Source organism: Stappia sp. TSB10P1A (genome assembly GCF_900185725.1).
Classification (GTDB): Bacteria; Pseudomonadota; Alphaproteobacteria; order Rhizobiales; family Stappiaceae; genus Stappia.
In genome coordinates this window covers 337,708-394,338 of sequence record NZ_FYAU01000024.1, presented here as the reverse complement: position 1 = coordinate 394,338, position 56,631 = coordinate 337,708, and the positions used below count along the sequence as shown (strand labels likewise).

Here is a 56,631-nt window from a genome sequence, read left to right as displayed (position 1 = left end):
CAGGAAGCCCTGGGGTTCGAACGAGCGGTCGGCGGAGAGGATCTGCCGGAGCGCCTGGTTGAGCGCGCTGCCTTCCGGAGCCACCTTGTCGAGCGTCGCCGAGGCGGGAGCCGGCGACGGCCCGCCCTGCGGCGCGGTCTGACCGGGCAGCGGGATGACGTTGTCGTCCTGGACCGGACCGCCGGCGCCATTGTCCCGCTCGGGGGCGGAATAGGGATCGAAGGGCGGGCGCTCGTTGCCAGTGCGCCGCCCGAGGACGCTGCGCAGCCTGAAGAAGATCACGACCGCCAGGATCAGGAAGATGATAGTGGTGATGTCGTTGAACATATGATCCGTTTCACATCCGGCCGGTTGCGTCGCAGACGCCGTCACGGCATTCCGCCAGTCGGGTTCGTTTCCGGGCCCGCTGCCGGGTTCGGGTGCGGCCCTGCAGCGGACCGTCACCGACGCCCCGCGCGGCAGGCCACAGCTTTGACCCCATCGTAGCTTATGTAAGCTCCCTTGAACCAACATCCAGCCTTCAACACAAGTGTCCGTCGCAGTTTTCGTGGTCCGAAACCACATAAAGCTCGCATTTGCGTCACTTGGTCCTTACCTGAGGGGCGACGATTCCGGCCCGGCGCCGCCTGTGCCGGCCGGAATCGCCGCTAATCGCACATCACGAGACCGTGTCGCCAACGCCATGCCCATCGGACTGATCCTCCTTCTTGTCGTAATCGGCCTGCCGCTGATCGAGATCCTCGTCTTCGTCGAGGTCGGTTCGGAAATCGGCGCGGTGCCGACCGTGCTTCTGACCATCGCGACAGCGGTCGCCGGCAGCCTGATGCTGCGGCTGCAGGGCCTGTCGCTGCTGCGGCGCGTGCGCGCCGAGATGGAGCGCGGCGAGGTGCCGGGCGAAGACATCCTCCAGGGCTCGCTGATCGTTGTCGCCAGCGTGCTGCTGCTGATCCCCGGTTTCGTCACCGACGCGCTCGGCCTGCTGCTGTTCGTGCCGCCGCTGCGGGCGGCCATCGCGCGGGTGATGGTGCGCAACGCGAAGGTGACCGTGGTGCGGGCCGGCGCCCGCCGCCGCGGCGAGGGTGTCGTCGATCTCGACCGGGACGACTGGGCCGATATCGATGGCGACGGCAAGGGCGGACGCGGGCCGGACGGCTCGTCCCCATGGCGGGGACAGATCGGCGACGGCCGGGGCGGAAAGGATCCGGATCCGCGCGACTGACCGTCGCGTCGCGCCGCCGCCTCACCAAATTGTGAAAACGGGTTAACCCCCCCTACACCCGTCTGGCGCAAACTCCCCGCCAAACACAACCGGGAAGCAGGACGTCATGACCGGACGGGAGACGGGCATCGCCGGCCCTTCGGGACGCATCGCCACGGGACGCATAGACTGGGTCGATACGGCCAAGGGGCTTTGCATCATCTTCGTGGTGATGATGCATTCGACGCTGGGCGTCGAGAATGCCGCCGGCCGCGAGGGCTGGCTCGGACTGGTGGTCGAGTTCGCCCGGCCGTTCCGCATGCCGGACTTCTTCATGATCTCGGGCCTGTTCCTGGCGCTGGTCATCGATCGGCCATGGCGCCGCTATCTCGACCGCAAGGTCGTGCATTTCGCCTATTTCTACGTGCTCTGGCTGACGATCCAGTTCGCCGTCAAGGCGCCGTCCATGGCCGCGGAGACCGGATGGGGCAGCGTCGTCAGCGACTATCTTCTCGCCTATGTGCAGCCCTTCGGCACCCTGTGGTTCATCTACATGCTGCCGGTGATGTTCGTGATCACCAAGGTGCTGCACGACCGCGGCGTACCGTGGCAACTGGTGCTCGCCGTTGCCGCCGTGCTGCAGATCGCCCCGATCTCGACCGGATCGGTGCTAATCGACGAGTTCAGCTCGCGCTACGTCTATTTCTACGCCGGCTACATCTTCGCCACCCGGGCCTTCGCGCTCGCCGACTGGGCCCGGCAGCATCTGGCCCTCGGCGTCGCCGGCCTCATCGCCTGGGGCATCGTCAACGGCGTTCTGGTGTTCAACGGTCTCGCCGACCTGCCGCTGGTCGGCCTGGCGCTCGGCACGGCCGGCGCGCTGGCGGTGATCGTCACCTCGGCGCTGCTGACCCAGGCCGGCATCGCTGCGCCGTTCGCCCATTGCGGCCGCCAGTCGATCGTCATCTATCTCGCCTTCTTCTTCCCGATGGCCGTGACCCGGATCGTGCTGCTGAAGACCGGCCTGATCCCGGATGTCGGCACGGTGTCGTCGATCGTCACCGCCGCCGGCGTCATCGCGCCCCTGGTGCTGGCGTGGCTGATCGAGCGCACCGGCTATGGCCGGTTCCTGTTCCACCGTCCGGCCTGGGCACGGCTGGAGCGCGACCCACCGCGCCGTCCGGTCGCGCAGGCGGCCGAGTGAGCGGGGCGGAACAGGCGGGGTGAAATAAGCGGGGCAGGCGCGAGAAGCAGGCTTTTCTCGCGCCGCCAACGCGGGCATGATCCGCGCCATGTCGAACGAAGCCACCTCCGCCCTCACCGCCGACGACCACCTGATCCTGGTCGACGGCTCCACCTTCATCTTCCGCGCCTATCACGCGCTGCCGCCCTTGACGCGCAAGTCCGACGGCCTGCCGGTCGGCGCGGTGTCCGGCTTCTGCAACATGCTGTGGAAGCTCTTGCAGGAAGGGCTGACACCGGAGGAAGGCGACGAGCCGACCCATATGGCGGTGATCTTCGACCATTCGGCGAAGACGTTCCGCAACGAGATCTACTCCGCCTACAAGGCCCAGCGTCCGGAGCCGCCGGAGGACCTGATCCCCCAGTTCGGCCTGATCCGCGAGGCGACCCGCGCCTTTTCGGTCCATTGCATCGAGCAGGAGGGGTTCGAGGCCGACGACCTGATCGCCACCTATGCCCGCGCCGCGGCGGCGGCGGGCGCACGCGTCACCATCGCCTCCGGCGACAAGGACCTGATGCAGCTCATCGGCCCACGCATCGGCATGATCGACACGATGAAGAACAAGATCTTCGGCGAGGCCGAGGTCTTCGAGAAATTCGGCGTCGGCCCGGACAAGGTGATCGAGGTGCAGGCGCTGGCCGGCGACAGCGTCGACAATGTTCCCGGCGTGCCGGGCATCGGCCTGAAGACGGCGGCGCTGCTGGTCAGCGAGTTCGGCGACCTGGAGACGCTGCTTGCCAGCGCCGACACGATCAAGCAGGCCAAGCGCCGCGAGAACCTCATCGCCTTTGCCGACCAGGCGCGCATCTCCAAGCAGCTCGTGACGCTGAAGGACGACGTGCCCGTCGAGCAGCCGGTGGAAACGCTCACCGTCAACGGGCTCGACGGCACCCGCGCCATCGCCTTCCTCAAGGCGATGGAGTTCACCACCCTGACCCGACGGGTCGCCGAGGTCACCGGCCTCGACATTGCCGGCGTCGAGCCGGCGCGACTCGTCGTGCGCGGCTGGCACGAGCCGGACGGCAAGGGCCGGATGATGGAGGGCGGCCCCGGTGCCCAGCCGGACGGCGGCGAGACCAGTGCCGAGGCCGCCAGCGGCGGGTCGGGCGGCGATGCCGTCGCAGCGGCCGCGGCCGTCGCCGGACGGGACGGGGCGTGGACGCCCCAGGCGGTCGCCGACGCGGCGGCCGCGCAAGCGCTGGCGCAGACCATCGACCCGTCCGGCTACGAGACGGTGATGGATCTCGACCGGCTGAGGGCCTGGGTGGCGGAGGCGAGCGAACGCGGCCATGTGGCGGTCGATACGGAGACGACCTCGCTCGATGCCATGCAGGCCGATCTCGTCGGCGTGTCGCTGGCGACGGAGCCGGGGCGGGCCTGCTACATCCCGCTCGGCCATGTCGACGGCGAGGGCGACCTGCTCGGCGGCGGCGGCCTGATCCCCGGACAGATCGCCCTGGGCGAGGCGCTCGCCGTGCTCAAGCCGCTGCTGGAGGACCCCAGCGTCCTCAAGATCGCGCAGAACCTCAAATATGACTGGCTGGTGCTGAAACGCTACGGCATCGAGGTCGCCCCGTTCGACGACACGATGCTGCTGTCCTATGCGCTGGATGCCGGCAAGGGCGGCAACGGCATGGACGCGCTGTCCGAGCGCTGGCTCGGCCACACGCCAATCCCGTTCAAGGAAGTCGCCGGCTCCGGCAAGGCGATGATCACCTTCGACAAGGTGCCGCTCGACAAGGCCTCCGCCTATGCGGCGGAGGATGCCGACGTCACCCTGCGCCTGTGGCAGGTGCTCAAACCGCGGCTTGCGGCGGAGCACATGGCCGGCGTCTATGAGCGGCTGGAGCGGCCGATGGTGCCGGTGCTCGCCCGCATGGAAGAGCGCGGCATCTCCATCGACCGGCAGATGCTGTCGCGCCTGTCGGGCGAGTTCGCGCAAGGCATGGCGGCGCTGGAGGACGAGATCCGCCAGCTTGCCGGCGAGAGTTTCAACATCGGCAGCCCGAAGCAGCTCGGGGACATCCTGTTCGGCAAGATGGGCCTGCCGGGCGGCAAGAAGACCAAGACCGGCGCCTGGTCGACCTCGGCCTCGGTGCTGGAGGATCTTGCCGCGGAAGGGCACGAACTGCCCGCGCGCATCGTCGACTGGCGGCAGCTCTCCAAGCTCAAGTCCACCTATACGGACGCGCTGCCGGGGTTCGTCAATCCGCAGACCGGGCGCGTGCACACGTCCTACGCGCTGGCGGCGACGACCACCGGCCGCCTGTCCTCATCCGAGCCGAACCTGCAGAACATTCCGGTGCGGACCGAGTCCGGCCGCAAGATCCGCAAGGCCTTCGTCGCCGGCAAGGGCATGAAGCTGGTCTCGGCCGACTACAGCCAGATCGAGCTGCGCGTGCTCGCCCATATGGCCGACATCGGCCAGCTCAAGCAGGCCTTCGCCGACGGGCTGGACATCCACGCGATGACCGCCTCGGAAATGTTCGGTGTCCCGATCGAGGGCATGGACCCGATGGTCCGCCGCCGGGCCAAGGCGATCAATTTCGGCATCATCTACGGCATCTCGGCCTTCGGCCTCGCTGCTCAGCTCGGCATCCCGCGCGGCGAGGCGGCGGAGTATATCTCCACCTATTTCAAGCGCTTCCCCGGCATTCGCGACTACATGGAGGAGACGAAGAAGTTCGTTCATGCCAATGGCTACGTGACGACGATCTTCGGCCGCCGGGCGCATTATCCGGAGGTGAACACCTCCAACCCGAACATGCGCGCCTTTTACGAGCGCGCGGCGATCAACGCGCCGATCCAGGGCTCGGCAGCCGACATCCTGCGCCGGGCGATGGTGCGGATGGACGACCGACTGTCGGCCTCGAAACTCGCCGCCCGCATGCTGCTGCAGGTGCATGACGAACTGATCTTCGAGGTGCCGGAAGCGGAGGTGGACGCGACCATCGCCCTGGTGCGCCAGGTGATGGAAACGGCGGCCGAGCCGGCCGTGACGCTCTCCGTGCCACTGCATGTGGACGCGCGCGCCGCCGACAACTGGGACGAGGCGCACTGACGCGCGCGCCCGCGCCCGCCCGGCGGGCGCGGCTTACCCCTCGCGGATGAAGCGCTTCTCCACCGCCGCAAGGCCGGCATCGAGCCGGTCGGCGGCCTCGAAGCCGAGATCGCGCAGCAGTTCGGCCTGGAAGGCGCGGGCAAGGTCCACCAGTTCGCCATAGACCCTGGCGCCTTCCGGCGTCAGTTCGAGCTGTTCGGCCCGGCGGTCGGCCATATCGGTCGCGCGCGACAGCCAGCCGCGCTTTTCCAGCGTCGCCACCGCCCGGCTGACCTTGGTCTTGTGCATGGCGGAGCGGCGGCCGATCTCGGTCGCGGTGGTGTGGCCGAGCTGGCCGAGAATCGCGAAGGTGCGCCATTCCGGGCGGCTAATGCCATAGGCCGCGCGGTAGCGGGCGGCGAAGCGGCGGCTGACCAGCTCCGACGCCCTGACCAGCCGGTAGGGCAGAAACTCGTCAAGCAGCAGGCGTCCGGTCATTTGCGGCCCCCATGCCGATAAAATCCGCCGAGCGGCGTCTCGCACGTTGATAGTTTCAGATAAAACAGTTACACATGCAACCATCAACTGTCTGGATCAGGAGGGATCGGACATGGCACTTTCGAACAGCCCGGCCTATATGCCGGGCTTCGGCAACGATTTCGAGACCGAGGCGCTTCCCGGCGCCCTGCCGCAGGGACAGAACTCGCCGCAGCGCGCGCCTTATGGCCTTTATGCCGAGCAGCTTTCCGGCTCGCCCTTCACCGCGCCGCGCGGCACCAACGAACGGTCCTGGCTCTACCGCATCCGACCGTCGGTGAAGCATTCGGGCCGCTTCTCGCCCGTCTCCCTGCCCGAGTGGAAGAGCGCGCCGACGGTCGACGACCATTCGCTGGCGCTCGGCCAGCTTCGCTGGAACCCGGTGCCGATCCCGCAGACGCCGGTGACCTTCCTGACCGGCATGCGCACCATCACCACGGCCGGCGACGTCAACGGCCAGGCCGGCATGGCGAGCCATGTCTTTGTCGCCAATACCGACATGGTCGACGAGTATTTCTTCAATGCCGACGGGGAACTGCTGATCGTGCCGCAGGAAGGCGGGTTGCGCATCGCCACCGAACTCGGCGTGATCGAGGTGGTGCCCAAGGAGATCTGCGTGATCCCGCGCGGCATGGTGTTCCGCGTCGAATTGCTGGACGGCAAGGCGCGCGGCTATGCCTGCGAGAATTACGGCGCCAAGTTCACCCTGCCCGACCGCGGCCCGATCGGCGCCAACTGCCTTGCCAACCCGCGCGACTTCAAGACGCCGGTGGCCTGGTTCGAGGACAAGGAAGGTCCCTGCCGGCTGGTGGTGAAGTGGTGCGGCCGCTTCCACGAGACGAAGCTGGAGGCCTCGCCGCTCGACGTGGTCGCCTGGCACGGCAACTACGCGCCCTACAAATACGACCTGACCACCTATTCGCCTGTCGGCGCGATCCTGTTCGACCATCCCGATCCGTCGATCTTCACGGTGCTGACCGCCCCGTCCGGCGAGGAAGGCACGGCGAATATCGACTTCGTCATCTTCCCGGAGCGGTGGATGGTCGCGGAGCATTCCTTCCGCCCGCCATGGTATCATCGCAACATCATGTCGGAGTTCATGGGGCTGATCTACGGTCGCTACGACGCCAAGGAGGAAGGGTTCGTGCCCGGCGGCATGAGCCTTCACAACATGATGCTGCCGCACGGGCCCGATGCCAGCGGCTTCGAGAAGGCGAGCCGCGCCGAGTTGAAGCCGCAGAAGCTGACAGGCACCATGGCATTCATGTTCGAGACCCGCTTCCCGCAGCACCTCACGCGCTTCGCGGCGGAACTCGACACCCTGCAGGACAACTACCTCGACTGCTGGTCGGAGCTGAAGAAGCGCTTCGACGGCACGCCTGAGGGCAACTGGGACTGAGCCATGAAACTCGCAACACTTCGCGATGGCAGCCGCGACGGCAGGCTCGTCGTCGTCAACAAGGCGCTGACCCGCTGCACCGAGGCCACCCACCTCGCCCCGACGCTGCAGGCCGCCCTCGACACCTGGGACGAGGTCGCGCCGAAGCTGGCGATCCTCGCCGAGAGCCTCGAGCACGATGCGGTGCCGAGCCTGCGCTTCCACGAGCATGATGCGCTGTCGCCGCTGCCGCGCGCCTATCAGTGGGCGGACGGCTCGGCCTATGTCAATCACGTGGAGCTGGTCCGCAAGGCGCGCAATGCCGAGATGCCGGCGAGCTTCTGGACCGATCCGCTGATGTATCAGGGCGGCTCGGACGCCTTTCTCGCTCCGCGCGAGCCGATCCGCATGGCCGACGAGGCCTTCGGCATCGACATGGAGGGCGAAGTCGCCGTGATCACCGGCGACGTGCCGATGGGCGCCACGCCGGACGAGGCGCGCGCGGCCATCCGCCTCGTCATGCTGGTCAACGACGTGTCGCTGCGCGGCCTGATCCCGGCCGAACTCGGCAAGGGCTTCGGCTTTTTCCAGTCCAAGCCATCGTCCGCCTTCTCGCCGGTGGCGGTGACACCGGACGAGCTGGGCGAGGCCTGGGACGGGGGCAAGGTTCACCTGCCGCTGCGCGTCGACCTCAACGGCCAGCCCTTCGGCCGGGCCAATGCCGGCATCGACATGACCTTCGACTTCCCGACCCTGATCGCCCATGCGGCCAAGACCCGGCCGCTGTCGGCCGGCGCCATCATCGGCTCCGGCACGGTGTCCAACAAGATGGACGGGGGCCCCGGCAAGCCGGTCGCCGAGGGCGGGGTGGGCTATTCCTGCATCGCCGAGATCCGCATGATCGAGACGATCGAGAGCGGCGCCGCCACGACGCCGTTCATGCGCTTCGGCGACACGGTGCGCATCGAGATGCTGGACGCGGACGGCCACTCGGTCTTCGGCGCCATCGAGCAGACGGTCGAGAAATACGAGAAGGCTTGAGGCGCCGTGCGGCGCTGATCGAAGGAGGGACTTCGCGATGAAGACTGTGCGGATGCTGGCGGCGTTTGCCGCTCTTGCCCTCGGCACGGCAGCGATCACGCCGGTGCGGGCCGCCGATGTGACCGCGCCGGTGCGGGCGCTGATGACGGCGGCGGAGGCCAACTGGGCCGAAACGCCGCAGGAGTATCAGGATTATTTTTCCGAGGAGCGCCTGGCCAGCCTCTACAGCGCCGACCTCGCCGCCCGCTACCGCAAGGCGGCGGATACGCCCTTCGCCAAGGAAATCGGCACGCCGCTCGACTGGGACGTCGTCGTCAACGGCCAGGACGGCTGCCCCTTGAAGGAGATCAGCATCGCGGCGGCCGGGCAGGAGCGCGGGGCGACCCGCGTCGTCGCCCGTTTCCGCGGCCTGACCTGCTTCGGCCCGGACGCCGAGTACCAGGGCTTCCAGGAGGCGCATTTCCTCGTCATCGAGGAAGGCGGCCGGCCGGTCATCGACGACATCGTCACGCCGATGGACGGCGAGACGCAGTCGCTGAAGGCCCAGCTCGACATCATCGCCTCGGACGCACAGTAACCGCGCCCAACGGGGCCGCGATGCGGCCCATCGAAATCTGAGAGGACTATCTCCCGTGAGCAAGCAATTCGCCTCCCAGGGCGACATGACCGAGAAGAAGATCTCCTTCACCGAAATCGGCGACGGGCTTTGGGCCTTCACCGCCGAGGGCGACCCGAACACCGGCGTCATCATCGGCGACGACAGCGTCATGATCGTCGAGGCGCAGGCCACCCCGCGCCTTGCCGGCAAGGTGATCGAGAAGGTGCGCGAGGTCACCGACAAGCCGATCAGCCATCTGGTGCTGACCCATTACCATGCCGTCCGCGTGCTGGGCGCTGCCGCCTATCAGGCGCCGACGATCATCATGAGCGACAAGGCCCGTTCGATGGTCGCCGAACGCGGCGCCGAGGACCGGGAGTCCGAGTTCATGCGCTTCCCGCGCCTGTTCCAGGGCTATGACAATGTCGCCGACATTCCGCCGCTGACCTGGCCGACGACCACCTTCACCGACAGGATGAGCGTCTTCCTCGGCAAGCGCCGCGTCGACCTCAGCTTCCTCGGCCGCGCCCATACGGCCGGAGATATCGTCATCCACGTGCCGGACCAGAACGTCATGTTTACCGGCGACATCGTCGAGTACCACTCCGCCTGCTATTGCGGCGACGGGCATTTCCGCGACTGGCCGGGCACGCTCGAGCGCATCCGCGCCTTCGACGTCGATGCCATCGCGCCGGGCCGGGGCGATGCGCTGGTCGGCAAGGAGATGGTCAACGCGGCGCTCGACGCGACGGCAGACTTCGTCACCTCGACCTTCCGTCCGGTGGCGCAGGTGGCAACGCGCGGCGGCTCGCTGAAGGAAGCCTGGGACGCGGCCCGCGCCGCCTGCGATCCGAAGTTCGCGTCCTACGCGATCTATGAGCACTGCCTGCCGTTCAACGTGGCGCGCGCCTATGACGAGGCGCTCGGCATCGATACGCCGCGCATCTGGACGGCCCAGCGCGACAAGGAGATGTGGCAGGCCCTGCAGGGCTGACGAGACCTGCCGTCGCCGGCCGGTGCGCGAGGACGCTCCGGCCACGACGGTTTCAGCCCGCAGAAGACCGGCCAGGGAGGGCCGCTGATGACGAAGATCTTCGAAACGCCGCTCTATCCGTACACGCGCTGCGCCGATCAGGACGCCGCAGCGCCGGCCCGCCACAAGGTGGTCGTGATCGGCGCCGGGCCGATCGGCCTGGCGCTCGCCATCGACCTGGCGCAGCAGGGCGTCGCCGTCACCGTGCTCGACGAAAACGACAAGGTGAGCTGGGGCTCGCGGGCGATCTGCTTCGCCAAGCGGCCGCTGGAGATCCTCGACCGTCTGGGCTGCGGCCAGAGGATAACCGATAAGGGCGTCGTGTGGAATCTCGGCAAGGTCTTCTTCGACGAACGCAAGGTCTACGAGTTCAACCTGCTGCCCGAGGGCGGGCACAAGCGGCCGGCTTTCATCAACCTGCAGCAGTATTACCTGGAACAGTATCTGGTCGAGCGGGCGCTGGAGATCGGCCGCGACACCGGGCTGCTGGAGCTGCGCGGCGGCAACAAGGTGAGCGCAGTGACGCCGCATGGCGACGGCGTCGAGCTGACCGTGGAGACGCCGGAGGGGCCCTATCGAATCGAGACCGACTGGCTGGTCGCCTGCGACGGTGCCGGCTCGCCGACCCGCGCCATGCTCGGGCTCGACTTCCTCGGCCGGGTGTTCGAAGACAATTTCCTGATCGCCGACGTCGTCATGAAGGCGGACTTCCCGACCGAGCGCTGGTTCTGGTTCGACCCGCCGTTCAACCGCGGCCAGTCGGCGCTGCTGCACCGCCAGCCGGACGACGTCTGGCGCATCGACCTGCAGCTCGGCTGGGATATCGACCGGGAGGCGGAGAAGGACCCGGCGCGCATCGCGCCGAAGCTGAAGGCGATGCTCGGCGAGGATGTCGACTACGAGCTGGAATGGGTGTCGATCTACACGTTCCAGTGCCGGCGGATGGAGAAGTTCCGCCACGGCCGGGTGATCTTTGCCGGCGACAGCGCCCACCAGGTCTCGCCCTTCGGCGCGCGGGGCGCCAATTCCGGCCTGCAGGACACGGACAACCTCGCCTGGAAGCTGAAGCTGGTGCTCGACGGCACGGCGCCCGAGGCGCTGCTCGACAGCTACGATGCCGAGCGCGTCTTCGCCGCCGACGAGAACATCCTCAACTCGTCGCGCTCGACCGACTTCATCACGCCGAAGAGCCAGGCCAGCCGGGTGTTCCGCGACGCGGTGCTGGAGCTGGCCGAGCATCACGCCTTTGCCCGGCCCTTGGTAAATTCCGGCCGCCTGTCGCTGCCGGCGACCTATGACGGCTCGCCGCTCAACGGCCCGGACTGCGCGGCGATGCCGGCCCGCAGCCGGCCGGGCGCCCCGGCGAGCGACGCGCCGGTTGCCGGCGGCTGGCTGATCGACCGGCTGGGCAACCGCTTCCAGCTTCTCACCATCGACGTCGAGGCGCCGGAAACCCTTGTCATCGACGGCATTGCCGTCGAACGGGTGGCGCTGTCGGCCGGCGACGATCCGAGCGGCGCGCTCGCCGCGCGCTATCTCGGCGAGGCGAAAAGCGCCGTCTACCTGATGCGACCCGACCAGCATGTCGCCGCCCGTTGGGAGGCGTTCGATGCCGGCGAGGTGACGAAGGCGCTGCGGATCGCCACCGCCCGAGGCAAGACCCGCGGGCGGGGATAACGGCCCGAACCGGCCGGAACGCAAGGAAACCCGAAATGAGCGAAACCACCAAGGAAACGGGCCTGCGGCTGGCGCCCAACATCGCCGATCCGGACGGCTTCTATGCCGAGCTGATCGCGCTGCACGAGGGGCTGCCGCGCGAGGACAGCGAGGCGCTGAACGCCCGGCTGGTGCTGGTACTGGCCAACCATGTCGGCGACCGCGAGGTGCTGCGCGCAGCCTTCGCCGCCGCCAGACTGCAAGGCCCGCCAACGACCTGAGCCTTTCCGCGGCAGCCTGCGGCTGAGGGGCCCGTGGCTGCTGCGAGCCTGCCGAACGCGGACGGGGCGTTCCGTTTCCACGATGAAACCGGGAGAGCCCGCAATGACTGTCCAAGCTGACCTGAAGATCGAGCAGATCCACCACGTCGCCTATCGCTGCAAGGACGCGAAGGAGACCGTGAACTGGTATGTCGACAACCTGAACATGGGCTTCGTGCTGGCGATCGCCGAGGACAAGGTGCCCTCGACGCATGAGCCGGACCCCTACATGCATGTCTTCCTCGACGCGGGGGCGGGCAACGTGCTCGCCTTTTTCGAGCTTCCGACCAAGCCGGAGATGGGCCGCGACCCGAACACGCCCGTGTGGGTGCAGCACATCGCCTTCAAGGTGAAGGACCGCGACACGCTGCTTGCCTACAAGGAGCGGCTGGAAAAGAACGGCATCGAAGTGCTCGGCGTCACCGATCACTCGATCTTCCATTCGATCTATTTCTTCGATCCGAACGGCCACCGCATCGAACTGGCCTGCCCGGATCCGGCCGAGGAGGAGATGCTGAAGAAGCTCGACGCGGTGAAATGGGAGATGCTGGAGGAGTGGTCGAAGACCAAGCGCGCGCCGCAGCACGCCGCCTGGTTGCATGCCAAGGAGCTCGGCAAGGCCTGAGGCCGCCGCGTCCCGCCCCGGATCGCCGCCCGGCGCGGCGCTTCGGGGACGGGCGCTTCGGGGACGGGCCAAATTCGGGCCGCATTCTTCCGCTAGGCGATGCAGCCTGAGGTCGCAGGCGCGCAAGACGCCTTGCGGAAACCGGCGGGGCGTCCGGGGTCCACAAGGCAGCAATGCTGGAGACACCGCATGCCGTCCCGATTCCTGGCGAGCTTCCTCCCCCGCGTCCTTCTCGGCCGGCTTCCTCGCCGCGCCACACCCACGCTGGCGTTGGCGCTGATGCTCGGCCTGCCGCTGCCGGCGAGCGGCCAGCCCGCCGACCTTGCCGGGGCGTCCGACCATCCGCTGGTCGGGCGCTACGAGGGCGCCGTCATCACCGCCCACGAGAGCCGCGCCTATGACGAGATCCGGCTGCCGGTCGCCCCGCTGGAGCGCGGCGGCAAGGACGCGCCGGATGCCTGGCAGGCGGAATTCTCGGGCCGGATCACCTCGCTGCGCTACGAGGGGCCGGGCGGGCGCTCGATGCTGGAGATCCTGCGCAACCACCAGAGCGAGCTGGAGGCGAAGGGCTTTGCGACCCGCCTGTTCTGCCGGGGCAAGGCCGACTGCTCGCCCGGCGGCGCCATCCCGACCTTCTGGGACGCGGGGCGCGCCGGCATCGGCCTGCCGACCACCTGGGACAGCACGGTCTACCTGCTGGCCGAGCGGAACGACGCCGAGGCGCGCGTCACCGTCGCCCTGCTCGGCGTCGAGACGAGGGCACGCGGCGACCGGCCCCTGATGCCGCATCTGGCGGTGACGGTGGTCGAGGCGACGCCGATGGAGACCGGCCGCATCGCCGTGCTGGCCGCCGACGAAATGGCGCAGACGCTGGCCCGCGACGGCCGCATCGCCGTCTATGGCATCACGTTCGAGTTCGACAGCGCCGAGATCACTGCCGAGTCCGCCGACCAGATCGGCGAACTCGGCCGGCTGATGGGCGACAATCCGGACCTTGCCGTGCTGATCGTCGGCCATACCGACGGCAAGGGCGGCTTCGACTACAACCTGTCGCTGTCGCAGCGGCGCGCCCAGGCGGTGGTCGACCGGCTGGCCGGGACGCATGGCATCGCCGCCGCGCGGATGACACCGGCCGGCGCCGGCATGGTCGCCCCCGTGGCCAGCAACAGAAGCGACGAGGGGCGGGCGAGGAACCGGCGGGTGGAGATCGTCGAAATCGTCCGCTGATACAGCCTGAAGTTACATTCCCCCGTTGCCTCGCGCAGCCGGTTCGTGAGATGGATGGCATCGGAACGAGCGTCCGGGACCGGACGGGCAGGGGGCGGAAATGCAGGAAAATCCGGGTGATAGCCGCAAGCGCGGGCGGGGTCGCACGGTCGGCCGGTGGCTGGCGGCTCTGGCCGTGCTGCTCGTCATGGTGCTGGCCGCCGGCTGGTGGATCACCCTGCCGGCGCCGCCCGACGCCTTCTACACGCCGCCGGCGACCCGGCCCGCCGAACCGGGCGCGATCCTGCGCAGCGAGCCCTACGACATCGACATTCCGGCCGGCGCCAAGGCCTGGCGGGTGCTCTATACAACCCGTCTGGAGGACGGATCGCCGACGGTGGCAAGCGCGCTGGTCGTGCTGCCGGACCGTCTCGTCGACACCCCGCGACCGGTGATCGCCTGGGCGCACGGCACCACCGGCGCGGCACGCGGCTGCGCGCCGTCGCTGTCGCCGGCGCCCTTCGGCGGCACGCCCGGCATGGAGGATGTGGTCAAGCACGGCTGGGCGATGGTCGCGACCGACTATGCCGGCCTCGGCGGGCCGGGCCATCACGGCTATCTGGTCGGGCAGGTCGCCGCCTATTCGGTGCTGGACGCGGTGCGCGCGGCACGCCAGGTGGCCGACTGGCAGCTCGGCAGCCGCGTCGTCGTCTGGGGCCATTCGCAGGGCGGCCACGCGTCGCTGTGGACCGGCATGCGGGCCGGCACCGACGCGCCGGAGCTGGAGATCGCCGGCGTCGCCGCGATGGCGCCGGTGACCGAGATCGCGGCGATGCTCGGCCAGGGCGCGGGCAGCGGCTTCGGCGAGATCATCTCGGCCTATCTCTATACCAGCTACCGCCGGCTCTACCCGCAGATCGGCGATGCTTATGTCAGCGATTTCAACGAGATGGTCGCAACGGACATCGCCCGCCGCTGCCTTCTCGACTGGCGCGCGGCCTGGTCGCTGGCCTTGACCCGGCTGCTGCCGAAGTCCGGCCTGTTCAGCCAGCCGATCGGCGAGGGGCCGTTCGGCGAGCGGCTGGCGCAGAACGACCCCGATGGGGCCATCGCCGCGCCGCTGCTGCTGGCGCAGGGCCTTGCCGACGAGGTGATCGACCCGGCGCTGCAGGCGGGCTTCGTGGCGCGCCGCTGCGCCGCCGGCCAGGCGATCGACTACCGCACCTTTCCGGGGCTCACCCATGTCAGCCTGGTCGGCCCCGGCTCCGACCTGACACCGCAACTGCTGGACTGGACGAAAGCGCGATTCGCGGGCGATCCGGTCGAGGTGGCAACCGGGGACAACTGTCCGGCCGGCTAGAGGCCGGGCGGGGATAGCGCGCCGATCCGCTTGCGAGCGCTTGCGCAAACGCGGCCCCGCCGCGCCCGCCGATATTCGATTAAGTTATTGATATAATTTTCTTTTTTCAAAGAATCACGCGGTGCGATTTTTGCGCGGAAACTTGCAAAATTTTGCGAGATTTCGAGAAATTTCGAGAATCCCGTCTCAATTTCGCCAGGTCCGCCGATGGCGCGGCCGGTCGCGCCCTGCCCGTGACCTGACTGTCTCCCGCTCCTGGCGCCCGCTTCTGGCGCTCCTATCTGGCGCTCCTTTCTGGCGCTCGCTTCTGGCGCCCGCAGGACCTCGAAGCCTGTTGCGATTGTGGATGTTATAAGATAACGAATGAACCCGGCGACGCGGACGACCTCGCGCGCCGGCCCTTATCCTCCGCCTCTCCCCCTTCGGCGGCCGTCCCGCCGCCTTCCCAGGACAGGACCGTTCCGATGCCCCGACTGCTCCCCCCCGTCCCTACAAAGCTCCGGGCAAAACTCCGGGCAACGCTCCCGGCAGCGCTCCTTGCGACGCTCCTCGCCGCGACCGCGCCGAGCCTTGCCCAGCCCGCCGACGAGACGCTCGACGTCGTCGCGCAATTCGAGATCCAGGCGCCCGAGCCCTCGACCAGCGGCTATATCTTCACCCGCATGGGCCTTGCCGAGACCCTGGTGAACGCGGCCGCCGACGGGCGGCTGGAGCCGGGCCTTGCCACCGGCTGGGAGGTGTCGCCGGACGGGCTGGCCTGGCGCTTCGTCCTGCGCGAGGGCGTGCGCTTCCACGACGACACGCCGATGACGGCGGAGGCGGTGGCGAACGCGCTGGAGATCGCGCGGGCAAAGCCCGGACCGCTGGCCGGCCTGCCGATCGCCGCGATCACCGCCGACGGCGATGCGGTGGCGATCACGCTCACCGAGCCGCTGGCGGCGCTGCCCGCCTTCCTGGCCGAGTTCCGCTCGCAGATCCTGGCGCCGGCCGCCTATGACGGCGACGGCAAGGGCGTCGCGATCATCGGCACCGGCCCGTACCGCGTCACCCAGATGACGCCGCCGCTCGCCCTCAAGGCCACCGCCTGGGACGGCTACTGGGGCGAGGCGCCGCACATCGCCCATGTCAGCTACACCGCCGTCAGCCGGGTGGAGACGCGGGCGCTGATGGCCGAGTCGGGCGATGCCGACTTCGTCTTCGCCCTCGACCCGGCCAGCGTCGCGCGGCTCGGCCTGTCCGACGCCGTCGAGGTGCACTCGGTGGCGATCCCGCGCACGCTGCTGCTGAAGGTGAACGCCGCCCATCCGTTCCTCGCCGAGCCGGCGGTGCGCCAAGCCCTGAGCCTTGCCATCGACCGGGAGGGTATCGCCCGCGCCGTGCTGCGCTATCCCGAGGGCGCCGGCCAGCTTTTCCCGCCGTCGGTGGCGGACTGGCACAACCCGGCGCTGGAGCCGCTGGCGCATGACATTGATGCCGCCCGCGCCCTGCTCGGCGACCTCGGCTGGACGCCCGGCGACGACGGCATCCTGCGGCGCGGCGACGACCGCTTCTCGCTGACCCTGCTGACCTATCCCGACCGGCCCGAACTGCCGCTGGTCGCCGCCGTGCTGGAACAGCAGTTCCGCGCCATCGGCGTCGAGGTGGTGATCAACACCACCAACTCGTCCGAGATCCCGGCCGGCCACCAGGACGGATCGCTGCAGATCGCCCTGCTGGCCCGCAACTTCTCGCTGATCCCCGACCCGATCGGCACGGTGCTGTCCGACTATGCGCCGACCGGCGACTGGGGCGCGATGGGCTGGGACAATCCGGCCTTCACCGCGCTCGCCCGCAGCCTGGCGCGCGGGGAGGGCGGCGCGGCCGAACGGGCCGAGGCCGCGCGGATCCTGCAGGAGGACCTGCCGGTGATCCCGATCGCCTGGTATCGCCAGACGCTGGCGGTTGCCCGCGACATCGAGGGCACGGTGATCGACCCGTGGGAGCGCAGCTTCGGCCTGCCGGCGCTGCGGCGGACGCGATGAGCGCCCTCGCCTCCCGGCTGGTGCAGGCGGTGATGGTGGCGGTGCTGATCGGCACCGCGACCTTCGCCATGATGCGCGCGCTGCCGGGCGATGCCGCCTGGCGGATCGCCGCCGGACGCTACGGCTACGACAATGTCAACGCCCAGGCGGCCGACGCGGTGCGCCAGGAACTGGGGCTCGGCGGCCCGGTGCTGCCGGCGCTCGGCCGCTGGTTCGCCGATCTGGCGCGGCTCGACTTCGGCACCTCGCTGGTCTCCGGCCAGCCGGTGATCGACGAGATCGGCCACCAGCTCGGCGCCTCCCTGCAGCTTGCCGTCGCCGCCTTGCTGCTGTCGCTGCTGATCGGCCCGCCGCTCGGCATCCTGGCCGGGCTGCGGCCGGGCGGCGTCCTCGACCGGACGCTGCTGGTGCTGTCGACCGGGCTGAAGGCGGTCCCGCAATTCCTGATGGCGCTGCTGCTGATCCTTTTCCTCGCCGTGCATCTGCGCTGGCTGCCGGCCGCCGGCCATGGCGAGGCGCGCCACTTCATCCTGCCGAGCCTGACGCTGGCGCTCGGGCTGGCCGCCGTCAACGCAAGAATCGCCCGCGACGCCATGGCCCGGATCGCGGCGATGCCGTTCTACCGCTTCGCGCAGTGGAAGGGCCTGTCGCCGCGCCAGGCCCTGCTGCGGCACGGGCTGCGCAACGTCTCGGTGCCGCTCGTCACCTATCTCGGCCTGCAATTCGTCACCCTGGTGGAGGGCGTCGTCGTGGTCGAATCGGTGTTCGGCTGGCCCGGCATCGGCCATGCGCTGGTGCATGCGATCTTTTCGCGCGACGTGCCGATGGTGCAGGGCACCGCCTTGGTGCTGGGGCTCGGCTTCGTGCTGGTCAATGCCGGCATCGACCTCGCCGTGCGGCGGCTCGACCCGAGGGTGAGCGCATGACCGATACCCCCCTCTCCCTTGCCGGAAACGCCAACCGGACCGCGAGCCTTGCCGCCAGCTGGCCGCGCCTCGTCGGGCTGCTGCTGGTGGCGCTGGTCGCCGGCTTCGCGCTGGCCGGGCCGCTGCTGGTGCCCGGCGACCCGCTGGCGCAGTCGCTGATCAAGGCGCTGGCCGGGCCGGAGGCGGCCGCGCCGCTCGGCTACGACCATCTCGGCCGCTCGATCTTCCACCGGCTGGCCAGCGCGCTGCGGCTGTCGCCGGCGATCGCCCTGGCCGCCGTCGCCACCGCCGGCCTGGCCGGCCTGGCGCTCGGCACCCTGGCCGCCGCCCGTGGCGGCTGGACCGAACGCGCCCTGGTGACGCTGGCCGACGCGCTGCTGGCGCTGCCGGGCCTGCTGCTGGTGCTGATCGTGCTGGCGATCGTGCCGGGCACGGCGCTCGGCTTCTGGGCCGGCCTGTCGCTGGTGCTGTGGGTCGAGTTCTTCCGCCTGTCGCGCGCCGCAACGCGCGAGACGCTGGCCTCGCCCGCCGTCCAGGCCTCGCGGCTGCTCGGCTTCGGCCCCGCCTACATCTTCCGCGCCCATATCTGGCCGGAGGTCGGGCCGATGATGCTGACCGCCGCCGCCTTCGGCACGGCGACGGCGATCATGGCCATCGCCGCGCTCGGCTTCGTCAATGTCGGCATGCGCGCGCCGACGCCGGAACTGGGCCGGATGATGGTGGAGCTGCTGCCCTATTGGCGCGAGGCGCCGCTGGCGCTGCTGTCGCCGGTGGTCGCCACCTTCACCCTGCTGCTCGGATTGACACTCATGGCCGGGAGCCGCTCCGCATGATCCTGCTTGAGGCCGACGACATCACCGTCTCGGACGGACCGACGACCCTGCTGCAACCGGTCAGCCTGACACTGGAGGCCGGAACGCCGCTGGTGGTGCTGGGCGAGACCGGCTCGGGCAAGAGCCTGCTGGCGCAGGCGCTGATGGGAACCCTGCCGCCGGGCCTTGCCACCAGCGGACGGGTGACGCTCGGCACCCACCGGCTGGAGACGGCGCGGGCCGGCCGGTTCCGCCCGCTATGGGGCCGCGAGATCGCCGTGCTGCCGCAGGAGCCGTGGCTGTCGCTCGACCCGTTGATGCGGGCGCGGGCGCAGGTCGGCGAGACGCACCGGCTGGTGCGCGCGCTGACGGCGGCCGAGGCCCGCCGCCAGGCGGAGACGGACCTTGCCCGGCTCGGCCTCGACCCGGCGGCGACGCAGCGCTACCCGCACCAGCTTTCCGGCGGCATGGCGCAGCGCGTCGCCATCGCCGCGGCGCGGGCCGGCGGGGCGCGGATCGTCATCGCCGACGAGCCGACCAAGGGGCTGGACGCGGCCCGCCGCGACGATGTCGCCGACCTGCTGCTGCAGGAGCTCGGCCAGGGCGGCGGTTTGCTGGTGATCACCCACGACCTGGAGCTGGCGCAGCGGATCGGCGGCCGGCTGATGGTGCTGCGCCGCGGCGAGGTGGTGGAGGCGGGCGAGACCGCGCGGGTCCTCGCCGCGCCGCTGGACCGCTACACGCGGGCGCTGATCGCCGCCGATCCGCGCCACTGGACACCGCGCAGCACCGCTGCCCGCGCCGCTGCCAGCACCACCGCCAGCACCTCGTCGGGGCCGGCGGTCGTCTCGGCCCACGGGCTCACGGTGGGGCGCGGCGGGCGGAGCTTGATCGACCACGTCGATCTCGACCTGCGCGCCGGGCGGATCTTCGGCGTCACCGGCCCGTCCGGCTGCGGCAAGTCGACCCTCGGCGATGTGCTGCTGGGCCTGGTGCCGCCGCTGGCGGGAGAGGTGCGGCGGGACGGCGGATTGCCGGTCACCGCGTTCCAGAAGCTCTATCAGGATCCGGTCGCCGCCTTTCCGCGCCGGCTGCGGCTGGGCCGGACGCTGGCCGATGTCGCCCGCCGCCACGGCGCGGGCGCGGGCCGGATCGACGCCCTGCTGGAGCGGCTCGGGCTCGACCCGGTGCTGCTCGAGCGGCTGCCCGACGCGGTCTCCGGCGGCGAGCTGCAGCGGCTGGCCTTGCTGCGGCTGCTCCTGGTGCGGCCGCGCTTCATCTTCGCCGATGAGCCGACCTCGCGGCTCGACCCGATCACCCAGGCGCAGGTCATCCAGCTCCTGTGCGAGACGGTGGAGCAGGACGGCTGCGCGGTGATGCTGGTCAGCCACGACGCGATGCTGATCCGCAACACGGCGGACGAGAGACTGGCGCTCGGCCGGCCGGAGGGCGCCGCCGAGCCGCAGCCGGAGGGCGCGCGGCCCGAACCGGTTCCCGCCTGAGGCGGGCGGGCGCTCAGGCGACCGGGGCGGGCGCCGGCATGCGCGCCGCCATGCGCACTGGCATGCGCGCCGGCAGGGGCGGCAGGATCGCCGATTTCAGCAGCAGGGACGCGGGGTGGCGGAGCTCGACAAGCGCCCCGCTCGGGGTTTCCTCGACCACCGTGCCGGCGTCCATGACAACGGTGCGGGCGGCGAAGCGCTCGACCAGCCGCAGGTCGTGGGTGACGAAGAGATAGGCAAGGCCGGAGGCCTGTTGCAGCCGCTTGAGCAGCGCCAGCGTCGCGGCCTGAAGGTGCAGGTCGAGATTGGAGACCGCCTCGTCGAGGACGACCAGCGCCGGCGAGGGCGCCAGCGCGCGGGCGATGCACACGCGCTGGAGCTGGCCGCCGCTGACCTGCGACGGCAGCATGGAGGCGAGCGAGGCCGGCAGCTCGACCATCTCCAGCAATTCGTCGACCCGGCGGGCGCGAGCCGAAGCATCGAGCGAGGTCAGATGGCGCAGCGGCTCGGCGATGATCGTGCGGATGTCGAAGCGGGGATTGACCGCGCCCGGTGCGTCCTGGAACACCATCTGCACCTCGCGGCGGAAGCGGCGCGCGCCTGCCCTGTCGAGACGGGCAAGCGGCGTGCCGCGATAGGAGACGGTGCCGCGGTCGGGCCGCTCCAGCCCGCACAGGAGCCGCGCCAGCGTGCTCTTGCCGCAGCCGCTGCGGCCGAGCAGGGCGACGGTCTCGCCGGCCGCGACCGACAGCGAGACGCCGGCGAGCGCGGTGCGCGCGGCGCCCGCGCCGACCAGCGAAAAGCTGCGATAGGTGCGGGATACGCCATCGGCGCGGATCAGCGTCATGGGGCAAGCTCCAGTCCGTAGAGCGCCAGATGCGCCGCAACCAGCATGCGGGTGACCGGATGGCGCGGGGCGCCGAACACCTCCTCGACCGGCGCGCATTCGACCAGCCGGCCGTGATCGAGCACCGCGACCTCGTCGGCGAGGCGGGCGACGACGCCCATGTCATGGGTGACGAGCAGCACGCCGAGGCCGCGCGCGGCAACGAGGCGCTGCAGCAGGTCGAGAATGCGCGCCTGCACCACAAGGTCGAGATCGGTGGTCGGCTCGTCGGCGAAGAGGAACGGCGCCTCGGCGAGGAGCGCCAGCGCGATCATCATCCGCTGCAACATGCCGCCGCTCATCTCGAAGGCATGCAGCGGCAGGATGCGGGCGGGCTCGTCGAGCCCGGCCTCGGCCATCGCCGCCTCGATGCGGGCTTCGCTGTCGGGGCCGGCAAGGCCGAGCGCGGCAAGCGTCTCCAGCGCATGGTCGCGCATGGTCCGCACCGGATTGAAGGCGCTGCGCGGGTTCTGCAGGATCGTCGCGACCTCGCGGCCGCGCAGGGCCTCGGGCGCGCATTCGGCACCATTGAGACGGACGCGGCCGGACAGCGTCCTGGTGCCGGGCGGCAGGGTGCCGAGCGCGGCCATGCAGGTCATCGACTTGCCCGAGCCGCTGGCCCCGACCAGCGCCAGCACGCGGCCGCGCCGGAGCTCCAGCGTCAGGTCGCGCACCAGCACGGGGCCGGCACCGTCATGGCCGGCGGCGACCGTCAGCCCCTCGATGGAGAGGGTTTGCGGGGTCGGCAGGACAGGCGCCGGGGACGTGGGGAACGGCGGAGCGGCGGTCAATGGCAATGCTCCGCCCGCAGATGCGGGTCGAGACGGTCGCGCAGCGCGTCGCCGAGGATGTTGAACGCCATCACCGAGACGAAGAGGGCAAGGCCCGGCCAGAAGATCAGCATCGGCGCGGTCCAGACATATTGGCGCGCGTCGCCGATCATCACGCCCCATTCGGCGGTCGGCGGGGTGACGCCGAGGCCGAGGAAGGAGAGGCCGGAGACATGCAGCATCATGTGGCCGATATCGAGCGTGGCGAGCACCATGAGCTGCGACAGGGTGGCGGGAAGCAGATGGGCGGCGAAGATGCGCAGCCGGCTCGCCCCGGCAAGGCGGGCGGCGAGCAGGTGGTCGCGGTGGCGCAGCGACAGGACGATGCCGCGGACGATGCGCGCATACCAGGCCCAGTGCGACAGGGCGATGGCGATGATCACATTGACGAGGCCGGTGCCGAGCATGCCGATCATGAACAGCGCCAGCACCAGGGTGGGGAAGGTGAGGAAGACGTCGGTGACGCGCATGATGAGCTGGTCGGTGCGCCCGCCGATGAAGCCGGAAGCGCCGCCGACGGCGATGCCGAGCGCGAGGATGAGCACCAGCGTCACCGCCACCGCGCCGAGCGAGACGCGCACGCCGGCGATCAGCCGCGAGAGCATGTCGCGGCCGAGATGATCAGTGCCGAGCCAGTGGACGGCGTCCGGCGCCTGCAGGCGCGCGGTCAGGTCGATCACGTCCGGATCGTGCGGCGAGATCCAGGGACCGGCCACGGCCGCGACGACCAGCAGGGCGACGACGGCAAGGGCGAGGCGCACCGGCCAGCGCCCCGAAAACGGCGCGGTCAGCCGGGAGAGAAGACGGCGGGAGGGCCGCGCGGAGGACCCATGGAGCGGCAGGTCGGTCATTCCACTCCCTCCGCCGACAGGCGGATGCGCGGGTCGGCCAGCGCATAGACGATGTCGACCACCAGGTTGCACAGCATGAAGATCGCGACCATCACCAGGGTGAAGCACTGGATCACCGGATAGTCGCGGTTGAGGATCGCCGAGACGGCGTAGCGGCCAACGCCCGGCCAGCCGAAGATGCTTTCGATGATCAGGGTGCCGCCGATCATCTCGCCGATATGCATGCCCATGGCGGTGATGACCGGCAGCCAGGCATTGCGGAGCACATGGGCGCGCTCGACCCGCCGCTCGGGCAGGCCGCGCAGCCGGGCATAGCGCACATGCGGCTGGCCGGCGACCTCCAGCATGCTGGCGCGCAGCAGCCGGGCATTGATGGCGAGCGACATCAGCGACACGGCGACCGCCGGCATCACCAGATGGGCAAGGCCGCCGCGGCCCATCGGCGGCAGCCAGCCGAGATGGACCGAGAACAGCAGCACCAGGAGAAAGCCGAGCCAGAAATTCGGCATCGACACGCCGATGAAGGCGACGAGCCGCACCATCTGGTCCGGCCAGCGCTCGCGGTAGCGCGCCGCCCAGATGCCGAGCGGCACCGACAGGCCGATGGTCAGCGCCAGCGCGACACCTGCGAGCTGCAGCGTGGCGGGCAGGAAGTGCAGCAGGTCCGGCAGCACCGGGCGCTGGGTGGCATAGGAGACACCGAAATCGAGCCGCACCGCCTTGCCGAGCCAGTCGAGATACTGGGTCACGATCGGCCGGTCGAGGCCGAGCATCATGCGCGCGTCCTCCAGCGCCTGCGGCGTCGGCGGCACCTTGGACAGGCGCAGATAGTCCATCGCCGGATCGCTCGGCCCCAGCCGCAGCATCAGGAAGATGACCAGCGAGGCGCCGAGCAGCATCGGCAGCAGCAGGAGGACGCGGCGGAGGATGAAGCCGGCCATCTGCCTCAGTCCGCCGCCGGGGTGAGGCGGTCGAAGGGGATCTCGCTCGACATGGCGCCGAACGGCACCTCGCCCACCTCTTTGCGCGCGACCGCGACGGCGGTGACATAGGTCAGCGGCAGGTAGACCGCCTGATCGTGCAGGCGGGTGAGGAGATCGCGGTAGAGCGCCTGGCGCGCCGCCTCGTCGGTGGTGACCAGCACCTTGCCGATCATCGCGTCGATCTCGGCCTTGTCGGCAAGGCCGAGCTGGGCCTGATAATCGGCATGGGAGGGCACGCGCATGGAGCTGACGAAGGCATGCGGATCGTAAGGCGCGCCCCAGGTGCGGTTGAAGATCATGCCGAAGCGGCCGTCGCGCTGGCGGGCATAGACGCTGCTCTCCTCCTCGCCGGTGAGCAGGACCTCGATGCCGACGCGGCGCAGGTCCGCCTGGACGATCTCGGCCATCGACTTGGCGACCGCATCGGTGCCGACGAAGCAGAGCTCGACGCTGAGCCGCTCGCCGTCCTTCTCGCGGATGCCGCCTTCGGTCGAAGCCGTCCAGCCGGCGTCTTCCAGCAGGCGCCGCGCCTCGTCGAGGTCGTAAGGATAGGGCTCAAGGCCGATATCGGCGTAAGGAACGTTGGGCGCGAACAGCGTGTCGGCGCGGCGGCGGGTGCCGTAGAGCACCGTGGCGATCATCGTGTCCTTGTCGACCGCCTGGTTGATCGCCCGGCGCACGGCAAGGTCGCGGGTGGCGCCGCGATTGGTGTTGATCGCCAGGGCATGGGTCTCCAGCGGCTCCGACAGGGCGGCGGTGAGGCCGGCCCGCTCGCCCATGGCGCGGAAGCGCTCGAACGTGTCCGGCGAAATCGGCCCGTCGGTGCCATAGATCAGGTCGATCTCGCCGGTCTCGAAGGCGATGGCGCGGGTGTTGGGATCGGGAATGACCTTGACGGTGATCGCCTGATAGGCCGGCCTGTCGCCCCAATAGGCCTCGTTGCGGGCAAAGGTGTCGCGCTCGCCGAGCAGCGTCTCGGTGAGCATCCAGGGCCCGGTGCCGATGGGGGCGGCGATGCCGTCCTTCGTGCCGCCCTCGATGAATTGCGACGGCGCGACGAAGCGGAACGGGCGCGGCAGCGCCAGCTCCTGCAGCACCGGGTAATAGGCGTCCTTGAGGGTCAGCCGCAACAGATGCGGGCCTGCGACCTCGGCCGAGACGATCTGATTGGCGAGCTCGAGCCAGGCATGGCGGGGCCGGTTGGCGAGCACCGCGTCGAAATTCGCCTTGGCGGCGGCGGCATCGAAGGGCTCGCCATTGGAGAAGGAAACATCCTCGCGCAGGGCGAAGGTGTAGACGCGCCCGTCGTCCGACACCTCCCACGATGCCGCCAGCCAGGGGACGACCGTGCCGTCGGCGCGGTAGCGCACCAAGGGCTCGTAGACCATGGCCTGCGCGAACATCTGGTTCGGCGAATAGAGATGCGGGTTGAGCGGACCGACATTCACCGGCCAGGAGAAGTCGAGCGCCGGGCCGGCAACCGCCGGCGCGGCCGGCATCACCGCCGGGCTGAGGGACAGCGACAGGCCAAGGGGCAGCGCAAGCGCGGCGGCGCGGAGGAGCTTGAACATGTGACGCTTTCCGAAAGGGCGGTTGGTCGGGACGGCAATCGATAGGGGCAAACCGTATGATGAATTAGAATAACATCATACTGCCGCCATCCGTCAAGCGCGACCTCGGCGCAATCCGGCTCCGCCCTGGGCGGCCGGGCGTTTCAGCGGTTGCGGTCGTTCCCGCCACCGTGGCGATGGCCGGGGTCCGGGTCGTGATCGGGGGCATGATCATGATCATGGGCATGGCCGCGCAGCAGCAGCGATTCGCCCTCGAGCGCCGGGAAAACATGCAGGCTGCCATGACGCACGCCGCGCTGGCTGACGACACTGTCGGCGAAGCGGCGCAGATCGCCGGCGGTGCCGGCGAGGATCGACACTTCGAGACAGTTCTCGGCGCTGACATGGACATGGGTGGTGGCGACCGACAGGGCGTGATGGGCGTGGTGATTGTCGGTCAGCCGGTTGGGCAGGTCGCGGATGCCGTGGTCATAGACATAGGTGAGCGCGCCGTAGCACAGGCGCTCGTTCTCCAGCTCGTCGTCCGGGCCGATCGCCTCGCGCGCCAGCGCCTCGCGCGCCATGTCGCGGAAGATCTCGGAGCGGCTGGCATAGCCGCGCCTGGCGCCGAGGGCGTCGATCTCCCGCAGCAGGTCCTCGTCGACCGTGATCGTGATGCGTTCCATGACGGGCTTCCCTGACAGCGGGGCGGAGGAGACGACGGGGGGCGGTCCCGGTGGCGGGACCGTCCCCCGGACTTCGGAGCCGGGTGAGCCTAGACCGCGAAGCGCAGGATGGCGGCAAGGTCGCCCTTGCCGGGCAGGTCGGCGCGGCGCACGCCGAGGACCCGCGCCCCGCTCGCCAGCGCCCGGCCGGCGATCTCGTCGACGATGCCATAGGTGCCGGCGCTGGCGGCTTCCGCGAAGGTGACGGCGCCGCTCTCCTCGTCGACCGTGCCGGCGACCACCGTGTCGATGTCGACCAGCAGCGTGTCGATGGCGCCGAATGTCGCCGCCCGGGCGGCATCGGAGACATCGGCGGTGGGCCGGCCCTCGCCGGCGCGCGCCGCATAGAGCGCCGTCAGCGCCGCAAGGTCACGGGCATGGTCGGCATCGAGGACGGGGCGCGCGGCCGCCGCCAGATCGGCATCGGAAATCCGGTCGGGGCTGTCGGAAATGTCGTCCGGCAGCAGGTGCGGATAGCTGTTGACGGCGCGGAACACCGAGGCGAGCCGCCCGGTCGCCGCCAGGATCAGCGGCGTCTCGCGCCCGGCCAGGAACGGGCGCAGCGCCGCGTCGACCTTGCGCGCATATTGCTGGAAGCGGACATTCTGCCCCTCCGAGCCCTGGATGCGGCCGCTGGCGGAGCGGTCGTTCAGCGTCGACTTGCCGACGGCGCTGGCCGCGTCCTTCGGCAGCCCGTCGATCCTGACCGTCGCCGCCGGCAGCTCGCCATGGACCTCGACCAGCCGCACGGCGTTTTCCGACAGGGCCAGCACATAGGCCGACTGCGGGAAGGTGACGGCGCGCAGCAGGGGCTTCAGGTGGAACCGGTCCGACACTTCCACCAGGGTGGTGAGATGGTTGGCCAGGCGGAAGGTGCGCAGGCTCTCCGGCGTCGCCAGCAGGGCGAGGCTGTTGGCCTGCAGGCGCCAGAACTCGTCATCCTCCGCCAGCGCGTCGAACTGCTCCTGCAGCGCCGCCAGCCGCCGCTTGTCGAACCCCGCCGCCTCGAGCTGCTCGCGCGCCTGCCGGACGAGATTGCCGAGCTCGATCCGCGAGGCACCGCTCTCCTGGGTGAGCGGCGTCGTCGGCAGGTAGATCGACACGCAGGCATCGCTCCTGGTGCCGTTGAGCGCAGCGATTTCCGAGCGGGTGGGGATATCGACATGAAGCATATGGCTGTCCTTCCGGTACTGTCCGCGGGTGTTCGCGGCCCTCTATATAATCATCATGGCGGCATCCGTCCGCCCTTAAGGCAGATCAATCGCCAGGTGACGCGCCATCGGCATGGCGGCTCCTTGTCACGGCATCATGGCGGGCCATGGTGGCCCGGCGGCCGTTTGTCGGCCTGCCGGCAACCGGACGACAGGCTGGCCTATCCGGCGGTCAGCAGATGCCCGAGCAGCGCGTAGGCGAGGCCGAAATAGATGAAGACCCCGAGCAGATCCATGATCGAGGTGATCATCGGCGAGCTCAGCGTCGCCGGATCGGTGCCGATGCGGCGCGCGGCGAACGGCAGCAGCGCGCCGATCAGGCCGCCGAGCACCGTGCAGATCGCCATGGACAGGCCGACCACCAGAAGCACGTCGCCGCCGACACCCTTGCTGAAGAAGGCCAGCACCGCCTCCAGCAGGGCGATGACCACGCCCAGCGTCAGCACCACCGGGATCTCCCGCCGGATCACGAACCAGACATCGCGCCAGCGCAGCTTGAGCTCGCCAAGCGCCATCGCCCGGATGACCAGCGTCGCCGACTGGCTGCCGGTGTTGCCGCCCATGTCGACGATCGGGGCGATGAAGGCGGCAAGCACGATCACCTGGCTCAGCATCTCCTCCTGCGCCGCGACGAAGGTGCTGGTGACGACGCCGAACACCGTCAGCATGATCAGCCAGAACGAGCGCACCTTGAACATCTGCACGAAGCTGGAGGAGCGCAGGTCGAGGTCCGGCCCGCCGCCCGGCGCGACGTTGCCGCCGAACTGCATCACCCGCCGGCCGCGCTGGGCCTCGGCGACGTCCATCGCATCGTCGACGGTGACGATGCCGACCAGCGCATCGCCGCCATTGGTGATCGGCAGCGCCAGCAGGTCGTAGTCGGCGATCTTCTGCGCCACCTCGTCGCGCTTGTCCCCGACCCGCGCGAAGATGACGCGCTTGCGCATGATGTCGGCGACCTGCACCTCGTCGCGGGCGATCAAGAGGTCGCGCAGGGAGACGACGCCGACGAGACGGCGCGCGTCGTCGACCACATAGGCCTCGTAGATGGTCTCCTTGTCGGGCGCCTCGTGACGCAGCCGGTCGATCGCCTCGCGCGCGGTGAGGCCGGGCGCCAACAGCGCATAGTCCGAGGTCATGATCGAGCCGGCCGTGCCTTCCGGATAGGAGGCGAGCCGGCGGATGTCCTCGCGCTCGGCATGGGCGATGCCCGGCAGCAGCGCCTGCTGCTGCTCCGGCGTCAGCCGGTTGAACAGGTCGGCCCGCTCGTCATGCGACATGGCGGTGACGAGCCGCGCCAGGTCGGGGCGGGACAGCCGGCCGGCAATGGCAACCTGGAGCGCGGGCTGGAAATAGCCGAAGACCTCCGCCTCGCGGCGCTCGGGCAGCAGCAGCAGGATGGAGGCGATCTCGCCGGGGGCCAGCTCGCCGACATCGGCGGCGATATCGGCGGGATGGCGGTCGGCGAGCGCGGCCTTGATCGAGGCAAGGTCGTTGCGGGCAAGATAATCGCGGAAGGCCGCGGCGGTGATGATGGCGGTCATGGGTCTGAACTCCGTCGGTCGGGGCGCCGGCGACGGAGGACCCGCCCTCATCGATGGGGCTGGACCGGGCGCCGGCAGGCTGTCTGGGGATGTCTTTGGGAAACGACGGCCACGGGGCGCGATGCCCGCGCGGCCGTGCGACTAGATCCGTCTTCCATGTTCGATCTTCCTGAAGGGTCAGGCCGCCCGAAGGCTGCCGGTTTTGAGACTTAGTCGTGTTATGTGACAAATCGACAATCGGGCACACGGCGCAGGGCCGGCGGAGTCGGAATCGGTGGCGGCATTCTCCTCCAGCGACCAGCCACAGCGGAGCCCTCCGGTCGCGCCATCGGCGGACCAACGGCATGCCAGCCGGCGGTCCGGCAAGGACCGCGCGGAGACGCGGAGGCGTTCGACGCCCGCCTGTGCGGCAGACGAGCGCGTACGATTCGGCAGATGCCGGTCGACATGTGGGAGGAAGATGATTTTCTTCATGGCTCACCTCCTTCGACCCCTCGCGGCGGGGGAGGAGGTGAACGGGAGCCGGCCCTTAAGCCCGAGCGCCGCTCACCCGGCCCTGGCCGGGAGCGATCATCGCTGTACGGAGTGGCGCCCGATGACGGACGCCACGACTAGGGTAGCTGTCCATGGTTCTCTCGATTGACAAAGAGGCCCGCAGCGCGAACCGGCGCGGACGCGAAACAGATAACCTCCCGCGGCGGGCGGATCAAGCCCGCAGGGCACCGTCCGGCTTTCAGGGGCTTGCACCCCCGGTTCCGGCGCAATCATCAGTCCGCGCTAGCCGCCGGCGGCTGCATCGAACCGCTGGCGAGACTGCTCGATCTCCTGCCAGTTGTCCCTGATCCAGTCGGTGAACCCTTCAAGCGCCGGGAGCATCGTCCGGCCCATTGGCGTCAGTTGGTATTCGACGCGCGGGGGAACCTCGGCAAAGTAATGGCGCAGGACAAGGCCGTCCCGCTGGAGGTTTCGCAGTGTCAGGGTGAGCATGCGCTGCGAAATTTTCGGGATCCCGTTCCTGATTTCGGAGAAGCGCAGAGGCCTCTCCGGCTCCAGCGCGAGAATGCTGACGACGAGGATCGTCCACTTGTCCCCCAGCCGCGCCAGGATGTTGTTCGGCGCGCAGGGCGTGAAGACCGGTCCTTTCTTCGTTTCCGTGTAGGGCCTGCCGTGGATCAGCTTCTCCATGAGTTACCTCCTGGTCACCGGCTTACAGACATGTGCCGCCTTGCGCGCTTCTTATAGCAGTCCCATTTCATAACCATCAATGGTTACCGAAAGGAACGATCGATGGCGAGGGTTGACCCGGCCGGCTGCCGAACCGGTCCGGACAGCCCGCGCGACCTTGGCAACCTGGCCGCGGGACAGGGCACCACGCTGCATGGGCCGCCGGCCGTCTGTCCTTCAACGTGAACAACAGCAGAGATCCCGAACATGGCTCCTCTAAAAGCTCTCATGCTTTCCTGCGCCCTCACTCTGGGTGCGTTGACCGCGCAATCGGGCGCGGCGCTCGCCGATGTGAAGAACATCGTTCTCGTGCATGGCGCGAATGTCGACGGCAGCACCTGGCGCGGCGTCTACAACCGTCTCACGGCGGAAGACTACAAAGTCACGATCGCGCAGATGCCGCTGACCTCCACTGAGGACGACATTGCCGCAGTCCAGCGGATTGTCGACAGTCAGGACGGCCCGATGCTGCTGGTCGGGCATTCCTACGGCGGCATGGTGATCAGCGAAGTCGGCGGCGACCCGAACGTCAAGGGCCTCGTCTATGTCGCGGCGTTCCAACCCGACGCCGGCGAAAGCGGCGTGGCCCTGATGGCCTCGGTTCCGACCGAGTTCACGCCCGACAAGCTCAGGATCTTCGACGACGGTCACTACCTAGTCGATGAAGACACCTTCGTCGCCATCGTCGGAAACGGCTTGTCCAGGGACGACGCGATCTACGTGGCAAGGTCGCAGGCGGCATCGAACACCGCGATCCTCAACTACCAGGCTCGCGTCGCGGCCTGGAACGAGAAGCCGAGCTGGTCGGCCATCGCGACCCTCGACCGGACCATTGCGCCCGGCCTGCAGCGTCAGATGTCCGAGCGGGCCGGTTCCACCATCGTCGATATCGAGAACGGTCACATGCTGCCGATGACGAGCCCGGACGAGGTGGCCGACCTCATCCGGCAGGCCGCCAGGGCAGTCGAATAGGGCGCTTTACCGCACGGGCCGGGCGAACCGGTCCGTGCGCTTTGCCCGGTCTTGTTGCCTGGTCTTGTTGCCAGCCCGGTTGCCAGCCCGATTCCCGGGCCGATGTCCGGTGGCGCCTTGTGAGGTCGTGACTTCGTGATTGCCGTCGTTTGGCCCCCGGCGACGGTCCGGGGACCGGAGGGGCGGCGGATCAAGGTGCCGGGAAGCGATGTCACGCTCCGCCGCCCCCTCTCAGGCTCGGCGCACCACGTCCTGCCATTCCGGGTGCCGTGCGATCTGCGCCTTGGCGAAAGGGCAGAGCGGCAGGATGGCGACCCCTTCGCGGCGGGCGTCCTCGATCGCCTGGCGCACCAGCCGCTCGCCGACCTTGCGGCCGCGCAGCGCCGCCGGCACCTCGGTGTGGTCGATAATGATCATCCCGGCGCCGGCCCGGCTGTAGGTCATCTCGGCCTCGATGCCGTCGACGAGGAGGCGGTAGCGCCCCTTCGACGCGCCCTCCTCCCGCTCGACCTGTTCATCGCCCGCCGACGGCGCATTCCCCGCCCCTGCCGCATCGGGGGCCCGCACCTGTCGCGGCTGCCCATGCGCGCATTCCAGGAGATCGCGGTCCCAGCCGCCGAGATCGGCCGCCGCCTCGTAGGTGGAGACCAGGAACGCCAACAGGGCTTCATCGGGATCGGCCAGGGACTGAACGGCCTCGTAGGGCAGGACGAATTCCGACAGACCGTCGTGCCAGAAGGCGGCATCGGGCTGCACGGCCGCAGCGCGGTACCCGCCGGGCGCCGGGTAGGCGTAGGCATAGAAGGCCGGATAGTCGATGCCGCCGCCGCCCGGCCAGAAACCCACTGACGAGACCTCGCGGTCGTAGGCCTCCTGCGCGACGTCATCCGGCAAGGCCGGAACGCCGCCGGGATGGAGCGGCGCGCGGCGCCCCGAAAAGCGGGTAACCGCCAGGTCGAAGCTGCCCCAGAAAAGATGAACGGGGCTGGACTTGCCGACAAAGGACGTGCGGAACCGGTTGAAGACCCTGTCGACCGCCAGCAAGGCCTGATGGAAGCGCTGCACGGCTTCGCCGTCATAGGGCCGGTCGCGGTCGTCCTCGGCGAAGGGAACCGGGAAGGGCACCTCGTTCGGGCGGCCGTTGAAGGTCGGGGTGCCGCCGAGCTCCGAAATCAGGTGCACGAAGCTCGCGTGGAAGGCCGCGACGGTGGTCGGCCCGAGATCGAACGCCGCCGTGTGACCGTTGCCATTGGTGCCCACGACCCTGTGCTTGCGAAGGTCGAACAGGATTTCGATGCCCGGCCCATCCGGGATGGGCGACGTGGCCAGACCGGTCGGCGTGACATAGAAGGTCGCGTTCCAGGAGTGATTGAGCCACGGCGTGTGCGCCAGCCGGTATTTGCCGGCGATCTGGAGATAGAGATGCAAGGCTGAACAGGTTTCACGCCAACTGAGGTAATCGAGGCGGGGCCAGGTGGTCATGTCTCGTTTCTCCAGGCTGGATCCGGTCAGTCCGGAAGGGGGATGTGCTCGCTCCGGTCGCCGGCGGGCAGATCGAAGCGTCCCTTGCCCCAGTTCGCGGCGCGCCCGGCAGGAGCGGGCCCTGCCCCATCGCCGACGGATAGATCGCTTGCCGCGCTCGCCGCAGGGTCTCGCCGTCACGCAGTCCGGCCGGCGGACCCGCCAAAAATCTGGTCGCACCCTTTCCGAGAAACCGAACGAACTCAAGCCTGCGCGCCGCGGCGCGCCGGAAAGGGCGCAAGAACGGCACCAGGGCGGCATGTCCTGCACCGCAGAGCAGGGGCGCATTCGCTACTTACCGGCAGTCAATGAGCACTTCCCCCAGACTCAGGAGACTGACATGACCTTCCGCAACGGCCTTGCCTCGCTGCTCCGGCCCGAGGATTCGGTGCTGGTCCTGATCGACCACCAGCCCTACCAGCTCGCCAACCTGAACAGCCACGACCCGCATATGGTGGTCAACAACACGACCGGCCTCGCCAAGGCGGCCAAGGTGTTCGTTGTCCCGACCATCCTGACCACCGTTGTCGCCGACCGCGGCGGAAAGCTGTTCCCCTCGATCACCGACGTGTTCCCGGGCCAGGAGGTGATCGACCGGACGCTGATCAACACCTGGGAAGACAAGCCGACCGTCGATGCGGTCAAGGCGACCGGCCGCAAGCAGTTGATCATCGCCGGCTTGTGGACCGAGGTCTGCGTCGCCATGCCCGCCATCCAGGCGGCCGGGGAAAGCTGGGACGTGACCGTCGTCACCGACGCGTCGGGGGGCACCTCGCTCGAGGCGCACCAGGTCGCAATCCAGCGTATGATTGCGGCCGGCGTCAATATGATGACGTGGCTGGCCGTGGCGTCCGAATGGCAGCGCGACTGGGCGCGGGCCGAAACGGCGGAAGCGCTCAACGAGGCGATCGGGTCGCACGCCTACGGCAGCGGCAGCGGCGCCGCTGAGTTTCAGCATCGCTCCCGAGGAGCGCGCCAGGGCGCGCAGATCGGGTCCGCTGTGGACCAGCGCGCCCTTCGATATGACGATCGCGTCGCGTCCCGCCGAGAGAGCGGATCGGAGATAGGCAAGGCCCGGCCCCCCGGTGCGAAAATCGCTGGGACCGGCCTCGATCAGAATGTCGGCGCCGCTCGCCTCGATGAAGGCCGGGCCCGACAGGCCCGGCTCGAGCGCCTCAAGGCGCCCGGCTTCGAGACCGTCCGCATCGGCCAGACCGGCGCGCGATCCGCAGACGGCGACGAGGCGGATGTCGGTATCATGAACCTGCCGGTAGCGCTCGCGCCGGGCCAGGAGAAGAGTGGCGGTGGCGCGGCCCACGCCCCCGAAACCGGCAATCGCGACCCTGACGATCTTCATGATTTCACTGCCTTGTCTTCGAGGCTCAAGCCCGAGACCCCAACGTTTCGAACAGCGCCGGTCGAAGGCGCGCGTGCGGCGGCCGCGCAATCCGCGACCGCCGATCCCCTTGGCGAGCCGTCTCAGGCGCGGATGAAGGCCAGCATATCCGGATTCACCACCTCCGGATGGGTGGCGAACAGGCCGTGCGACAGGCCGGGATAGGTCTTCAGCGTGCCGTCCCTGACGAGCCTGATCGCCTTGAGGGCCGAGGTCTCGATCGGCACGATCTGATCGTCCTCGCCGTGAATGATCAGTACAGGAACGGTGATCGCCTTCAGGTCCTCGGTGAAGTCGGTTTCCGAAAACACTTCGATGCAGTCGTGATGCGCCTTGGCGCCGCCGCTCATGCCCTGGCGCCACCAATTGTCGATCAGGCCCTGGCTGACCTTCGCGCCCATCCGGTTGAAGCCATAGAACGGCCCGCTCGGCAGATCGCGATAGAATTGCGCCCGGTTTGCCTCCAGGGCGGAGCGCAGGCCGTCGAAGATCTCCATCGGAACGCCGTCCGGGTTGGCATCGGACCGGGCCATCACCGGCGGGATCGCCGCGATCAGAATGGCCTTGGCCACCCGGCCGCGCTCGGCCCGCGCCGCATAGCGCGTGACCTCGCCGCCGCCGGTCGAATGGCCGATATGGACCGCGTCGCGCAGATCGAGCGCCTTGGCGATCTCGGCCACGTCCGCGGCATAGGTGTCCATGTCGTTGCCGGTGTCGGTCTGGTCGGACCGGCCATGGCCGCGCCGGTCATGCGCGATCACCCGGTAGCCTTCGGACAGGAAGAACAGCATCTGGGCGTCCCAGTCGTCGGCGCTGAGCGGCCAGCCATGGTGAAACATGAGGGGCTGGGCGTCTTTCGGTCCCCAGTCCTTGTAGAACAGCGTCGTGCCGTCGGTCAGGGTGATGGTGGTCATGGCATGTCTTCCTTTCGCGGGTTTCGAGGAAATTGCCGGGCGGCGGGACGAGCGGTTCCGCCTGCGCCCGGTCGGTCATAGCGGCCTCAACAGATGCCGCACGACGGGCGGCCGGTCGCCGACATGGAACGCCTGGAGCAGTTGCTGATCGAGCTGGTCGGCATGGGTCACACGGGCATGCTGGTGCTGGTGCTCGACCCAGCTCTCGACGACGAAGCTTTCGACGATACGCCCCGGCTCGGCGACGTCCTCCCAGACGTCCCAGCGGATGGCGCCGTCACGCTGCCGCGACGACCGGAAATCGCGCAGGGCGACGACGAAGTCGGCAAGGCGCGCGGGCTCGATCCGATACTCGATCTCGATCAGCACCGGCCCGCGGTCGTCCGCCGGCTGCACGAAGACCACAGGTTCCGCCCAATGGTTCGAGGGCGCCAGATCGTTAGTCCGAGTGCCGGCCGGTGCCCGAGGAGACGGGCGCCGCCGCGCCACAACCGCTGCCACGAAGGCGCCGGAAGGGCTGCGGCACAAAGGCAGGTTGGCTTTCGGGCAGGTTGGCTTTGCGAGGCTGACTTTACTGCCCGCGCCCGAGTGCCGCGGCGCAGGGCCTGCGATGACGGTGCCGATCTTGCGGGCTCTTGCCGAGGGAAAGCCGCGAGGCCGTCCAGACCGGGGCTGCCGATGCGGAGTGCCGGGCCGGCGGAAGCGATCCAGACCGGTCTCGCAGCACAGGGAGCCCGCGCGACGCGGTCATCCGCGGCGCCGGCAGCCTGGCTGATGCTCTAGACGCGCTTTCCGATCAGGTAGAATCACCTGATCGATAAGAAATCGCTCCAAATTCAATACCTTGAGCATATTCTTGTCGTTCAGATCGGTTCGATCTGAACGACAAGAATATGCTCTAGACGCGCTTCCTGGCCAGCAAGCAGGGGGCCGCTGCGCTCCATTCCTGTTCGCTGCGCGCAACGGAACGTCCGCGCTCGAACAAGCCGCCAGGCGACCACAGGCCGTTGAACCGAGCCATGGCCGAGCGCCGCCGTCTGTTTGCTGTCTTGCAGAAGGGCGACTTCCCGTTCTCTCGGAGCGCGATACCGGCGGCCGCCTGATCGGACGGCCTCGCCGATCAGGCGGCCGTCATCGGCGAGACCCCGCTCGGCGCAGCGCCTTCCCTTCCGGTTCAGGCGCGTCCGCCGCCATGTGCCGGGCAAGTGCCTTGCCATCCGGATTGTTGTGAATGCTCGACAGTTGCGCCGCCGCGGCCGCATCGCCGCTCAGCACCGCGTCGGCAATTGGCTCGTGGAGCGGGATCATGTCGGCAAACAGATCGCTATGCATGGGTTCGGTGAGGGTCATGAACAGCCGGATCTGGCTTTCCAGAAGCCCGTACATCTGGATCAGTCTCTTGTGCCGCGACATGGCGACGATCTGCCGATGGAAGGCAATGTCCGCCTCCATGCAGGCGCGCTTGTCGCGGCGCGTCACCGCCCGCCGCATGTCCTCCATGGTCTTCTTCAGTCGGCTGGCATCCTCGTCCGTCAGGTTCCGGGCCGCGAGTTCGGCCGCCAGCGCCTCGAGAGAATTGCGCAACGAGCACAGTTCGAGGGCGTCCACTGCGCTGAGCCCGGCCACGAACATGCCGCGGCGCGGACGGAACTCGACCAGGCCTTCGTTCTGAAGATGGCGAAGAGCCGAGCGGACGGTTCCATTGCTCACCTCGAACTCCTGTCCCAGGTCGGCCTCCACGAGATGCGTGCCGGTGGTCAGCGTCCCGGAGAGAATCTTCTCACGAATCCCCTCCGCGACGACTTCGTCGAGACCGGGACGCCCAGAGACAGCTTTGGTGCGCGCCATGCCGCATGCCTTCCTATCGACAATAATTAATTATTCTAGCCGATTGGCCGGCCAAATGCACCGCGTTTCTACGGCATCCCCAGGGCATTCGGCAGCCAAAGCACGGTGGCCGGCACATATGTGATCAGCAGCAGCACCGCCAGAATGATCGCGATGATCGGCAAGCTCTCCCGCACGACCTGGCCCATCGGCGCGCGAGAAATCGACTGGGTGATCAGGAGATTGAGGCCGATAGGCGGGTGGATCAGTCCGATCATGAGGTTCAGCACGACCACCAGCCCGAAATGGACCGGGTCGATGCCATAGGCGAGAGCGGCGGGCAGGAAAATCGGCACCAGGATGATGGTGGCGGGCGTCGAGTCGAGGAAGATGCCGGCAACGAGGAAGATGATGTTGACCAGCAGCAGGAAGCCGTGCGGACCGAGATCGGCCGCCTGCAGATGCGCCTGGATATCCCGGGGAATGCCGTTGACGACGATCAGATAGGCAACAAACGAGCTGATGCCGACGATCAGCATGATATTGGCCGTCTGCAGGGCGGCGTCGGTGAGCATCCCGGGAAACTGGCGCCACTGGAATTCACGGTGGATCACCCAGCCGACGAACAGGGCGTAGAAGACCAGCACCGCGCCCAGTTCGGTGACCGTGAAGAGGCCGCCCTTGGCCCCGAGTGCAAGCAGCAGCGGCATGCTCAGCGCCCAGAGGCTGACCCGGAACTTCCGGCCGATCTCGGTCCAGGCGATGCTCCCGCGCGCCGCCAGCCGCTTGCGCCTGGCGACATAGGTGACATAGGCGATCAGCGCCGCGGCGATGATGAAGCCGGGGATATAGGCGCCGACGAAGAGCTTCATGATCGAGACCTGGGCGATCACCCCGTAGATCACCAGCGGAATGCTGGGCGGGATGATCGGGCCGAGCACGGCCGCGCCCGCGGTGAAGGCCGCCGCGAAGGCGGGCGAGTAGCCTTCCTTCTTCATCTCGGGGATCAGCAGGGCGCCGCTCGCCGCCGCATCGGCGACCGAGGAGCCGGAAATGCCGGAGAGGAACACGTTGGTCCCGACATTGACCACGCCGGAGCTTCCCCGCACCCGCCCGAGCGCGCTGGCGAACAGGTCGATGACGCGCGCGGTGACGCCGCCGCTGTTCATGATCGCCGCCGACAGGATGAAGAAGGGGATCGCCAGCAGCGGAAAGGAATCGATCCCGTTCACCAGCTTCTGGGCCAGCAGGACGCCCGGCGTTCCCCAGAGGGCGACAATGACGAGCGCGGCAACGCCCATGGAAACGGCGATCGGCACGGACAGCAACGTGAGGACGAAGAAGACGGCGGACAGTACCGCGAGCATGGTCATGGGCGGATTTCCTCAGGTGACGAGGGCGGAAGGGACGCGGCCGGGGAGACGAGACGGCGCGTGAACAGGCGCTCGATGATGAAGAACAGGCCAAGCGCGCCAAAGACGATCGGTGGCAGATAGAACCACCGATAGGACAGCCCCGTCGCCGGGGCGATCTTGCCGGAGGCCATCTGGATCAACTGCCAGGCGTAGTGGCTGAGGAAGACCAGCAGCAGCGCGGTGAGCGCATCCGTTCCCAGCCCGAGCGCGCCGCGAGCCCTTGGGCTCATCCGATGCTGGACGACATCGATGAGGATCAGGTCGCGCATCGAGACCAGCAGCGCGGCACCGCAAAAGACCATCCAGATCATCAGCAGGCGGCAGATTTCCGCGAGCTGATGGGTGGCGCCGTGAGTGACATAGCGTGCGACCACCTGAAAGGAGACCAGCACGATGATGGCGAGCAGCATCAGCGCGAGCCCCTGCCGCAAAATCCAGCGCAGCGCAGCGCCGACGCGAATGATGATATGAGACATGAGTTCCTCCCGCGCGGCTCCCGGCAAGACGGCGCCGGGAGCCGCCGTTCAATCAGTTCACCAGGCGGAACCGGTCGATGATGGGCTGGAGCGCTCCGTCGTGCCTGGCTTCGGCCGCGCGCCTGGCGAACGCCTCGAGATCGGGTGCGTGGACGACGAGGCCGTTCGCCTGCAGCTCGCCGATGAGCTGCTGGCTGCTCTCCTGGGTATAGGCGCGATACCAGTCGGCACTCGCATCCGCCGCCGTCTCGAACGCCGCCTTCACGGGAGCGTCGAGCCCGGCGTACCAGGGGGCGTTGCAGATGAACGCCATCGTCTCGGCCATGTGGTTGGTGACGACGAGGTGTTTCGCCACCTCGAAGAAACGATGATCCTTGATGGCGACCAGCGGCTGCTCAAGACCATCGACCACCCCCTGCTGGAGCGCGGCATAGGTTTCCTCAAAGGCGATCGACGTCGGATTGACGCCGAGTGCTGCAATGGAGGTCACATAGGCCGGAATGCCGGGCGCGCGCACCTTCATGCCCTGAAGGTCGGCGAGGCTGTCCGCCGGCTTCTTCACCAGAAACTGCCGGAACCCGCGGAACCCCGGACCGACGACCTGGAAGCCCGAGTCCTCGGCAATGGACTCGATCACCGCCTTGCCCGCCGGCCCGCGCCAGATGCGGAAGAAATGGTCCTCATCGCGATAGAGATAGGCGACGCCTTCGATGTTGGAGATCGGGCTGAAAGAGCCGAGGACGCCGACGCTCTCATACATGCATTCGAGAACGCCGCCCTTCACCTGCTCGACCATCTCGCTCCAGGTGCCGAGCTGCGAAGCCGGGAAAATCTCCACCGAGACGCTGCCGCCAAGCTCCTTCTCCAGATTGGCCTTGAACAGCTCGATCACCTTGGTGTCCGGCCCCTCGGGCGTGCCGGTGCCGCCGATGCGGATGCGGGTCTGTGCCTCGGCCGGCAGCCCGGCCGACAGGGCGAGGGCGCATGCAACAACGAACGTCTTGAGCTGTGACTTCATAACTATCCCCTTCCGGTTTTGCTTTGTCTTTGAGATCAGCCGCCGCTGGGGCGGGCATGTTCGGGTCAGTTCGTCCGGCGCTCTGGCGCGACGAGCTCGCTCAGCACCGTTTGCAGACGGGTGCCGGGGCGCAGCCCGAGCTTCCGGGCCGCCTGGTTCACGTCGGAGATGACGCCGTTGTCCCAGGTGTCCCGGGAATCGCCGATGCGGGCGCTGGTGTGGGCGATGACGCCGGCGGCGATCCCGCGCTCGTCGAGCATGGCGAGCGCCACGGCTCCGGCGTTCTCCTTGCCGAAGCCGGCATCGTTGAAGAACACCGCGCCGACCGGGACGGCGAGGGCGAATTCTCCCGAACTCGCCCCGCCATGCGAGGCGGAGACGACGATGGCGCCTTCATCATCCGGCGTCAGCTTGGTGATGGAGTCCATCACGACGACACGGCCCTTCGAGCCGTGGCAGACTTCAGCTTTCAACATGGCTTTTCCTCATGCGTCGGTTCGGGCGATGGCCGTCAGGGAGCCGTCGAGGGCGTCGACGATCTGGTCGATCTGGTCTTCGGTGATGACGAACGGGGGGCTGATCTGGATATGATCGCCGCCGCGCCCGTAGTTGGCGCCTGCAACACCGGGATTGATGATGACGTTTCGCAGGCGCATCTGCGCTGCCAGGCGCGCGGTGAACTGCTCGCTCTCGGCGAAGGGCCGGCGCGAGGCGCGGTCGGCCACGAATTCCAGGCCGGCGAACAGCCCGCGTCCGCGCACCTCGCCGATGCAGGCGTGGCGCTGCTGCAGCGCTTCCAGCCGCGCGAACAGATAGGCCCCCGTCTTGCCGGGCCTCTCGAACAGGCCCTCGCGGGTCATGATCTCGAAGACCTGCTGGCCCATGAAGCAGGCGGCGGGGTGGCCGCTATAGGTGAAGCCATGCACGAAGCGGCGTTTGCTGGTGCGGAAGAATTCGGTGATCTCGTCGCTGATGATCGTCGCGCCGAGGGCGGCGTAGCCGCTGGCGATCGCCTTGCCGGCGGTGATCATGTCGGGTGTCACGCCCCATTCCTGGATCGCGAAGGGCCGGCCGGTGCGGCCATAGCCGGTGAGCACTTCGTCGGCGACGAACAGCACGCCGTAGCGGTCGCAGATCTCGCGGATGCGCCGGTAATAATCCGCATGCGGCACGACGCCGGAGCAAGTGGTGCCGACGATCGGCTCGGCAAAGAAGGCGGAGACGGTCTCCGGCCCTTCCAGCAGGATCGCCTTCTCCAACTCGTCGGCGCAGGCAAGCGAACAGCCGCCGTGCCTGGCGCACAAGCCACACCGATATTCGTAAGGCGGGGGAATATGCACCACCGGCAACAGATAGGGATCGTAAGGCTGCCGCCAGCTCGTGCGGCCGGAGATCGAGAGGGTGGCGATGGTGACGCCATGATAGCTCTGCCAACGCGCGATGATCTTGTGACGGCGCGGCTCTCCCCGTTCGATGTGGTACTGCCGGGCAAGCTTCAGCGCCGTCTCGTTCGCTTCCGAACCCCCCGACGAGAAATAGACCGATCCCATCCCGGGCGGGGCGACGGACAGTATCGAAGCCGCGAACCGCTCCTGCCACGGATTTGAGAAGCCGGCGTTGTAGACGAAAGTGACGCGATCGCCGGCATCGGCCAGCGCCTCGGCGATCTCCGTGCGGCCATGGCCGATGCCGACGACACCCGCGCTTCCCATCGCATCAAGGTGGCGATTGCCCTCTTCATCGAAGAGGTAGACGCCGGATCCGCGCGCGATGCGCAGCGGTGCCGTCGCGAAATCCCTCAGGAATACCGTCAATTTCTCAACTCCCTCGCACTCGGCCGATGGCTGTGGCGCAACATCAGGCATGACCAGATCATGCCCATCGCGATTTTTCCTTGTCAATAAAAAATAATTAATTATTGTGCAGTGAACCGATCGACAGGGAGACGGAAATGGTTACGGCACGCTGGAGAGCAGAGGACGGGCTCGGCATCGAACATGCCGACGTCGCCGTCGGGGCTTCTGAGATACGCGTCGAGAGCGTGGTGACCGGAGACCGGTTCGGTCCCTATGGCGCGCGCTACCGGTTGCACTGCACGGGCGACTGGACGGTTCGGAGCGTCGAGATCGATGTCGTCGGCGGAGCGTCTCTGCGGCTGGCGAGCGATGGCGAAGGCAATTGGAGGGACGGTGCCGGCTCGCCATTGCCGGAGCTCCAGGGGTGTATCGATGTCGACATCTCCGCCACCCCGCTCACCAACACGCTGCCCATTCGCCGGCTTCGCCTTGCTGAAGGCGCGCGTCGCGAGATCCGCGTCGTCTATATCGCAGTGCCGAGCCTCACCCTCGCGCCGGCGCTCCAGGCATATACCTGTCTGATGTCCGATCGGCGCTATCGCTACGAAGGTCTGTTTCGGCATTTCGAGACGGAGCTGGACGTCGATGGCCACGGGCTGGTGACCGACTATCCGACGCTGTTCCGCCGCGTGCTCTAGGATCGAGCCGAGACCATGAGCGACGAAAGACTTCACTGCACCTATCTCATCGAAAGCCCGATCGACATCGAAAGGGCAGCCGAACTGCTTGCCAGCGAACAGTCGATCGGATCGTTCGTGCAGGTCCCGGGCGAAACCGACGATGTCCTGCGGCGGCACGGGGCCAGGGTCGAGGCGGTGGATCGGGTCGCGGACGGCGCATTGCCCAGCCTCGCGACCTCCTTGCCGGGGCTCGCAAGGGATGTCCGCACAACCCGTGCCGTGGCACGCGTGTCATTTCCCGTCGAGAACTTCGCACCTAACCTGGCTTCGCTCTTCGCGATCCTGCTCGGCAATCTGTTCGAGCTTCAGGAACTCACCGGAATACGTCTCGAGGACGTCGAGCTTCCCGCAAGCTTCTCCGACCGCTTTCCCGGTCCCGCCTTTGGCGTAGCCGGCACGCGCTCGCTCACGGGCATCCCGACCGGCCCGATCATCGGCACCATCGTCAAGCCGAAGCTGGGCCTGCCGCCGGAGCAGATCGCCGCGCTGGTCGAGACGCTCGGCGACGCCGGTATCGACTTCATCAAGGACGACGAGTGCCTCACCGACCCGCCATCGGCTCCGTTGGCCGCACGCGTGGCGGCCGTTTCCCGCGCCCTTGACCGCGTCGCGGACCGAACCGGACGCAAGCCCATGTTCGCATTCAATGTCAGCGGAGAGTCCGACGACATGCGCCGCAGCCACGACCTTGTCGCCGCCGCCGGTGGAACCTGCATCATGGTCTCGCTCAACGCCTGCGGCCCTTCCGCGATCGGGGAGCTGAGACGCCATTCCACCCTTCCTCTCCACGGTCATCGTGCCGGCTGGGGAATGCTGACGCGCCATCCCTCGCTCGGCATCAGCTTCACCGCCTATCAGAAACTGTGGCGTCATGCGGGCGTCGATCACCTCCATGTCGGCGGGCTGCAGAGCAAGTTCTTCGAGGAGGACGCCTCGGTCGCGGCCTCGGCACGGGCGTGTCTGGCGCCCCTGGGTCGGCACGCGGCTGTCATGCCGGTGTTCTCCTCGGGCCAGTGGGGCGGCCAGGCCCCGGAGACGTTCCGGCAGGTCGGCAGCGACGACCTTCTCTATCTGGCGGGCGGCGGGATCCTCGGCCATCCGCTCGGCGCTGCCGCGGGTGTTCGCGCCCTTCGCGAGGCCTGGGAGGCGGCGAAACTCGGCATTGCGCTCGATGACCATGCAGCCACCCATCCTGCTCTGGCGGCCTCAATCCGGACATTCGGACAGATCAGAACAAGACGGGGAACGGGCAATGGCTGACCTCTCACCCTCGCTCTGCTTCTATGGCGACGATTTCACGGGCTCGACGGACGCGCTCGACGCTCTCACCTCGGCGAACGTGTCGGCTGCGCTGCTCCTGGAGCCGACGGACGAGGCCATGCGCCTGCTGCCGGACGTGCAGGCCGTCGGGCTCGCCGGCATGAGCCGGGCCATGTCGCCCGATGACATGGAGGCACATCTGGCGGATGCCTTCCGTTTCCTGGCCGATCTCAATCCCCGGGTCCTGCATTACAAAGTCTGCTCGACATTCGACTCCTCGCCGACGAAGGGCAGCATCGGCAAGGCAATGGAAATCGGCCGACGCTTCTTCGGCGATCGGGCGACGCCGATTGTCGTCGGCGCCCCGGCGCTGGGTCGCTATGTCGCCTTTGGTCATCTTTTCGCTCGGGCGGGACATGCGCCCACGGTTCACCGCCTCGACCGCCATCCCGTCATGAGCCGACATCCCGTGACGCCGATGACGGAGTCCGATCTGCGGCGCCATCTGGCCTGTCAAACCAAGCTTCCCATCGACCTTGTTTCGCTCGCCGACCTCGAAGCCGGGCACTATCCGGCTCTGGAGGCAAACGGCCGTGCCGTCCTGTTCGATACGACGTCTCCCGGTCACCTCGCCGATATTGGCGGATGGCTCGATCGCGAAAGCGCCGAAGCGCCGATCTTCTGCGTTGGGTCGAGCGCAGTGGAAACGGCCCTCGCTCCCAGGATCGGCGCTGGCGGCACGTTTCGTTCCCCACCACGCCTCGCTCAGGGGCCATGCCCGGTTGCGGTGGTGTCGGGCAGTTGTTCGCCGGTGACCGCTCAGCAGATGGACGCCGCAGCGCGCAACGGCTTTGCGCTCATTCGCATCGAACCGGCGGAGCTCATGGAGGATCGTTCGATGATGGCTGCCTGTCACAAGGCTGCCGACACCGCGACAACGGTATTGCAGACAGGCCAATCCGTCCTGGTCTATTCGGCCCGCGGACAGGCGAACTTCGGTGTCGCGGTCGACGAACGCCAACGCGGCGATCTGGAGCGCCGCATCGGCATGGCGCTTGGCAAGGTGCTCGCAACGCTCGTCGAACGCGCCGCGCTCCGCAAGGTGATCGTCGCCGGCGGCGATACATCAGGGCGTGTCGCGCGCGCCCTCGACCTCGTGGTTCTGCAGGTGGTCCACCCCCTTGCACCCGGAGCTCCCCTCTGCCAGGGCTCAAGGCGCGACGGCTCCAGGATCGAAATCGCTCTCAAAGGCGGGCAGATGGGCGGTGAGGACTTCTTCGCCCGCGCCAGAGACGCCTGAGCTTCTGAAAGCTACATGACGCTCGCGCCGGATCGGAAATCGGCCCTGACCGACGGGAGCTTTCCTTTCATCCGAATCTGAAGTTCGTCACATGGAGCGGCGTGCTCTCAACGAACTTCAGATTCAAAAGGGTGACTGGCAAGCCTATGTTTCTAGCGTGGTTTTCGAGTCTGAAACACGCTCGCCGGCCCGCTGCAAAACGAGGCGTATTTCAAATTCACCACACTCGTCAAAACCGGAGGAAACGACCCGTGGCAGGCCACCCCGCGGCCAAGGGCCCGGGCCTGCCGGTCGGTGGCCCGGGGCACCCTCTGGCGGCCGGACACCCCGAACGATGCTGCTCCGCACCATGCCGGAAGTTGCATCTCGTAACGGAATTTCCCTGAAAAATACAACATTACGTTGCAACCATAGGATTTTATCGCTAGAATTTCAGACGTTGGAATGTAGATCTGAAATTAGTTCTTTTTGTCTGGAAGGGAGTCGGACTATGATTCTCAGCAGCTTGGTGCGCGATGATCCCAACGGATTCATCGACTTGGACAAGAACCTCGGCCGCCACATTGGCGACAAGAATGTGCAAGCCTTTCATGAAGAGGCCGGCAACCTCGCCGCGGACGTGCTGTTCGAAGACGAGTCCATGGTGAAGGAGCTCCTTCGGGACGAAGTCATCGTGACGGAGCTCAACGCCGCGCTGTATAACGTGCGCGCCAAGGCCTATGGTTTGCGGACCTTCAACGCCGACCGGGACCGGGCGATGTTCGCGGACACCCTGCACAGCGTCATGGGCAAACGCGACCAGAGCCTCGAGCGCGACATCATCCAGGCCGAACTCGTCCAGAACTCGGCCATCAACGACCGGACCATGCGCAATCCGACGGTGATGAAGGTCCTGAACGAGCGTGTTTCGGACCTGTACGAACAGTACAAGAAGAAGAAGAAGAGGTAACCGGACGGCGCTGTCGTCGAACCGGCTCTGCGAGGGCAACGAAACACCGCAAGCCATTGGCTGTCGCAAGCCGATGGCTTGCGGGTTTGCGGCTTACAGCGAGCCAGGTCGCCATGCAAAATCGCCGGCCATGTGGCCGGCCATGTCTTTGGTCATGGCGTTGACCTCGTCGTTGGGCATGTCGCTGACCATGGCGCCAGTCGCATCACCGGTCGCACCGCCAGTCGCATCGCCAATGGAGGCCGGCGCGCCCGGACGCCCCGTCTCTTCCCCCGTTTCTTCCTCGCCGCCGCCGCGCGTCTGCGTCTTGCGTCTGCCTCCCGCGCCCGCGCCTCGGCCTTCCCGGCTGCATCTTTCCCCTGGCCTCTGTTCTCCCCGATTTCGTTGCTCCCGGCCTCGTTCTGTCGGCCTCGTTCTCTCGGTCTCGTAGTTCCCCATCTCGTTGCGACCCGTCGCATCTCGCGCCCGTCTCGACTTGCTCGGCAAGGCGGGTCCAAAAAGGTCGCTCGGGCAGGGGCGCCCGGGCACGAGCCGCCGGCGCTCCGACGAGCGCGGCCGGCGGCGATCCGTCAGCCTGCTGCCTGTTTTTCGCGGATGGACGACACCGGCCCGGACGGGAGGGCATTGTAGATGGCCTGGAACGCCTTGACCGGATTTCGCGGCGTTTCCAGCGCCGCATAGGCCGGATCGGATTTCAGGAGTTCATGCACGCGGGACAGCCGCCACTGCGGCACCCTTGGAAACAGGTGGTGGACCAGATGATAGCCCTCGCCGTGCTTCTCCCCGACCACGAGATCCCACAACAGGCCGAACTCCCGGTTGCGGGACATCTGGATGTCGACGGGCTCCTCGGGCTCCATCAGCGGGTAGTGCTCCAGCAGTTCCGCGATCGAGCCGATCCAGGCATGGGTGGTGACCAGCGGCACCAGCCAGTAGGCCAGCAGGGCCCAGAAGACGCCGGTCCACAGGGCGACGCCGATCACGAGCGCATAGGTCGCCAGCCGGACGGCGGTCTCCCATCGGTCCTCGTCGGCCGGCAGGATCCGGTGCCGGATCAGGAAGGCGATATAGCGCAACGTTCCGGCGGGGCTGACGACCCGGAAGAGATACCGGCGCAGCGAGGCCTTGCACCGCCCCGCGCCATAGAGGCCGGATGTCACGAAAAACTGGTAGTCCGGATCCTGCTCCGGATCGCCGAACAGGCTGTGATGGGCGCGAAGATGCGAGGCGACATAGCCGGTATAGCTCTGCAGCACCGGATGTCCGCCGAACACCGCCCCGAGGACGGTTCCGGCGCGGCGGTTCTTCATGAATGTCCGGTGGCAGGCCTGGTGCAGGACGCCGGACAGCGCCCTTTGCCGACCGCCGATGAGGAAGATCGCGCACAGATACGCCGGCAGCGCCAGATAGAGCGGCAGCGAAACCCAGGCCCAGTAGGAGCCGGCCGCCGCCAGCAGGATGACGGACCAGTGTTCGAGCAGTTCCAGCGGCCCGTGCAGGTTGTCGAGCGCGTAATACGCCTGGACCCGCCGCCGCAGGTCGGCGGAAAAGGCATGCCGCCTGACCTGTTTGACCTCGCCCGCCATCGCCGCCTCCTCACGCCGACTTTCCGCGCGGCCGCGCCGGCGCCGCGTCCCGCGGCACCCGGTCGATCCGGTTCCGGCGCCGGTCGAGGAAGCCCAGGATGGCGGGTACCGGGCTGACCACATGGCGGTTGTCCGCCAGGGCCGCGCCGTAGCGCCGGCGCACGTCTTCCATGCAGCTCCAGTGCTCTTGCGGGCACAGGTGGTGTTCCTGATGATAGCCGTCGTTGAAGGTGACGAAATTGTAGAGCCGTCCGTAGTGGCTGACCGAGTTGGCGAAGCGGTTCTCGGGGCAGGCGCCGAAGTGCTCGAAATAGTTCTGGACGTTGACGAGAACCAGCGCCGCGAAAAAGGACGGCAGATAGGCGAACAGCACAAAGGAGGGCCGCACCGCCAGCAGGCCGAGCAGAACCAGCGTCAGGACGATCAGTTCAAGGCGCATCTGCCGCCGTTCCCCGTCCCGCAGCCGGGCGCCGACCACCTGGTCCGGCGAGCGGGCGCTGTCCGCCGCCGCCAGGGCGGGGACGAAGGCCGTCAGCCGCAGCCATGCCTCGTTGCGCAAGGTGGCGACCGCACCCGCGAACGCATAGCGCCAGATGCTCAGATGCGTGCCGTCGCTCGCGCCGGCATAGGTCGACGACAGGTCGCGCGGCGGGCCGTTCGGACCTGGGCGATCATTGTGATAGCGGTGATGATTGCGCACATGCGAGACGTGATAGGCCTGCATCGACTGGCCGATGGTGACCGAGTTGAGCACCGAGGCGGCGGCGTTCAGACGGGGATGGCGAAACCACGGATTGTGGGTGAACAGATGCGCGACGATGACGATGCTGTAGGTGGTGAGCAGCGCCAGCATCGGCACGATGCCGAGCTTCCAGCCGATGGAGACATGCGGCCATGCATAGGCGCTGCAGAAGAGGGCGCAGGCATGCGCCAGGCTCAATCCGGCCAGCCAGGCATCCTTTGCTGAACAGCGCCACATCGCGTCGCACCTCTCGGCGTTATCCGGGCATGTCGACGCGCTTGGCTCCCGACACTGCCGGCACGTCCTCCCTCCGCGAACGCCGCGCTCAGCAGGAAGGTCGGAGTCGATCGGTCAAAAATAGCTCTCCAGGCCCCCCGCGCGGCGCACGTCGAGCGTTGCGCAATGGAACGACCCGCCAAGGGCATGAAAATGCCGGAACGGGCACCGGATCGCCTCGAAGCCCCAGGCTTCCAGCGCCTCGGCCATCGGATCGTCCTGCGCCTCGACAATTACACGTTGTGGATCGAGCATCAACACGTTCATATTGATCCAGCCGCTGCACAGGAACAGCGGCTGCGTGCGCGGCGGTGGCGGCGGGGCTGCGCGCACCTCCCACGCCTTGAACAGCTCCGGCACGGTGCGCACCCGTTCCGGGTTGATCAGCAGTTTGCCGGGGGCGAGCGGCATCAGGCTGGCGTCGATATGCATCGGGCGGTCGTCGTCGAACGCCACCTCGTGCACCCGGTAGGCGCCGCCGAGATGCCGGCGCAGCCAGTCCACGCCCATCCGGTTCGTCACATGGCTGAGCTGGACGAAGATATCGCGGCCGCAGCGGATGAAGTCCGCCGCGTCGAAGGTCGGCTCGAACTCCGAGACCGCGAGGCGCGGCGGCAGTTCGCCCCCGGCCTGCCTCCAGCCGTCGTCGTAAAGCCGGTCGGGGAGCTCGGGCCTGGGGGCCGCGCTCCAGCGCGCGCCGGCGGCGAAATATTCCTTGAGGAGGGGGCGGTAGGCCAGAACCTCGAAATAGCGCGATCGCCAGGCCATCGGGCACTCGATCAACTCGTCGCCGACGACCAGGATCACGTCGCGCGGCATCGCCTCATAAAGGCCGGTGCTGGTCCAGCCGGGACCGCCGAAGCTCGCCTGCTTGTCGCGCGGGTCCGGCCGCCTGACCTTGATGCCCTCGCGCTCCAGAAGGGCCGAAAACAGGTCCAGCTCGCGGCGGGCCCCGTCGACGATGTCCGCCGGAAAGGCCTGCCCGGCATGGGCACGTATGTGGTCCGCCTTGGCGGGCGGCAGCACCGCTTCCACGGCGGCATGCCAGGGAGGGAAGCGGGCGCCGTCGGCGATGCCGACGATCACCTCTTCGAGCGGGTCCCACTCGTTGTGGGAGCTGACCGGGGTGACAAGGTCACGCGCCGGAGCAAGGCCGACGCCATGATTTGAAAGTCTCTTCATCGGCGTCAATTCGACCAATTAACTTTTGGACGGTCGGTTTTATTGCGATTAATATACATCCTATAGTGGCACTCTAGCAGATCGTCATGGTGCAGCCAAATCCAAAAACCCCGATCCTTGACCCGACCCTTGCCCCTGCCATGACGACCTCTGCGGCATGACCGGCGCGACGGGCGCAATACAAGCCGCGGCCCTCGCCGATCCGGAGACTTTTGCCCGCGGCGACGCCTGCCGCGTCTTTCGCCATCTTCGGACCCAGGAGCCGGTGGCGTGGACGCCCGAGCCGGACGGGCCGGGGTTCTGGTCGGTGACGCGTTACGCCGAGGGTGCATGTGTCCTGAAGGATGCTTCGACCTTCAGTTCGGTTGAAGGAACCACCCTGGAAGGCAACCGCTGGCAGGACGATCCGGCCGCCGGCAGGATGCTGCCGCTGATGGCCGCCCCGGCCCACACCGCCTTGCGCCGCATCCTGATGCCGCATGTCTCCGGGCCGCGCGTGGACGCCCTGCGGCACGACACTGCCGGATTTCTGGCCCGCGTGCTCGAGGAGTGCACGGAGCGCGGCCGTTTCGAGGTAGGCGACGGGCTCGCGACGCGGGTTGCGATGCATGTCGCCTTCCGCCTGCTCGGCCTGCCGCCGGAAGACGAGGCCGGCCTGCTGCCGGTCGTCCGCGACACCCTGTCCTGCAATGAGAGCCGCCGGCATCTCGCGGATGCCGAACTGCTGATCTATGTCAGCGAGGCGGTGGAGGTGCGACGGCGGCACCCCGCCGACGATGCGATTTCCGCGATAATGGGCGCCGAGATCGACGGCCGCCCGCTGGACGACGAAACGGTCCTCTTGACCGTGCTGAACGTGATGTCCGCCGGCCTGACGACGACCCGGCTGGCGATCACCGGGGCGATCCATGCCCTCATGCATCATCCGGACCAGTGGCGGTGGCTCCAGCGCCGGCCCGACATGCCGGGCACGGCGGTCGAGGAGGTCCTGCGCTGGACATCGCCGGCCGCGGCGGTGGTGCGCACGGCGCATGCCGACACGGTGCTGGCCGGACGCCGGATCCGCCGCGGCCAGCGCGTCGCGGTCTGGATTCCCTCCCTCAATGCCGACGAGGCGGTGTTCGCCGATCCGGACCGCCTGCGGCTCGACCGCGCGCCCAACCGCCATCTCGGGTTCGGGACGGGCATGCATGCCTGTCTCGGCATGATGCTCGCCCGCCTGGAACTGCGATTGCTCATGTCCGAGATCCGGCGCGCCTGGGCCGGGATCGAACCCGACGGACCGGCGGAGCGTCTGACCTCGCTCGTTCTGCAGGGCATCGACCGCCTGCCGGTCCGGGTTGGCCCGTCGTGACGCGGTCTCCGGGATCCTGGATCCTGCGATGGCTCACGACAACGACAGTCGCGCAAGGTCGCCGACCAGGGTCAACACCGGTTCGGGATCGGACTGCAGGAAGAAATGGTCGCCCGCCGCCTGGCGGATGACGGCGGCGCCGGTGCCGTGGTGCCGCCAGGCGTCGAGTTCGTCGGCGGTGACATAGGGGTCCGCCCGGCCGCTGATCGCCCCGATCGGGCACGGCAGGGGCGCGGCGAACCGGCGACCCGCCCCCGCCCGCCACTCTTCCGCCATCCGGCAGCCGGCCCGCAGCGCCGGCAGCAAGACGTCGACGAGCTCGCTGTTCGCCAGCACGTCCTCGGGCAGGCCGCCGAGATCGGCGAGGGCCCGCAGGAATGCCGGCCGGTCGAGATGGGCGATGGCCCGGTTGCGCGCGTTCATGGTCGGTGCCGGGCAGCCGACAACCACGAGCGCGGCCGGACCCGCGCCGGACCTTGCCAGCAGGTGCGCCGCCTGCGCGGCGATCATGGCTCCCAGACTGTGGCCGAGAAGAATGAAAGGCCTGTCGCGCAGGTGGACGGATGCGGCGATGAATTCCTGCGCAACCTCGTCGACGCTGCGGGCCAGCGGCTCGTTGAACCGGGTCTGATGGCCAGGAAGCTCGAAAGCGCAGACATCGGCGGCCTGCGCCATCAGGCCGGACCACGCGCGGAAGACGGTCGCGCCCGCCCCGGCGGGGGGAAAACAGAACAGCCGGTAGCGCGCGCCAGGACGCGCGATCCGGTGTGGAAAGAACCGGCGGAGGTCTCCGGCCGATGCCTGCATCCGGCCGGCAGTGGCGCCGGCGTCCTCGCTCCGGCCGTCCATCACAGGTCCCCGACGACGCTGCCGCCGTCCCCCTCCGTCTCCGGGATCGAACCGCCCAGCCAGAGCAGTTCCTCGATCGCCTCGGCGATTTCGGCGATCGTCGGTTTCTCGAAAAAGTCCCGCACCGTGAACTCCACCGCGAACGCCATGCCGATCCGGGCGACCACCTGAAGCACGGTCAGCGAATGTCCGCCGAGGACGAAGAAATTGTCGTGGACGCCGGGTCCGTCGATGAACAGCACCTCTTCCCAGATGGCGGCGAGCGTTTCCTCGACGGGCGTGCGCGGGCCGACATGGGCGATTCCCGACAGCAGATCTTCGCGCCGCGGCGGCGGCAGCGCGGCGTAATCCGGCTTGCCGCTGGGCAGCAGCGGAAGCTGTTCCAGGGCCACCAGCGCCGCGGGAACCATATAGGCCGGGAGCCAGCGCTCCAGATGATCCCGCCAGTGGTCGATCGCCTCGCCGGAGGTCTCGGAGCTTTCCACATAGGCCGTCAGCAGCCTCTCCCCGGCCTCCGTTTCGCGAATGTCGACGAGGCAGCGCCGGACCTGCGGCAGGCGTTCGAGAACGGTTTCGATTTCGCCCGGTTCGAGCCGCTGGCCGCGCAGCTTGATCTGCCGGTCCCGCCGTCCGGCATAGTCGATGCGACCGTCGTCGCGCAGCCGTCCAAGATCGCCGGTCCGGTACATGCGCGCGCCCGGTATCGGGCTGAACGGGTCCGGCACGAAAGAGCGCGCCGTCAGCGCCGGCTGGCGCCAGTAGCCGTCGGCGAGGCTGCCGCCGCCGATGCAAAGCTCTCCCGGAGCCCCGAGGGGAACATGGTTGAGATGATCGTCGAGCACATAGACCGCCGTTCCCGAGACCGGCCGGCCGATCGACGGTGCCCCGTCGCCTTCGGGACCGACCGTCCCGGCCGTGGCGACGACGGAACACTCCGCCGGTCCGTAGTGATTGACCAGCGTCATGCCGTGGGAGGGATCCGGCCGCCGCCGCAGCCGGTCGCCGCCCGTCAGCATGACCTCCAGATGCGGCGGCAGCGGTTGCCCGCCGGCCAGCATGGCTTCGGCCAGAGGCGTCGGCACGAAGGCATGGGTGACCCGATTTTCCGACAGGTGCCCGATGAGGCGGTCGATATCGCCGCGGGTCGTGTCGTCCACGATGACCAGGGTGGCGCCGGCGGTCAGGCAGGCCCAGACGTCCCAGGTGCAGGCGTCGAAGGACAGGCTGGCGATCTGCGCCACCCGATGACCCGGCCCGAGCCCATAGCGGTGCCGGTGCCAGTCGACGAGTTGGCGGAGGCCGCGATGCGGAACGATGACCGCTTTCGGACGGCCGCTCGTTCCGGATGTGTGGATGCCATAGGCGGGAAAGACCGGCGCAACCTCCTCCGGCCCGTCGCGCCCCCGGTCGCCGGCCGCCAGCACCGGGGAAACCGGCACGATCGTCAAGCCCTCTGCGGGAAAGCGCCCGCCGACATCCCCGGCGACGACGACATGACCAAGACCCAGGTCCGCGGCCATGCCGGCGAGCCGGTAGGGCGGAAGCTGGGAATCCAGCGGAACGAAGGCTGCCCCGGCATCCAGGATGCCCAGCATGCCGATGGTCATGGCGGCGGAGCGCTCGACGCACAGGCCCACCATCTCCCCGCGCCGGACCCCAAGCTGCCGCAAGCGGTCGGCGAGATGGAGGGCATTCGATGCGAGGTCGCCATAGGCGAGATCCGTGGCCGCATCGCGAACGGCGAGCGCGTCCGGCTGACGTTCTGCCTGGCGGTGCACCAGATGGTGAGCGCCGTCCTGCGGGACCTGCCTTGAAACCGTTCCGGAGAGCCGCGAGAGCGCGGCGCTTTCCCTCTCTCCGATCACCGGCAACCGGGAGATCGCCGTTTGCGGCCGTTCGACGATGGCCCGCAGGAGCGCCGGGAACCGCTCGGCCAGCCGCTGGGTGGCGGCAGCGCCGAACCGGTCGGTGCTGTACTCGAACCCCCCGGACAGCGCCGCGCCGGGCCGATCCGACAGGAACAGGGTCAGGTCGAACTTGGAGGTCGTGCCCTCTACCGTCACGGCGGCAGTCTGCAGGCCCTGCAAGGCCAGGTTTCCTGCACTCCCCGCCAGCGTTACGGCGGTCTGGAACAGGGGATGGCGCTCGTTCCCGCGCTCAGGCTGGAGTTCCTCCACCAAGCGTTCGAAGGGAAGGTCCCGGTGCTCCTGCCCGGCAAACACGTCTTCCCGGACCTGGCGGACGAGATCCGCGAACGGCATGTCCGGTCTCAGGCGGCTGCGCAGCACGAGCGTGTTTTGAAACAGGCCGACCACGCCGCTCAGGTCCGGATGGTCGCGGCCGGTGACGGGATACCCGATGAGAAAGTCCGCTTGTCCGCTCGACCGGTAGAGCAGCACCGCGAAGGCGGCTGAAACGGTCATGAAGAGGGTGGCGCCGAGGCTTGCGCTCAGCGTTGTCAGCGCGGCCCCAAGCGCCGGGTCGAGGTCGATATCGATCCACCCGCCCCTGCCGCTTTGCGCCCGTCTGGGCCGCCCGCCTTCGGTGGGAAGCGCAATGTCGTGGGGCGCACCGTCCAGATACCGGCGCCAGTGGTCGACGAGCGGCTGCATGTCGGCGGCGCGCAGCCGCTCGGCCTGCCATGCCGCGTAATCGGCATACTGGATCGGCAGCTCCGGAAGATCGACCGGCCGGCCGCCGAGAGCCGCGTTGTAGAAGGCCGAAACGTCCCTTGTCAGGATGTCCAGGGACTGGAGATCCGCGACCGCGTGATGAACGGTGATCACGAGCACATGGTCGTCGCTCCCGAGAGCGCCGAGCCTGGCGCGGGCAAGCGGCCCGGCGCGCAGGTCGAAAACCCGCTCCGCCTCGGTGCGGACGAAATCCCGGATGTTCTTGTCCGGCTCCTCCGCAGGCAGCAGGGCAACGAGATCGAGCGGAAACCCGGCCCGGTCGGCGACGATCTGCACCGGCTTGCCGTCCTCGACATCGAAGGTCGTGCGCAGGCTTTCGTGCCGCGCGGCGGTCTGGTCCAGGGCCTGCCGGAGCGCCGGTATGTCGAGCGGCCCCGTGATCCGCCAAGCCGCGGGAATGTTGTAGAGCGGCGAGTGCGGCTGGAGGCGGTCGAGGAACCAGAGCCGTTCCTGCGCGAAGGACACCGGTGCCGAAAAGGCCGTGCCGGTGTCCTGCGGGGAGTCGGTGCTCGATAGGCCGGCGTCGGTCATGATCGGACCCTGTTTCGTCTCTTTCTCAAGAGGTCGCGGCGCCGATGCCGGTCGACCGGACGCGCCGCGAACGGTCGAGACGCGGGATCGGCTGAAGGCGGGCGTCCGTGTCCACGTGCTGCGCGCCGCTGTCCAGATAGGCGGCCAGTTCCGCGATTGTGGGATGCTCGAAGATCGCCCGCAGCGGCACGACGAAACCGGTCGACTGCGCCAGGCGCGCCGACATCTGGATCGCCGTCATGGAATGGCCGCCGAGGCTGAAGAACGAGCTGTGAATGCCGACAAAGGACAGGTCGAGCACCTGCCGCCAGACAGCGGCCAGCAACAGTTCGGTCGGCGTTATCGGCGGTGTGCCCGGCGCGTCGCCGCCGTGCTCCGTCACGGCCGGCGCGAGGCGCAAGGCGCTGCGGTCGATCTTGCCGTTCGGCAGATGCGGCAGGCTGTCGACGATCGTCAGCGGCTGCGGAACCAGGCTCCTCGGCAGCAGTTTCGCAAGCTCGGCGGCAAGCGACCTTGCGGACAGGCCCTCGTCCGGGGCGACCGTGACGAAGCCGGCGAGACGGTCCGTGCCGTCCGCCTCCGTCAAGACAGCCACCGCGGCCTCGCGCACGCCGGGACACGTCAGCAGCGCATGCTCGATCTCGGTGAGTTCGATCCGGTTGCCGTGAAACTTGACCTGATGGTCCGTGCGTCCGCGGAACTCGATGTGACCGTCGGCAAGAAACCGTGCGCGGTCTCCGGTCGCATAGATCCGGCTTCCCGGCGGCCCGAACGGGTCGGGCAAGAACCGCTGCGCGGTAAGGCCGGGGCGGCCGAGATAGCCCCGCGCAAGACAGGGTCCGCCGATATGCAGATGGCCGCTGACGCCGATCGGCACCGGCTCCAGCCGGTCGTCGAGGATATAGACCGCCGCGCCGTCGACCGGCCGGCCGATCGTTACCCGGTTGTCGGCGCCGATCTCGGTGAAGGTGGCGTAGGTCGTCGCCTCGGTCGGGCCGTAGAGGTTGAAGATGCGCGCGCCGGGCACCGCGACCCGCAAGACCGCCACCAGGCTTGGGTCGAGCGGCTCGCCGGCCAGGTTGATGGTTCCGGCCGATGTCGGCACCGCCCCGGCGGCGGCAAGTGCGCTCATCGACGAGGGCACCGTGTTGATCAGGGTCGGCGCCCCGGCGGCGGCCAGCGAGATGTCGTCGACGAGCACCACTGTCCCGCCCCGCATCAGGGGGAGGAAGATCTCGAAGACCGACAGGTCGAAGCAGACCGACGTCGCCGCGAGCATGCGCGCTGTCTCCCGCGCGGAATAGACGCGCGCCGCCCAGGCCAGCAGGCCGATGGCGCTGCCATGGCTGATCGCCACCGCTTTCGGATGGCCGGTCGACCCCGACGTGTAAAGGCAATAGGCCAGGGTCTGCGGGGCGATGCTGGTGCCGAGGTTGCCGGACGGCTGGCGCGCGAGGAGGCCCGGATCCGCGTCGATCAGGACGGTACGCCCGGAAAACGGCGGCAGGCTGGCGGCGTCCGCCTTGCGCGTCAG

The 56,631-nt window shown here is 68.3% G+C and carries 48 protein-coding genes and 2 pseudogenes (2 of these 50 cut by a window edge); 23 read left to right on the top strand and 27 right to left on the bottom strand.

All coding sequences use genetic code 11. From position 1 onward, the window contains the following. Positions 1–327, bottom strand: the beginning of a protein-coding gene (locus TSB10P1A_RS10375; RefSeq protein WP_186387829.1) for a Tim44/TimA family putative adaptor protein. The gene continues 387 nt to the left of window position 1, outside the view; the window shows 327 of its 714 coding nt (coding positions 1–327); its start codon is at positions 325–327; its stop codon lies off the left edge, out of view. A gap of 355 nt (positions 328–682) precedes the next feature. On the opposite strand from TSB10P1A_RS10375, the gene TSB10P1A_RS10370 reads away from it, so the two are divergent. The 3 genes from TSB10P1A_RS10370 (at position 683) to polA (ending at position 5,502) form a co-directional block, all read left to right on the top strand. Beyond that, entirely contained in the window at positions 683–1,219 is a 537-nt protein-coding gene (locus TSB10P1A_RS10370; protein WP_186387828.1) for an FxsA family protein, read from the top strand. A gap of 106 nt (positions 1,220–1,325) precedes the next feature. Continuing rightward, positions 1,326–2,402, top strand: a complete 1,077-nt coding sequence (locus tag TSB10P1A_RS10365) for an acyltransferase family protein (protein ID WP_186387827.1) — start codon at positions 1,326–1,328, stop codon at positions 2,400–2,402. A gap of 76 nt (positions 2,403–2,478) precedes the next feature. Then, on the top strand, positions 2,479–5,502 hold the full coding sequence (polA, locus tag TSB10P1A_RS10360) for a DNA polymerase I (RefSeq protein ID WP_186387826.1): 3,024 nt from the start codon (positions 2,479–2,481) through the stop codon (positions 5,500–5,502). A 33-nt stretch (positions 5,503–5,535) separates the two neighbouring features. Here polA and TSB10P1A_RS10355 read toward each other — a convergent pair whose 3' ends face one another. After that, the gene (locus TSB10P1A_RS10355; RefSeq protein WP_186387825.1) at positions 5,536–5,979 is read right to left on the bottom strand and encodes a MarR family winged helix-turn-helix transcriptional regulator; all 444 of its coding nucleotides are present in this window, start codon (positions 5,977–5,979) and stop codon (positions 5,536–5,538) included. A gap of 112 nt (positions 5,980–6,091) precedes the next feature. Between TSB10P1A_RS10355 and hmgA the strand changes: the two genes are divergently transcribed. From hmgA to TSB10P1A_RS10290, 13 genes are all read left to right on the top strand, one after another. Beyond that, entirely contained in the window at positions 6,092–7,417 is a 1,326-nt protein-coding gene (gene hmgA / locus TSB10P1A_RS10350; RefSeq protein ID WP_186387824.1) for a homogentisate 1,2-dioxygenase, read from the top strand. Positions 7,418–7,420: 3 nt separating this feature from the next. After that, the gene (locus TSB10P1A_RS10345; RefSeq protein ID WP_186387823.1) at positions 7,421–8,437 is read left to right on the top strand and encodes a fumarylacetoacetate hydrolase family protein; all 1,017 of its coding nucleotides are present in this window, start codon (positions 7,421–7,423) and stop codon (positions 8,435–8,437) included. Positions 8,438–8,474: 37 nt separating this feature from the next. Beyond that, positions 8,475–9,014, top strand: coding sequence for a hypothetical protein (locus TSB10P1A_RS10340; RefSeq protein ID WP_208987062.1), 540 nt, complete (start codon positions 8,475–8,477; stop codon positions 9,012–9,014). Between the two features lie 55 nt (positions 9,015–9,069). After that, positions 9,070–10,029 (top strand): MBL fold metallo-hydrolase, encoded by a 960-nt coding sequence (locus tag TSB10P1A_RS10335; RefSeq protein WP_186387822.1) that lies wholly within the window; start codon positions 9,070–9,072, stop codon positions 10,027–10,029. A gap of 87 nt (positions 10,030–10,116) precedes the next feature. Then, the gene (locus TSB10P1A_RS10330; RefSeq protein WP_186387821.1) at positions 10,117–11,745 is read left to right on the top strand and encodes an FAD-dependent oxidoreductase; all 1,629 of its coding nucleotides are present in this window, start codon (positions 10,117–10,119) and stop codon (positions 11,743–11,745) included. Between the two features lie 35 nt (positions 11,746–11,780). Beyond that, complete coding sequence (locus tag TSB10P1A_RS10325; protein WP_186387820.1) at positions 11,781–12,005, top strand: DUF2783 domain-containing protein; 225 nt, start codon at positions 11,781–11,783, stop codon at positions 12,003–12,005. A 121-nt stretch (positions 12,006–12,126) separates the two neighbouring features. Then, positions 12,127–12,669 (top strand): VOC family protein, encoded by a 543-nt coding sequence (locus TSB10P1A_RS10320; protein WP_186387918.1) that lies wholly within the window; start codon positions 12,127–12,129, stop codon positions 12,667–12,669. A gap of 189 nt (positions 12,670–12,858) precedes the next feature. Then, complete coding sequence (locus TSB10P1A_RS10315; RefSeq protein WP_208987061.1) at positions 12,859–13,896, top strand: OmpA family protein; 1,038 nt, start codon at positions 12,859–12,861, stop codon at positions 13,894–13,896. 100 nt (positions 13,897–13,996) lie between these two features. Then, the gene (locus TSB10P1A_RS10310) at positions 13,997–15,235 is read left to right on the top strand and encodes a lipase family protein (RefSeq protein WP_186387819.1); all 1,239 of its coding nucleotides are present in this window, start codon (positions 13,997–13,999) and stop codon (positions 15,233–15,235) included. Between the two features lie 464 nt (positions 15,236–15,699). Then, the gene (locus TSB10P1A_RS10305) at positions 15,700–17,256 is read left to right on the top strand and encodes an ABC transporter substrate-binding protein (RefSeq protein ID WP_186387818.1); all 1,557 of its coding nucleotides are present in this window, start codon (positions 15,700–15,702) and stop codon (positions 17,254–17,256) included. Further along, on the top strand, positions 17,253–18,182 hold the full coding sequence (locus TSB10P1A_RS10300) for an ABC transporter permease (protein ID WP_186387817.1): 930 nt from the start codon (positions 17,253–17,255) through the stop codon (positions 18,180–18,182). The genes TSB10P1A_RS10305 and TSB10P1A_RS10300 overlap by 4 nt, the downstream gene beginning before the upstream one ends. Further along, positions 18,179–19,015 carry an ABC transporter permease subunit gene (locus tag TSB10P1A_RS10295; protein WP_186387816.1) on the top strand — a complete coding sequence of 279 codons (837 nt, stop codon included), beginning with the start codon at positions 18,179–18,181 and terminating at the stop codon, positions 19,013–19,015. Before TSB10P1A_RS10300 ends, TSB10P1A_RS10295 begins: the two co-directional genes overlap by 4 nt. Further along, positions 19,012–20,496 (top strand): ABC transporter ATP-binding protein, encoded by a 1,485-nt coding sequence (locus tag TSB10P1A_RS10290; RefSeq protein WP_186387815.1) that lies wholly within the window; start codon positions 19,012–19,014, stop codon positions 20,494–20,496. Before TSB10P1A_RS10295 ends, TSB10P1A_RS10290 begins: the two co-directional genes overlap by 4 nt. A gap of 13 nt (positions 20,497–20,509) precedes the next feature. On the opposite strand, the gene nikE is transcribed toward TSB10P1A_RS10290, so the two are convergent. From nikE to TSB10P1A_RS10245, 9 genes are all read right to left on the bottom strand, one after another. Next, positions 20,510–21,343 carry a nickel import ATP-binding protein NikE gene (nikE, locus tag TSB10P1A_RS10285; RefSeq protein ID WP_186387814.1) on the bottom strand — a complete coding sequence of 278 codons (834 nt, stop codon included), beginning with the start codon at positions 21,341–21,343 and terminating at the stop codon, positions 20,510–20,512. After that, positions 21,340–22,131, bottom strand: a complete 792-nt coding sequence (locus TSB10P1A_RS10280; protein WP_186387916.1) for a nickel import ATP-binding protein NikD — start codon at positions 22,129–22,131, stop codon at positions 21,340–21,342. The genes nikE and TSB10P1A_RS10280 overlap by 4 nt, the downstream gene beginning before the upstream one ends. Before the next feature lie 38 nt (positions 22,132–22,169). After that, complete coding sequence (gene nikC / locus TSB10P1A_RS10275; protein WP_186387813.1) at positions 22,170–23,063, bottom strand: nickel ABC transporter permease subunit NikC; 894 nt, start codon at positions 23,061–23,063, stop codon at positions 22,170–22,172. Next, the gene (nikB, locus tag TSB10P1A_RS10270) at positions 23,060–24,004 is read right to left on the bottom strand and encodes a nickel ABC transporter permease subunit NikB (RefSeq protein ID WP_186387812.1); all 945 of its coding nucleotides are present in this window, start codon (positions 24,002–24,004) and stop codon (positions 23,060–23,062) included. Before nikB ends, nikC begins: the two co-directional genes overlap by 4 nt. Before the next feature lie 5 nt (positions 24,005–24,009). Beyond that, entirely contained in the window at positions 24,010–25,545 is a 1,536-nt protein-coding gene (gene nikA / locus TSB10P1A_RS10265) for a nickel ABC transporter substrate-binding protein (protein ID WP_371515086.1), read from the bottom strand. A gap of 215 nt (positions 25,546–25,760) precedes the next feature. After that, on the bottom strand, positions 25,761–26,282 hold the full coding sequence (gene nikR / locus TSB10P1A_RS10260; RefSeq protein WP_186387810.1) for a nickel-responsive transcriptional regulator NikR: 522 nt from the start codon (positions 26,280–26,282) through the stop codon (positions 25,761–25,763). An 89-nt stretch (positions 26,283–26,371) separates the two neighbouring features. Then, complete coding sequence (locus TSB10P1A_RS10255) at positions 26,372–27,493, bottom strand: hypothetical protein (protein WP_186387809.1); 1,122 nt, start codon at positions 27,491–27,493, stop codon at positions 26,372–26,374. A gap of 200 nt (positions 27,494–27,693) precedes the next feature. Further along, positions 27,694–29,076 carry a magnesium transporter gene (mgtE, locus tag TSB10P1A_RS10250; RefSeq protein ID WP_186387808.1) on the bottom strand — a complete coding sequence of 461 codons (1,383 nt, stop codon included), beginning with the start codon at positions 29,074–29,076 and terminating at the stop codon, positions 27,694–27,696. Positions 29,077–29,853: 777 nt separating this feature from the next. Beyond that, the gene (locus TSB10P1A_RS10245) at positions 29,854–30,261 is read right to left on the bottom strand and encodes a helix-turn-helix domain-containing protein (RefSeq protein ID WP_186387807.1); all 408 of its coding nucleotides are present in this window, start codon (positions 30,259–30,261) and stop codon (positions 29,854–29,856) included. 267 nt (positions 30,262–30,528) lie between these two features. Here TSB10P1A_RS10245 and TSB10P1A_RS10240 point away from each other — a divergent pair, with 267 nt between their 5' ends. Beyond that, positions 30,529–31,272: an alpha/beta hydrolase gene (locus TSB10P1A_RS10240; RefSeq protein WP_186387806.1), complete on the top strand. Its 744-nt coding sequence runs from the start codon at positions 30,529–30,531 to the stop codon at positions 31,270–31,272. 231 nt (positions 31,273–31,503) lie between these two features. On the opposite strand, the gene TSB10P1A_RS10235 is transcribed toward TSB10P1A_RS10240, so the two are convergent. Then, positions 31,504–32,754 carry a DUF5996 family protein gene (locus TSB10P1A_RS10235; protein ID WP_186387805.1) on the bottom strand — a complete coding sequence of 417 codons (1,251 nt, stop codon included), beginning with the start codon at positions 32,752–32,754 and terminating at the stop codon, positions 31,504–31,506. 379 nt (positions 32,755–33,133) lie between these two features. Here TSB10P1A_RS10235 and TSB10P1A_RS10230 point away from each other — a divergent pair. Further along, positions 33,134–33,727, top strand: a pseudogene (locus TSB10P1A_RS10230) (hydrolase); the annotation flags it as partial. Between the two features lie 81 nt (positions 33,728–33,808). Here the strand turns inward: TSB10P1A_RS10230 and TSB10P1A_RS10225 are convergent. From TSB10P1A_RS10225 to TSB10P1A_RS10185, 9 genes and pseudogenes are all read right to left on the bottom strand, one after another. Beyond that, positions 33,809–34,150: pseudogene (locus TSB10P1A_RS10225) on the bottom strand (homoserine dehydrogenase); the annotation flags it as partial. A gap of 122 nt (positions 34,151–34,272) precedes the next feature. Continuing rightward, entirely contained in the window at positions 34,273–35,103 is an 831-nt protein-coding gene (locus TSB10P1A_RS10220) for an alpha/beta fold hydrolase (RefSeq protein ID WP_186387804.1), read from the bottom strand. Positions 35,104–35,178: 75 nt separating this feature from the next. After that, positions 35,179–35,592 (bottom strand): MFS transporter, encoded by a 414-nt coding sequence (locus tag TSB10P1A_RS10215; protein ID WP_256376668.1) that lies wholly within the window; start codon positions 35,590–35,592, stop codon positions 35,179–35,181. A gap of 642 nt (positions 35,593–36,234) precedes the next feature. Continuing rightward, complete coding sequence (locus TSB10P1A_RS10210; RefSeq protein ID WP_186387803.1) at positions 36,235–36,951, bottom strand: GntR family transcriptional regulator; 717 nt, start codon at positions 36,949–36,951, stop codon at positions 36,235–36,237. A 68-nt stretch (positions 36,952–37,019) separates the two neighbouring features. Continuing rightward, a complete protein-coding gene (locus tag TSB10P1A_RS10205; protein ID WP_186387802.1) occupies positions 37,020–38,303 on the bottom strand; it encodes a TRAP transporter large permease in 1,284 nt (427 codons plus the stop codon). Next, positions 38,300–38,821: a TRAP transporter small permease gene (locus TSB10P1A_RS10200; RefSeq protein WP_186387801.1), complete on the bottom strand. Its 522-nt coding sequence runs from the start codon at positions 38,819–38,821 to the stop codon at positions 38,300–38,302. Before TSB10P1A_RS10200 ends, TSB10P1A_RS10205 begins: the two co-directional genes overlap by 4 nt. A 52-nt stretch (positions 38,822–38,873) precedes the next feature. After that, a complete protein-coding gene (locus TSB10P1A_RS10195) occupies positions 38,874–39,839 on the bottom strand; it encodes a TRAP transporter substrate-binding protein (RefSeq protein WP_186387800.1) in 966 nt (321 codons plus the stop codon). A gap of 65 nt (positions 39,840–39,904) precedes the next feature. After that, entirely contained in the window at positions 39,905–40,315 is a 411-nt protein-coding gene (locus tag TSB10P1A_RS10190; protein WP_186387799.1) for a hypothetical protein, read from the bottom strand. Between the two features lie 9 nt (positions 40,316–40,324). Continuing rightward, entirely contained in the window at positions 40,325–41,653 is a 1,329-nt protein-coding gene (locus TSB10P1A_RS10185; protein ID WP_186387798.1) for an aspartate aminotransferase family protein, read from the bottom strand. A 137-nt stretch (positions 41,654–41,790) separates the two neighbouring features. On the opposite strand from TSB10P1A_RS10185, the gene TSB10P1A_RS10180 reads away from it, so the two are divergent. From TSB10P1A_RS10180 to TSB10P1A_RS10165, 4 genes are all read left to right on the top strand, one after another. Further along, complete coding sequence (locus TSB10P1A_RS10180; RefSeq protein ID WP_186387797.1) at positions 41,791–42,333, top strand: putative glycolipid-binding domain-containing protein; 543 nt, start codon at positions 41,791–41,793, stop codon at positions 42,331–42,333. 15 nt (positions 42,334–42,348) lie between these two features. Further along, the gene (locus TSB10P1A_RS10175) at positions 42,349–43,635 is read left to right on the top strand and encodes a ribulose-bisphosphate carboxylase large subunit family protein (RefSeq protein WP_186387796.1); all 1,287 of its coding nucleotides are present in this window, start codon (positions 42,349–42,351) and stop codon (positions 43,633–43,635) included. Then, positions 43,628–44,935 carry a four-carbon acid sugar kinase family protein gene (locus tag TSB10P1A_RS10170; RefSeq protein ID WP_186387795.1) on the top strand — a complete coding sequence of 436 codons (1,308 nt, stop codon included), beginning with the start codon at positions 43,628–43,630 and terminating at the stop codon, positions 44,933–44,935. Before TSB10P1A_RS10175 ends, TSB10P1A_RS10170 begins: the two co-directional genes overlap by 8 nt. 490 nt (positions 44,936–45,425) lie before the next feature. Next, positions 45,426–45,884, top strand: a complete 459-nt coding sequence (locus TSB10P1A_RS10165; protein ID WP_186387794.1) for a hypothetical protein — start codon at positions 45,426–45,428, stop codon at positions 45,882–45,884. A 569-nt stretch (positions 45,885–46,453) separates the two neighbouring features. Here TSB10P1A_RS10165 and TSB10P1A_RS10160 read toward each other — a convergent pair. The 3 genes from TSB10P1A_RS10160 to TSB10P1A_RS10150 form a co-directional block, all read right to left on the bottom strand. Continuing rightward, entirely contained in the window at positions 46,454–47,470 is a 1,017-nt protein-coding gene (locus tag TSB10P1A_RS10160) for a fatty acid desaturase (protein WP_186387793.1), read from the bottom strand. Positions 47,471–47,480: 10 nt separating this feature from the next. Further along, positions 47,481–48,449: a fatty acid desaturase gene (locus TSB10P1A_RS10155; RefSeq protein WP_186387792.1), complete on the bottom strand. Its 969-nt coding sequence runs from the start codon at positions 48,447–48,449 to the stop codon at positions 47,481–47,483. 114 nt (positions 48,450–48,563) lie between these two features. Next, entirely contained in the window at positions 48,564–49,670 is a 1,107-nt protein-coding gene (locus TSB10P1A_RS10150) for an amidinotransferase (RefSeq protein WP_186387791.1), read from the bottom strand. Between the two features lie 157 nt (positions 49,671–49,827). On the opposite strand from TSB10P1A_RS10150, the gene TSB10P1A_RS10145 reads away from it, so the two are divergent. Beyond that, a complete protein-coding gene (locus TSB10P1A_RS10145; RefSeq protein WP_186387790.1) occupies positions 49,828–51,024 on the top strand; it encodes a cytochrome P450 in 1,197 nt (398 codons plus the stop codon). 33 nt (positions 51,025–51,057) lie between these two features. On the opposite strand, the gene TSB10P1A_RS10140 is transcribed toward TSB10P1A_RS10145, so the two are convergent. The 3 genes in view from TSB10P1A_RS10140 to TSB10P1A_RS10130 are tightly spaced (at most 25 nt apart) and all read right to left on the bottom strand, a layout consistent with a single transcriptional unit that may run on beyond the window. Next, positions 51,058–51,873, bottom strand: a complete 816-nt coding sequence (locus TSB10P1A_RS10140; protein WP_186387789.1) for a thioesterase II family protein — start codon at positions 51,871–51,873, stop codon at positions 51,058–51,060. Beyond that, positions 51,873–55,097, bottom strand: coding sequence for a non-ribosomal peptide synthetase (locus TSB10P1A_RS10135; protein ID WP_186387788.1), 3,225 nt, complete (start codon positions 55,095–55,097; stop codon positions 51,873–51,875). The genes TSB10P1A_RS10140 and TSB10P1A_RS10135 overlap by 1 nt, the downstream gene beginning before the upstream one ends. 25 nt (positions 55,098–55,122) lie before the next feature. Then, positions 55,123–56,631, bottom strand: partial view of a non-ribosomal peptide synthetase gene (locus TSB10P1A_RS10130; RefSeq protein ID WP_186387787.1) — the end only. 5,064 nt of this gene lie beyond the right edge of the window; the window shows 1,509 of its 6,573 coding nt (coding positions 5,065–6,573); its start codon lies off the right edge, out of view; the stop codon is at positions 55,123–55,125.

Excerpts from the sequence above, each read along its gene's own strand:
- TSB10P1A_RS10330 (WP_186387821.1), top strand. The coding sequence starts at position 10,117 with ATGACGAAGATCTTCGAAACGCCGCTCTATCCGTACACGCGCTGCGCC.
- TSB10P1A_RS10340 (WP_208987062.1), top strand. The coding sequence starts at position 8,475 with ATGAAGACTGTGCGGATGCTGGCGGCGTTTGCCGCTCTTGCCCTCGGC.
- nikB (WP_186387812.1), bottom strand. The coding sequence starts at position 24,004 with ATGGCCGGCTTCATCCTCCGCCGCGTCCTCCTGCTGCTGCCGATGCTG.
- TSB10P1A_RS10155 (WP_186387792.1), bottom strand. The coding sequence starts at position 48,449 with ATGTGGCGCTGTTCAGCAAAGGATGCCTGGCTGGCCGGATTGAGCCTG.
- hmgA (WP_186387824.1), top strand. The coding sequence starts at position 6,092 with ATGGCACTTTCGAACAGCCCGGCCTATATGCCGGGCTTCGGCAACGAT.
- TSB10P1A_RS10240 (WP_186387806.1), top strand. The coding sequence starts at position 30,529 with ATGCTTTCCTGCGCCCTCACTCTGGGTGCGTTGACCGCGCAATCGGGC.
- TSB10P1A_RS10195 (WP_186387800.1), bottom strand. The coding sequence starts at position 39,839 with ATGAAGTCACAGCTCAAGACGTTCGTTGTTGCATGCGCCCTCGCCCTG.
- TSB10P1A_RS10135 (WP_186387788.1), bottom strand. The coding sequence starts at position 55,097 with ATGACCGACGCCGGCCTATCGAGCACCGACTCCCCGCAGGACACCGGC.
- TSB10P1A_RS10170 (WP_186387795.1), top strand. The coding sequence starts at position 43,628 with ATGGCTGACCTCTCACCCTCGCTCTGCTTCTATGGCGACGATTTCACG.
- TSB10P1A_RS10175 (WP_186387796.1), top strand. The coding sequence starts at position 42,349 with ATGAGCGACGAAAGACTTCACTGCACCTATCTCATCGAAAGCCCGATC.
- TSB10P1A_RS10315 (WP_208987061.1), top strand. The coding sequence starts at position 12,859 with ATGCCGTCCCGATTCCTGGCGAGCTTCCTCCCCCGCGTCCTTCTCGGC.
- TSB10P1A_RS10310 (WP_186387819.1), top strand. The coding sequence starts at position 13,997 with ATGCAGGAAAATCCGGGTGATAGCCGCAAGCGCGGGCGGGGTCGCACG.
- TSB10P1A_RS10235 (WP_186387805.1), bottom strand. The coding sequence starts at position 32,754 with ATGACCACCTGGCCCCGCCTCGATTACCTCAGTTGGCGTGAAACCTGT.
- polA (WP_186387826.1), top strand. The coding sequence starts at position 2,479 with ATGATCCGCGCCATGTCGAACGAAGCCACCTCCGCCCTCACCGCCGAC.
- TSB10P1A_RS10370 (WP_186387828.1), top strand. The coding sequence starts at position 683 with ATGCCCATCGGACTGATCCTCCTTCTTGTCGTAATCGGCCTGCCGCTG.
- TSB10P1A_RS10325 (WP_186387820.1), top strand. The coding sequence starts at position 11,781 with ATGAGCGAAACCACCAAGGAAACGGGCCTGCGGCTGGCGCCCAACATC.
- TSB10P1A_RS10300 (WP_186387817.1), top strand. The coding sequence starts at position 17,253 with ATGAGCGCCCTCGCCTCCCGGCTGGTGCAGGCGGTGATGGTGGCGGTG.
- TSB10P1A_RS10245 (WP_186387807.1), bottom strand. The coding sequence starts at position 30,261 with ATGGAGAAGCTGATCCACGGCAGGCCCTACACGGAAACGAAGAAAGGA.
- TSB10P1A_RS10210 (WP_186387803.1), bottom strand. The coding sequence starts at position 36,951 with ATGGCGCGCACCAAAGCTGTCTCTGGGCGTCCCGGTCTCGACGAAGTC.
- mgtE (WP_186387808.1), bottom strand. The coding sequence starts at position 29,076 with ATGACCGCCATCATCACCGCCGCGGCCTTCCGCGATTATCTTGCCCGC.
- nikA (WP_371515086.1), bottom strand. The coding sequence starts at position 25,545 with ATGCCGGCCGCGCCGGCGGTTGCCGGCCCGGCGCTCGACTTCTCCTGG.
- TSB10P1A_RS10255 (WP_186387809.1), bottom strand. The coding sequence starts at position 27,493 with ATGCTTCATGTCGATATCCCCACCCGCTCGGAAATCGCTGCGCTCAAC.
- TSB10P1A_RS10150 (WP_186387791.1), bottom strand. The coding sequence starts at position 49,670 with ATGAAGAGACTTTCAAATCATGGCGTCGGCCTTGCTCCGGCGCGTGAC.
- TSB10P1A_RS10200 (WP_186387801.1), bottom strand. The coding sequence starts at position 38,821 with ATGTCTCATATCATCATTCGCGTCGGCGCTGCGCTGCGCTGGATTTTG.
- TSB10P1A_RS10160 (WP_186387793.1), bottom strand. The coding sequence starts at position 47,470 with ATGGCGGGCGAGGTCAAACAGGTCAGGCGGCATGCCTTTTCCGCCGAC.
- TSB10P1A_RS10295 (WP_186387816.1), top strand. The coding sequence starts at position 18,179 with ATGACCGATACCCCCCTCTCCCTTGCCGGAAACGCCAACCGGACCGCG.
- TSB10P1A_RS10220 (WP_186387804.1), bottom strand. The coding sequence starts at position 35,103 with ATGACCACCATCACCCTGACCGACGGCACGACGCTGTTCTACAAGGAC.
- TSB10P1A_RS10180 (WP_186387797.1), top strand. The coding sequence starts at position 41,791 with ATGGTTACGGCACGCTGGAGAGCAGAGGACGGGCTCGGCATCGAACAT.
- nikE (WP_186387814.1), bottom strand. The coding sequence starts at position 21,343 with ATGACGCTGATCCGCGCCGATGGCGTATCCCGCACCTATCGCAGCTTT.
- TSB10P1A_RS10345 (WP_186387823.1), top strand. The coding sequence starts at position 7,421 with ATGAAACTCGCAACACTTCGCGATGGCAGCCGCGACGGCAGGCTCGTC.
- TSB10P1A_RS10145 (WP_186387790.1), top strand. The coding sequence starts at position 49,828 with ATGACCGGCGCGACGGGCGCAATACAAGCCGCGGCCCTCGCCGATCCG.
- TSB10P1A_RS10290 (WP_186387815.1), top strand. The coding sequence starts at position 19,012 with ATGATCCTGCTTGAGGCCGACGACATCACCGTCTCGGACGGACCGACG.
- nikR (WP_186387810.1), bottom strand. The coding sequence starts at position 26,282 with ATGGAACGCATCACGATCACGGTCGACGAGGACCTGCTGCGGGAGATC.
- nikC (WP_186387813.1), bottom strand. The coding sequence starts at position 23,063 with ATGACCGACCTGCCGCTCCATGGGTCCTCCGCGCGGCCCTCCCGCCGT.
- TSB10P1A_RS10365 (WP_186387827.1), top strand. The coding sequence starts at position 1,326 with ATGACCGGACGGGAGACGGGCATCGCCGGCCCTTCGGGACGCATCGCC.
- TSB10P1A_RS10205 (WP_186387802.1), bottom strand. The coding sequence starts at position 38,303 with ATGACCATGCTCGCGGTACTGTCCGCCGTCTTCTTCGTCCTCACGTTG.
- TSB10P1A_RS10355 (WP_186387825.1), bottom strand. The coding sequence starts at position 5,979 with ATGACCGGACGCCTGCTGCTTGACGAGTTTCTGCCCTACCGGCTGGTC.
- TSB10P1A_RS10140 (WP_186387789.1), bottom strand. The coding sequence starts at position 51,873 with ATGGACGGCCGGAGCGAGGACGCCGGCGCCACTGCCGGCCGGATGCAG.
- TSB10P1A_RS10165 (WP_186387794.1), top strand. The coding sequence starts at position 45,426 with ATGATTCTCAGCAGCTTGGTGCGCGATGATCCCAACGGATTCATCGAC.
- TSB10P1A_RS10305 (WP_186387818.1), top strand. The coding sequence starts at position 15,700 with ATGCCCCGACTGCTCCCCCCCGTCCCTACAAAGCTCCGGGCAAAACTC.
- TSB10P1A_RS10190 (WP_186387799.1), bottom strand. The coding sequence starts at position 40,315 with ATGTTGAAAGCTGAAGTCTGCCACGGCTCGAAGGGCCGTGTCGTCGTG.